Origin of the sequence: Caulobacter sp. CCNWLW153 (assembly GCF_036889365.1) — a bacterium.
Classification (GTDB): Bacteria; Pseudomonadota; Alphaproteobacteria; order Caulobacterales; family Caulobacteraceae; genus Caulobacter; species Caulobacter radicis.
Genome location: NZ_JBAKFV010000012.1, coordinates 165,276 through 215,337, shown reverse-complemented (window position 1 = coordinate 215,337; position 50,062 = coordinate 165,276). Strand labels below are relative to the sequence as shown.

The 50,062-nt window shown below is 70.3% G+C and carries 53 protein-coding genes and 1 pseudogene (1 of these 54 running past the window's edge); 20 read left to right on the top strand and 34 right to left on the bottom strand.

What is annotated here, in order from left to right; all coding sequences use genetic code 11:
• Positions 1 to 176: 176 nt before the first annotated feature.
• Positions 177 to 1,184: a helix-turn-helix domain-containing protein gene (locus tag V6S85_RS18905; RefSeq protein WP_334349901.1), complete on the bottom strand. Its 1,008-nt coding sequence runs from the start codon at positions 1,182 to 1,184 to the stop codon at positions 177 to 179.
• Position 1,185: 1 nt separating this feature from the next.
• A complete protein-coding gene (locus tag V6S85_RS18900; RefSeq protein WP_334349900.1) occupies positions 1,186 to 2,481 on the bottom strand; it encodes an MFS transporter in 1,296 nt (431 codons plus the stop codon).
• A 739-nt stretch (positions 2,482 to 3,220) separates the two neighbouring features.
• Here V6S85_RS18900 and V6S85_RS18895 point away from each other — a divergent pair.
• Positions 3,221 to 4,450 carry an OmpA family protein gene (locus V6S85_RS18895; protein ID WP_334349899.1) on the top strand — a complete coding sequence of 410 codons (1,230 nt, stop codon included), beginning with the start codon at positions 3,221 to 3,223 and terminating at the stop codon, positions 4,448 to 4,450.
• A 202-nt stretch (positions 4,451 to 4,652) separates the two neighbouring features.
• On the opposite strand, the gene mnmD is transcribed toward V6S85_RS18895, so the two are convergent.
• The 3 genes from mnmD to motA form a co-directional block, all read right to left on the bottom strand.
• Positions 4,653 to 6,434: a tRNA (5-methylaminomethyl-2-thiouridine)(34)-methyltransferase MnmD gene (mnmD, locus tag V6S85_RS18890; RefSeq protein ID WP_334349898.1), complete on the bottom strand. Its 1,782-nt coding sequence runs from the start codon at positions 6,432 to 6,434 to the stop codon at positions 4,653 to 4,655.
• 69 nt (positions 6,435 to 6,503) lie between these two features.
• Entirely contained in the window at positions 6,504 to 6,809 is a 306-nt protein-coding gene (locus V6S85_RS18885; protein ID WP_334349897.1) for a hypothetical protein, read from the bottom strand.
• Positions 6,810 to 6,964: 155 nt separating this feature from the next.
• A complete protein-coding gene (motA, locus tag V6S85_RS18880) occupies positions 6,965 to 7,834 on the bottom strand; it encodes a flagellar motor stator protein MotA (RefSeq protein ID WP_101717163.1) in 870 nt (289 codons plus the stop codon).
• A 160-nt stretch (positions 7,835 to 7,994) separates the two neighbouring features.
• On the opposite strand from motA, the gene V6S85_RS18875 reads away from it, so the two are divergent.
• From V6S85_RS18875 to vapC, 4 genes are read left to right on the top strand one after another with little or no spacing between them, the layout of a single operon-like run.
• Complete coding sequence (locus V6S85_RS18875; RefSeq protein ID WP_334349896.1) at positions 7,995 to 9,311, top strand: MFS transporter; 1,317 nt, start codon at positions 7,995 to 7,997, stop codon at positions 9,309 to 9,311.
• Positions 9,312 to 9,319: 8 nt separating this feature from the next.
• Positions 9,320 to 10,189, top strand: a complete 870-nt coding sequence (locus tag V6S85_RS18870; RefSeq protein ID WP_334349895.1) for an alpha/beta fold hydrolase — start codon at positions 9,320 to 9,322, stop codon at positions 10,187 to 10,189.
• 49 nt (positions 10,190 to 10,238) lie between these two features.
• Positions 10,239 to 10,460, top strand: coding sequence for a type II toxin-antitoxin system VapB family antitoxin (vapB, locus tag V6S85_RS18865; RefSeq protein ID WP_116487466.1), 222 nt, complete (start codon positions 10,239 to 10,241; stop codon positions 10,458 to 10,460).
• Positions 10,460 to 10,870 (top strand): type II toxin-antitoxin system tRNA(fMet)-specific endonuclease VapC, encoded by a 411-nt coding sequence (vapC, locus tag V6S85_RS18860; protein ID WP_334349894.1) that lies wholly within the window; start codon positions 10,460 to 10,462, stop codon positions 10,868 to 10,870. Before vapB ends, vapC begins: the two co-directional genes overlap by 1 nt.
• Positions 10,871 to 10,886: 16 nt before the next feature.
• Here vapC and V6S85_RS18855 read toward each other — a convergent pair whose 3' ends face one another.
• The 3 genes from V6S85_RS18855 to V6S85_RS18845 form a co-directional block, all read right to left on the bottom strand.
• A complete protein-coding gene (locus V6S85_RS18855) occupies positions 10,887 to 11,369 on the bottom strand; it encodes an ASCH/PUA domain-containing protein (protein ID WP_116566666.1) in 483 nt (160 codons plus the stop codon).
• Positions 11,370 to 11,540: 171 nt separating this feature from the next.
• Complete coding sequence (gene rpoH, locus V6S85_RS18850; protein ID WP_058349909.1) at positions 11,541 to 12,428, bottom strand: RNA polymerase sigma factor RpoH; 888 nt, start codon at positions 12,426 to 12,428, stop codon at positions 11,541 to 11,543.
• A gap of 383 nt (positions 12,429 to 12,811) precedes the next feature.
• Positions 12,812 to 14,944, bottom strand: a complete 2,133-nt coding sequence (locus V6S85_RS18845; RefSeq protein ID WP_116566662.1) for a histidine kinase dimerization/phosphoacceptor domain -containing protein — start codon at positions 14,942 to 14,944, stop codon at positions 12,812 to 12,814.
• A 209-nt stretch (positions 14,945 to 15,153) separates the two neighbouring features.
• On the opposite strand from V6S85_RS18845, the gene V6S85_RS18840 reads away from it, so the two are divergent.
• On the top strand, positions 15,154 to 15,510 hold the full coding sequence (locus V6S85_RS18840; RefSeq protein ID WP_334349893.1) for a phage holin family protein: 357 nt from the start codon (positions 15,154 to 15,156) through the stop codon (positions 15,508 to 15,510).
• On the opposite strand, the gene V6S85_RS18835 is transcribed toward V6S85_RS18840, so the two are convergent.
• Entirely contained in the window at positions 15,507 to 16,283 is a 777-nt protein-coding gene (locus V6S85_RS18835) for a M23 family metallopeptidase (RefSeq protein ID WP_334349892.1), read from the bottom strand. The two genes, V6S85_RS18840 and V6S85_RS18835, sit on opposite strands and share 4 nt — an antisense overlap.
• Before the next feature lie 380 nt (positions 16,284 to 16,663).
• Here V6S85_RS18835 and V6S85_RS18830 point away from each other — a divergent pair, with 380 nt between their 5' ends.
• Positions 16,664 to 17,014, top strand: coding sequence for a UrcA family protein (locus V6S85_RS18830; RefSeq protein ID WP_116569020.1), 351 nt, complete (start codon positions 16,664 to 16,666; stop codon positions 17,012 to 17,014).
• Positions 17,015 to 17,269: 255 nt separating this feature from the next.
• On the opposite strand, the gene V6S85_RS18825 is transcribed toward V6S85_RS18830, so the two are convergent.
• The 12 genes from V6S85_RS18825 to V6S85_RS18770 all read right to left on the bottom strand — a co-directional run bounded on the left by V6S85_RS18825 (position 17,270) and on the right by V6S85_RS18770 (position 28,472).
• The gene (locus V6S85_RS18825; RefSeq protein WP_116569021.1) at positions 17,270 to 18,688 is read right to left on the bottom strand and encodes an NAD(P)(+) transhydrogenase (Re/Si-specific) subunit beta; all 1,419 of its coding nucleotides are present in this window, start codon (positions 18,686 to 18,688) and stop codon (positions 17,270 to 17,272) included.
• A gap of 60 nt (positions 18,689 to 18,748) precedes the next feature.
• A complete protein-coding gene (locus tag V6S85_RS18820; protein ID WP_116569022.1) occupies positions 18,749 to 19,060 on the bottom strand; it encodes a hypothetical protein in 312 nt (103 codons plus the stop codon).
• Positions 19,057 to 19,383 carry a proton-translocating transhydrogenase family protein gene (locus V6S85_RS18815; protein ID WP_116569023.1) on the bottom strand — a complete coding sequence of 109 codons (327 nt, stop codon included), beginning with the start codon at positions 19,381 to 19,383 and terminating at the stop codon, positions 19,057 to 19,059. Before V6S85_RS18815 ends, V6S85_RS18820 begins: the two co-directional genes overlap by 4 nt.
• Positions 19,384 to 19,406: 23 nt before the next feature.
• A complete protein-coding gene (locus V6S85_RS18810) occupies positions 19,407 to 20,549 on the bottom strand; it encodes a Re/Si-specific NAD(P)(+) transhydrogenase subunit alpha (RefSeq protein WP_334349891.1) in 1,143 nt (380 codons plus the stop codon).
• Between the two features lie 207 nt (positions 20,550 to 20,756).
• The gene (locus V6S85_RS18805; RefSeq protein WP_334349890.1) at positions 20,757 to 20,996 is read right to left on the bottom strand and encodes an aa3-type cytochrome c oxidase subunit IV; all 240 of its coding nucleotides are present in this window, start codon (positions 20,994 to 20,996) and stop codon (positions 20,757 to 20,759) included.
• A 101-nt stretch (positions 20,997 to 21,097) separates the two neighbouring features.
• Positions 21,098 to 22,096: a glycosyltransferase family 9 protein gene (locus tag V6S85_RS18800; protein ID WP_334349889.1), complete on the bottom strand. Its 999-nt coding sequence runs from the start codon at positions 22,094 to 22,096 to the stop codon at positions 21,098 to 21,100.
• Positions 22,093 to 23,016 carry an alpha/beta fold hydrolase gene (locus V6S85_RS18795; RefSeq protein WP_334349888.1) on the bottom strand — a complete coding sequence of 308 codons (924 nt, stop codon included), beginning with the start codon at positions 23,014 to 23,016 and terminating at the stop codon, positions 22,093 to 22,095. The genes V6S85_RS18800 and V6S85_RS18795 overlap by 4 nt, the downstream gene beginning before the upstream one ends.
• A gap of 2 nt (positions 23,017 to 23,018) precedes the next feature.
• Positions 23,019 to 23,492 carry a PaaI family thioesterase gene (locus tag V6S85_RS18790; RefSeq protein ID WP_116569028.1) on the bottom strand — a complete coding sequence of 158 codons (474 nt, stop codon included), beginning with the start codon at positions 23,490 to 23,492 and terminating at the stop codon, positions 23,019 to 23,021.
• 82 nt (positions 23,493 to 23,574) lie between these two features.
• Positions 23,575 to 24,423, bottom strand: a complete 849-nt coding sequence (locus tag V6S85_RS18785) for a pirin family protein (protein ID WP_116569029.1) — start codon at positions 24,421 to 24,423, stop codon at positions 23,575 to 23,577.
• Positions 24,424 to 24,682: 259 nt separating this feature from the next.
• Positions 24,683 to 26,038 carry an ABC1 kinase family protein gene (locus V6S85_RS18780; protein ID WP_334349887.1) on the bottom strand — a complete coding sequence of 452 codons (1,356 nt, stop codon included), beginning with the start codon at positions 26,036 to 26,038 and terminating at the stop codon, positions 24,683 to 24,685.
• A gap of 165 nt (positions 26,039 to 26,203) precedes the next feature.
• On the bottom strand, positions 26,204 to 27,994 hold the full coding sequence (locus V6S85_RS18775; RefSeq protein ID WP_334349886.1) for a M3 family oligoendopeptidase: 1,791 nt from the start codon (positions 27,992 to 27,994) through the stop codon (positions 26,204 to 26,206).
• 61 nt (positions 27,995 to 28,055) lie between these two features.
• A complete protein-coding gene (locus V6S85_RS18770; RefSeq protein WP_116487433.1) occupies positions 28,056 to 28,472 on the bottom strand; it encodes a MerR family transcriptional regulator in 417 nt (138 codons plus the stop codon).
• 68 nt (positions 28,473 to 28,540) lie between these two features.
• Here V6S85_RS18770 and V6S85_RS18765 point away from each other — a divergent pair, with 68 nt between their 5' ends.
• Both V6S85_RS18765 and V6S85_RS18760 read left to right on the top strand, forming a co-directional pair.
• The gene (locus V6S85_RS18765) at positions 28,541 to 29,296 is read left to right on the top strand and encodes a glutaredoxin (RefSeq protein ID WP_243410617.1); all 756 of its coding nucleotides are present in this window, start codon (positions 28,541 to 28,543) and stop codon (positions 29,294 to 29,296) included.
• Positions 29,275 to 29,428, top strand: a pseudogene (locus tag V6S85_RS18760) (hypothetical protein). Before V6S85_RS18765 ends, V6S85_RS18760 begins: the two are co-directional and overlap by 22 nt.
• Before the next feature lie 126 nt (positions 29,429 to 29,554).
• On the opposite strand, the gene V6S85_RS18755 reads toward V6S85_RS18760, so the two are convergent.
• A complete protein-coding gene (locus V6S85_RS18755) occupies positions 29,555 to 31,303 on the bottom strand; it encodes an acyl-CoA dehydrogenase (protein WP_334349885.1) in 1,749 nt (582 codons plus the stop codon).
• Between the two features lie 196 nt (positions 31,304 to 31,499).
• Here V6S85_RS18755 and V6S85_RS18750 point away from each other — a divergent pair, with 196 nt between their 5' ends.
• From V6S85_RS18750 to V6S85_RS18730, 5 genes are all read left to right on the top strand, one after another.
• On the top strand, positions 31,500 to 32,123 hold the full coding sequence (locus V6S85_RS18750; protein WP_116569034.1) for a YceI family protein: 624 nt from the start codon (positions 31,500 to 31,502) through the stop codon (positions 32,121 to 32,123).
• A 23-nt stretch (positions 32,124 to 32,146) separates the two neighbouring features.
• Positions 32,147 to 33,490, top strand: coding sequence for a YceI family protein (locus V6S85_RS18745; protein ID WP_334349884.1), 1,344 nt, complete (start codon positions 32,147 to 32,149; stop codon positions 33,488 to 33,490).
• Entirely contained in the window at positions 33,421 to 34,398 is a 978-nt protein-coding gene (locus tag V6S85_RS18740; RefSeq protein WP_116569036.1) for an L-threonylcarbamoyladenylate synthase, read from the top strand. Before V6S85_RS18745 ends, V6S85_RS18740 begins: the two co-directional genes overlap by 70 nt.
• A 63-nt stretch (positions 34,399 to 34,461) precedes the next feature.
• Positions 34,462 to 34,974 carry a hypothetical protein gene (locus tag V6S85_RS18735; RefSeq protein ID WP_334349883.1) on the top strand — a complete coding sequence of 171 codons (513 nt, stop codon included), beginning with the start codon at positions 34,462 to 34,464 and terminating at the stop codon, positions 34,972 to 34,974.
• Between the two features lie 114 nt (positions 34,975 to 35,088).
• Positions 35,089 to 35,667 (top strand): TetR/AcrR family transcriptional regulator, encoded by a 579-nt coding sequence (locus tag V6S85_RS18730; protein WP_334349882.1) that lies wholly within the window; start codon positions 35,089 to 35,091, stop codon positions 35,665 to 35,667.
• On the opposite strand, the gene V6S85_RS18725 is transcribed toward V6S85_RS18730, so the two are convergent.
• From V6S85_RS18725 to V6S85_RS18695, 7 genes are all read right to left on the bottom strand, one after another.
• Complete coding sequence (locus tag V6S85_RS18725; protein ID WP_101717188.1) at positions 35,664 to 36,425, bottom strand: ABC transporter permease; 762 nt, start codon at positions 36,423 to 36,425, stop codon at positions 35,664 to 35,666. The two genes, V6S85_RS18730 and V6S85_RS18725, sit on opposite strands and share 4 nt — an antisense overlap.
• Entirely contained in the window at positions 36,422 to 37,348 is a 927-nt protein-coding gene (locus tag V6S85_RS18720; RefSeq protein ID WP_334349881.1) for an ABC transporter ATP-binding protein, read from the bottom strand. The genes V6S85_RS18725 and V6S85_RS18720 overlap by 4 nt, the downstream gene beginning before the upstream one ends.
• A gap of 79 nt (positions 37,349 to 37,427) precedes the next feature.
• Complete coding sequence (locus V6S85_RS18715) at positions 37,428 to 37,787, bottom strand: hypothetical protein (protein ID WP_334349880.1); 360 nt, start codon at positions 37,785 to 37,787, stop codon at positions 37,428 to 37,430.
• 73 nt (positions 37,788 to 37,860) lie between these two features.
• Complete coding sequence (locus V6S85_RS18710) at positions 37,861 to 39,717, bottom strand: ATP-binding protein (RefSeq protein WP_334349879.1); 1,857 nt, start codon at positions 39,715 to 39,717, stop codon at positions 37,861 to 37,863.
• Between the two features lie 153 nt (positions 39,718 to 39,870).
• A complete protein-coding gene (locus V6S85_RS18705) occupies positions 39,871 to 40,335 on the bottom strand; it encodes an NfeD family protein (protein ID WP_116569041.1) in 465 nt (154 codons plus the stop codon).
• Positions 40,336 to 40,339: 4 nt separating this feature from the next.
• Positions 40,340 to 41,299: an SPFH domain-containing protein gene (locus V6S85_RS18700; protein WP_165828982.1), complete on the bottom strand. Its 960-nt coding sequence runs from the start codon at positions 41,297 to 41,299 to the stop codon at positions 40,340 to 40,342.
• Between the two features lie 80 nt (positions 41,300 to 41,379).
• Positions 41,380 to 41,826, bottom strand: coding sequence for a TIGR02301 family protein (locus tag V6S85_RS18695; protein ID WP_334349878.1), 447 nt, complete (start codon positions 41,824 to 41,826; stop codon positions 41,380 to 41,382).
• A gap of 222 nt (positions 41,827 to 42,048) precedes the next feature.
• Between V6S85_RS18695 and V6S85_RS18690 the strand changes: the two genes are divergently transcribed.
• The 6 genes from V6S85_RS18690 (at position 42,049) to V6S85_RS18665 (ending at position 46,467) form a co-directional block, all read left to right on the top strand.
• Complete coding sequence (locus tag V6S85_RS18690) at positions 42,049 to 42,258, top strand: hypothetical protein (RefSeq protein ID WP_116487421.1); 210 nt, start codon at positions 42,049 to 42,051, stop codon at positions 42,256 to 42,258.
• A gap of 70 nt (positions 42,259 to 42,328) precedes the next feature.
• Complete coding sequence (locus V6S85_RS18685; RefSeq protein ID WP_116569068.1) at positions 42,329 to 43,090, top strand: Crp/Fnr family transcriptional regulator; 762 nt, start codon at positions 42,329 to 42,331, stop codon at positions 43,088 to 43,090.
• Positions 43,091 to 43,168: 78 nt separating this feature from the next.
• Entirely contained in the window at positions 43,169 to 44,305 is a 1,137-nt protein-coding gene (locus V6S85_RS18680; RefSeq protein WP_334349877.1) for a helix-turn-helix domain-containing protein, read from the top strand.
• Between the two features lie 130 nt (positions 44,306 to 44,435).
• Complete coding sequence (locus V6S85_RS18675) at positions 44,436 to 45,236, top strand: MipA/OmpV family protein (RefSeq protein ID WP_334349876.1); 801 nt, start codon at positions 44,436 to 44,438, stop codon at positions 45,234 to 45,236.
• Positions 45,237 to 45,238: 2 nt separating this feature from the next.
• Positions 45,239 to 46,042, top strand: coding sequence for a CPBP family intramembrane glutamic endopeptidase (locus tag V6S85_RS18670; RefSeq protein WP_165828980.1), 804 nt, complete (start codon positions 45,239 to 45,241; stop codon positions 46,040 to 46,042).
• Between the two features lie 164 nt (positions 46,043 to 46,206).
• Positions 46,207 to 46,467: a YjhX family toxin gene (locus V6S85_RS18665; RefSeq protein ID WP_334349875.1), complete on the top strand. Its 261-nt coding sequence runs from the start codon at positions 46,207 to 46,209 to the stop codon at positions 46,465 to 46,467.
• 34 nt (positions 46,468 to 46,501) lie between these two features.
• On the opposite strand, the gene V6S85_RS18660 is transcribed toward V6S85_RS18665, so the two are convergent.
• The 5 genes from V6S85_RS18660 to V6S85_RS18640 form a co-directional block, all read right to left on the bottom strand.
• Positions 46,502 to 47,029 (bottom strand): hypothetical protein, encoded by a 528-nt coding sequence (locus tag V6S85_RS18660; RefSeq protein ID WP_334349874.1) that lies wholly within the window; start codon positions 47,027 to 47,029, stop codon positions 46,502 to 46,504.
• Positions 47,030 to 47,047: 18 nt separating this feature from the next.
• Positions 47,048 to 47,578 carry a hypothetical protein gene (locus tag V6S85_RS18655; RefSeq protein ID WP_116569047.1) on the bottom strand — a complete coding sequence of 177 codons (531 nt, stop codon included), beginning with the start codon at positions 47,576 to 47,578 and terminating at the stop codon, positions 47,048 to 47,050.
• Positions 47,579 to 47,601: 23 nt separating this feature from the next.
• Complete coding sequence (locus V6S85_RS18650; RefSeq protein WP_334349873.1) at positions 47,602 to 48,264, bottom strand: RcnB family protein; 663 nt, start codon at positions 48,262 to 48,264, stop codon at positions 47,602 to 47,604.
• A 152-nt stretch (positions 48,265 to 48,416) separates the two neighbouring features.
• On the bottom strand, positions 48,417 to 49,226 hold the full coding sequence (locus V6S85_RS18645) for a bestrophin-like domain (protein WP_334349872.1): 810 nt from the start codon (positions 49,224 to 49,226) through the stop codon (positions 48,417 to 48,419).
• A gap of 6 nt (positions 49,227 to 49,232) precedes the next feature.
• On the bottom strand, positions 49,233 to 50,062 hold the 3' portion of the coding sequence (locus V6S85_RS18640) for a 2-hydroxyacid dehydrogenase (protein WP_334349871.1). The gene runs 187 nt beyond the window's last position; only the last 830 of its 1,017 coding nucleotides appear in the window; its start codon lies off the right edge, out of view; its stop codon occupies positions 49,233 to 49,235.

Sequence of the window (50,062 nt, the reverse complement as noted above, 5' to 3'; positions counted from 1 at the left end):
CGAACTGCGCTCCAGCCCAAGGCCCGCGCCAGCCACCACAGCAACCATCATCCGCCCCTAGATGCGACGATGCGGGCAAGCAGCCCCGCTTATGATTCTAGGTCGGAGGGAGCGCGCATTGGTTTAGCTTTAACTTGCGATGACCGGATAAGGGTACCGGCGGCCCCAACTCGCCCTCACCCCAGTTCCCCCAGCCATCCGTCCCAGCGCTGCTTGCTGACGCCGGGGTCGTCGCGGGGCTTGTCTTCCAGGGCGGCTCGGTAGGCCGCCAGCGTGGCGCCGTAGGTGTCGGCGAACAGGCGGGCCATCTGGGCGGGGCTGGAAAAGCCCAGGCGCTGGACCAGGGCCGCGTCGTCGGAGGCGGCGGGGTCCTGGGTGTCGAGGGCGCGGCGCAGGGCGTCCAGGCGGATCAACTGGATGAAGCGGGCAACGCCCCCCTGCTTTTCGAACAGGCGATAGAGCGAGGAGCGCGAGACGCCGGCGCCCGCGGCGATGGCCTCCACCGACAGCGCCTTGTCGGCCAGGCGCGGAATGACGAAGCGGCGCACGGCCTCGCGGCGCGAGAGATCGCGACGCTGGTCCTCGCGGCCGGCGCGCGCGGCGTCGCCGCCCGCCGACGACAGGATGTCGACGAAGGCCCGGCCCAGGGCCGGCAGCGCCGCCGAGGCCAGGGTGTCGCCGTGGCGGGCCAGCGAGGCGAGAAAGTCGGCCAGCACCAGGTTGTGGGGCGGGGCCAGCACCTGTCCGTGAAGCCGACCCGCCGGCCCCAGGGCCGCCTCGATGACGTCGCGGGCGATGCTGGCGGTCAGGATCAGGGCGTCGTCGTGCTCGGTGCGCATCGGCCGGCGGGTGTCGAGCAGCACGCTCATGCCCGCTTTCAGCAGGCGCGGCGGGCCGGGGGCCTGCAGCCGCACCTGGCCTTTCAGCACGTGGGTCAGCACGAAGTGGTCGAAGCCGTCGCCGGCGATCCGCTCGCGGCGGGCATGGACCACGCCCGACAGGCGGCGTTCGAACAGCAGCACCTTGTCCAGCCGCCAGCCCCGCACCCGCGCGAAGAACGGACCATCGCCGCGGCTGACGTCGGAACCGCGTGAATAGAGCGTGGCGTAGAGCGCGAAGGCCTCGTCGACCGGATGATCGTCGCTGGAGAAGCGGAAGCTGTCGGCGGCGGCGCTGGTGGGCATGTCAGGCGCTCGCGGTCTCGAGGGTCTCGCGCGCCAGTCGTCGCCAGGGGCGCGCGCCAAGGGCGGCGGCGAGGGCGGCGAGGGCGGCGGCCAGGGTCGTGACCAGCGCCAGGGCCATGGCCAGGCCGTGCGGGCCGGCGAACAGGCGGTCGCTGACCACGCCGGTCAGCAGCGGCCCGAAGCCGAGGCCGGCGACGGTGACGAAGGCCAGGTACAGGCCGTTCATCGGCGGGCGCAGGGGCGAGGGGCTCAGCGGCTGCAGGCCGGCCAGGGCCGCCAGGGCCGCGCCGCCGCCCCCGGCGGTGATCAGGAACAGGGCGGCCGCGGCGACGGCCGGCGTGCTCGCGCCCGCCAGCAGGACCGCGCCCAGGACGGCCAGGGCGAGGCCTCCGGCCAGGACCGGGGCCGGGGCGCCGCCCGCCCGCAGGCGGCGATCCATCAGCCAGCCGGCCGCCAGGTGTCCGCTCGGGGCGGCGACCAGCACCACGGCGCCGGCCAGCAGCGCGCTGGCGGCGGCGGGCAGGCCGCAGGCGCGATTGACGATCGAGGGGGCCCAGGCCGCGGCCGCCTGCACGGCCAGGATCACGCAGCCGGACGCCAGGAAGTGCAGTCCAAGGCCGGCGGGGCGCGCGGCGAGGCGGGCGATCGCGTTTCCCAGGCCCTGGTCGTCGGACGGGCTGGGCCTCAGCCCGCGCAGCCGCCAGGCCAGCAGCGCCACGAGCAGCAGGTTGGGCAGGGTCAGCAGGACGATGGCGGCCCGCCAGGGCGCGTGGCCGAAGGCGCTCAGCAGGCCGCCGGAAAAGGCGCCGAGCGCCAGTCCGCCGGCCAGGAGCGCGCCGCTGCGGCCCATCGAGGATCCCGAGGTGAACATCGACACCCAGCGCGACAGCCGCTCGGGCGGCGCGGCGGCGACGATCAGGGCCAATGCCGCGGGTGCGAAGGCGGCCTGGGCGAAGCCGAGCACCAGCCGCGCGGCGAGCAGGCCTTCATAGGTCTGCGCGAAGGCCAGGGCGGCCGTGGCGGCGGTCCACAGCGCCGCGGCGCCGGCCAGTAGCGGGGCGGCCGGCAGGCGGTGGCCGCGATGGCCGGCCAGCAGGGTGGCCGCGACGTAGAGCGCCACGAAGGCGGGGCCCTGCAGAGCGCCAAGCTGGGTGTCGGTCAGGTGGAACTGCGCCTTGAGCGCGGGCGCATAGACGCTGGGGACGGCCCGATCGACGAAGGCCATGAAATGGCCCGCTGCCAGCAACGCCACCCCGGAGACGTCGAGCACGGGATACTGGTCCGGACGCGACGTCACGCTCTTCGGGCACCAAGCTCAGGTAATCCACACCCCCGCGCGGATCTTTATCAGTCGTAGTTAACCGAACGTCGGGGGCTGTCCAGCCCCCGGCTCGCCCGGGAATGACAAAACGTTCCAGGTTTGGGACGCGACAGTATCCGCGGCCCGGTGTTAGCGCTCGCGCAAACGTCCCGTCCTCGCGGCGGAGACGGGTTCTCAGCGCCGCGACGGGTCGTCGATCCCTCGTCCCCGGCGGCGCGATTGGGGGCGGCTCGGCGTCGTCGCGCACTCCACAGGCGGTGGCGGCGTCGAGGCGAACCGTTCCAAGGGCTTCGCCGCATCCTCCAACGCGGCGGGGACGTGAGGGTGGTCCAGGCGGCCGGTCGTGGGGGCGATCGCCGCGGGACCCGTGACCGGCGGTGCGCACGACGCGCCGCTGGTCGCCTCCGCCCTGGGCGAAACCGCCCTCAAACAGGCAGAACAACGATCGCTGGTCGTTGATATCTGAAATAATCGCCTGGGTTGATCTGGATTTCGCGGGCGAACTACGCGACCATTGCTGCGGCGCCGAAGGCCTGCGCCTCGTGGCGGCCGACGTCCGTGTTCCGATCGTCGGAGGACCATTTTGTCGAGAATTCGACGAAACTCCCCCACTGTGGCGCTGGCGCCACATCCGATTTGCGAAGTCGTGCGTTTGTCGTCATGGAAGCCGCCCCGCGGGGGGCGTCCAGGCTAACTTTATTAGAGGGTTCTCATCATGAAATTCGGGTTGCTGGCTGGCGTCGCAACCGTCGCGCTCTGCGCGGCGTCCGGCGCCTCCGCCCAAAGCGCGTTGAGCGGATGGTATGTGGCCGGCGACGTCGGTTACCACTCGACCGAGGGCGTTGAGACGAGTTCGTCGGTGAACGCCACCGACGGCCGTCCTTACGACTGGACCTTCTCGACGGACGAAGACTGGGCGGCCTTCGCCCGTCTCGGTTATCGCATCTCGCCGAACTGGCGCGTGGAAGGCGAATACGGCTACCGCGGCGGCGACATCAGCGGCGTGCGTGGTGAAAACGCCTCGCGTCCGCAGCCGATCGGCCTCTGCACCGCCGGCCCGATCCGCTCGGCCACCAGCCCGACCTGCGGCGCGCCGAACGGCGAGCTGAAGGCCACGACGCTGATGGCCAACGTCATCTATGACTTCCTGCCCGACTCGTCGTGGCGTCCGTTCCTGGGCGCCGGCGTCGGTACGGCCTGGGTCCACAACAAGGTGTACGGCCAGCTGAGCGGCGTTCCCGCTGGCGGCGCCCGCATCCAGAACACCAGCATCGACGACGTCGATCAGGCGTTCGCCTACCAGGGCCTGCTGGGCCTGGCCTGGGACGTGACCCCGAACTGGTCGATCGACCTGACGGGCCGCTACCTGGTGGCCAAGAACCTCACCTGGGGTTCGGTGACGAGCAATGTCGGCCCGGCCGGCGGCGCCGTGACGGACGTCGGCAAGTTCGAAGGCGACTACAAGGACACGTCGATCACGCTCGGCGTGCGCTACACCTTCGGCTCGCCGCCGCCCCCGCCGCCCCCGCCCCCGCCGCCGCCTCCCCCGCCGCCGCCCCCGCCGCCTCCGCCCCCGCCGCCGCCTCCCCCGCCGCCTCCGCCGGCGTATGAGGCCCGCGAGTTCGTGGTGTACTTCCCGTTCGATCAGTACGTGCTGACGCCGGAAGCCCAGGCCGTGGTGCAGCAGGCCGCCGACTACGCCAAGGGCGGCAACGCGACCAAGATCACGGTCGTGGGCCACACCGACACCTCGGGCTCGCCGAAGTACAACGTCCGCCTGTCGGAACGTCGTGCGAAGGCCGTGGCCGATGGCCTGGTCTCGGCCGGCGTGCCCGCCACGACCCTGGCGGTCGACTGGAAGGGTGAAACCGCCCCGGCCGTCGCCACCGGCGACGGCGTGAAGGAACCGCTGAACCGTCGTTCGACCATCTCGATCAACTTCTAAGATCGAGGTCGGACGGAGGTCTCAAGCTTCCTGACGAATGCGAAGGCCCCGGAGGAAACTCCGGGGCCTTTTGCTTTGCGCGGCGGGCCTCCCTTCCCCTCGATGGGGGAAGGGCCGGGGATGGGGGTGATCTGCGGAGTTGGCCGCGGCCAAGCGTCAACCGTCGGATCACCCCCACCCAACCCTCCCTCAAGGGGGAGGGCTATCTGTTCGGCGCCACCAGCGCGACCAGATCGCGGGGCAGGGGCGAGGGCGCCTCCAGCATCAGGGCGACCACGTGCTCGGCCAGCAGCGGCGCGGTCACGAAGCCCCGGCCGCCCAGGCCGCCCAGCACGTAGAGGCCCGCCGGAGCCTGTGGAACCGCGCCGGCCAGGGGCAGGTGGTCGGCGGTCGTGGCGCGTACGGCCGCGCGGCCGTGCAGCGGCATGTCGGCCAACCGCGCGGCGAGCTCCGGCCGGCCCTTGGCCAGGGCGGCTTGGTTGCGGGCGTGGTCGGCGTCGCGCAGTTCGCTGGCCGTCTCGCCCCGGTCGTGGGTGGCGCCGAACAGCACGCCGCCGTCCGGCGTGGGAACCGCATAGCCGCCGAAGGCGGCGGGCGTCACCGACAGGTCGGTCGGGCCGGTCCAGCTGGTCTGGCCGCGCACCGGGCGGATCGGCGCCTCGGGCCACAGGCGGGCCAGATCGGCGCCGGCCGCCAGGACGACCGCGTCGGCGGTCGCCAGCAGCGCCCCGTCCGCGCCGAACAGGCGCCAGCCGTCTTCAACCTTCTCCAGGCGGGCCGCCTCGGTCGCGACGACGTCGCCGCGCCAGGCGGCCAGGACGGCGGCGGGATCGACCACGCGGGCCAGATCCATGCGCAAGGCGCCGGCCGCCGGCTCGCCCAGCGCCATGCTCGCGTCCTCCGCCGCGAGGACGGTCATCTCCCCGGCGGCGAACAGGTCTTGCTCAGCCACGGCGGCGAAGCGGTCGGGGTCGCGCGGACCGGTCGCCAGGCGCAGCACGCCGCGCGCCAGCACCGCGCCGGGCAGGGCGTCGTAGAGGGCGGCCGCGCGGGCCAGGGCCTGGGCGGGCAAGGCCGCGCGCGGCCCGCCGCCGGCGTCGAGCGCGGGGGTGACCAGGGCGGCGGGGTTGCCCGAGGCCTTGGCCTGGTCGGCGTCGAACACCGTGACCGCCAGGCCCTCGGCCCGGGCGGCGCGGGCCAGCGCGGCCGCGGCGATCCCGCCGCCGACGATCGCCAGGCTCTTCGGGCGCGCGGGCGTGGCGACGTCGCCTGGGAAAGTGGCCTCCAGCCGCTCGCGCTTGCGGCCGAAGCCGGGACGCTTCTCCCAGGCGAAGCCGGCGGCGGCCAGGCCCCGGCGTACGGCCCCGGCGACCGTGAAGGTGGCGGCGCGACCGCCGGGCGCGGTGCGAGCGGCGACGGCGGCGAGGATCTCCTCGCTCCACATGGCCGGATTGAGCGCCGGCGAAAAGCCGTCCAGGAACCAGGCGTCGGCCTGGCCGCTCCAGGCCGCCAGGGCCTCGGAGACGTCCATGACGGCCAGGTCCAGGGTGGCGTCGAAACCGGGCAGGTCGACGCGGTGAAAGCCCCGCGCCGGGCTCGGCCAATGGTCGAGCAGCACCTGGGCGGCCTCGCCCAGCTGCGGCCAGACGGCCAGGGCGCGGGCGGCCTCGTCGCGGGTGATCGGGTGGGCCTCGATCGAGAAGATATTCAACCGCGCGCCGCCTTTGGCGTCTCTGGCCGGCTTCTCGCGCCGCCAGAGGTCCAGCAGGGCGGCGATGTTGAGGCCGGTGCCGAAGCCCAGTTCCCCGACCACGAAACGGTCGCGCGCGGCCCAGGCGCCGGGCAGGCCGCAGCCGTCCAGGAACACCGCGCGGGTCTCGGCCAGGCCATCGGCGCTGGAGAAATAGACGTCACCGTACAGCCGCGACTGCGGCAGGCCGTCCTCGCGCCAGACCAGCGGGGATTGGGAAGAGTCGGAAGTCATGGCGCCATCATAGAAGAAGGGCCGCCCTCGCGGACGGCCCTTCGGGATCTTTCGGAGGATCGAAAGGCCTTAGTGGCCTTCGGTCTTCTTCTCGTCGGCCGGAGCGGCGGCGGGGGCGGTCCCCGGGGCTTCGGCGGCCGAGACCGCGTCCGGCTCGGCGGCGGCGTCGCTGGCGGCCTTGTTGGCGTCGGCCATGGCCTGGCCCTCGGCGCCGGCGGCGTCGGCGGCGGTCACTTCGCTGGCGCCGGCGGCGGCGGCCGCGGCGGCCTTGTCGTCGGCGGCGGGAGCCTCGTCCTTCTTGCCGCAGGCGGCCAGCGACAGGGCGGTCATGGCCGCGCCGGCGATGAGGATCTTGCGGAGGACTTGGGTGGTCATCGGGGGCATCCTTGCGACTGGCCTTGCGGCCTGAAATGACGACGGCCCGGCGTCGAAGCCGGGCCGCACCAAGGCAAGGAACCGCTTTTCACGCGCCGTTGCAAGCCAAAGATCACGGCGGCGTGATCATGACGTGTACGGATCGGGTGAGAGGATCAGGCCTCGTTCGGGATCTGGGTCAGCGCCTCTTCCAGCTCGATGAAGCTGGGCTGGTGGACGCTGGGGACGTTGCCGCGGCCGATCTCGACGCTGATCTGGGCGGCGTTGCCGTGCAGGTGGGCCACGAGGACCGCCTGGATGATCTTGTAGAAGGCGCCGTCCTCGTTGACGACGGCCTGCAGGCGGGCGGCCATCGGGCCGACCAGGCCATAGGCCATGAACACGCCCAGGAAGGTGCCGACCAGGGCGCCGCCGATCATGCCGCCGAGCACGGCCGGCGGCTCGGTGATCGAACCCATGGTCTTGATGACGCCCAGCACGGCGGCGACGATGCCCAGGGCGGGCAGGGCGTCGGCCATCGACTGCAGGGCGTGGGCCGGCTCGAGCGCCTCGTGGTGGTGCTTCTCGAGCTGCTTTTCCATCGCGTCCTCGACCTGGTGGGGATCCTCCAGGTTCATGGTCATCATCCGCAGGGTGTCGCAGATGAAGTCGACGGCGAAGTGATCCTTCGAGATCTTGGGGTAGCGCGAGAAGATCGAGCTCTCGTGCGGCTTTTCGATGTGGCTTTCCAGGGCGATGACGCCCTTGGACTTCATCGTCTTGGTCAGCAGGAACAGCAGGGACAGCAGGTCCCGATAGTCGCTGGCCTTCCACTTGGGGCCGGCGAAGATCTTGCCGAAACCGCCGGCCGTGGCCTTGATGACCGTCATCGAGTTGGAGATCAGGAAGGCGGCGATGCCCGCGCCCAGGATGGCCATCAGTTCGTGCGGCGCGGCGTGAAGGATCACGTCCATCTTGCCGCCGCCCATCAGGTAGCTGCCGAACACGAGTGCGAAGAGCAGCACGATGCCGATGATCTGGAACATGACGTCAGGGAGCCCCGGGGATTTCAGCCCGCATCATCGCTGTTAATGCTTAATCCAAGGTATCGGGCCGGGCCTGCGAATCCGCGACCGGATGGCGCGGCGCCGCGCGGGTGAAAGCGGGGCCTTCCCCTGCGGGCAAACCCCCTCTAACGTTTGTTCGATGTCTGCCGCCGCTCAAGATCAACAGGTCAACCGGCGGGCCTTCGCCATCCTGTTCGGGGTGTCGGCGGCCACGGCGCTGGGCAATACGGGCATGCTGTCGGTGCTGCCCGCCATCGGCCGGCAGATCGGCATCCCCGACGCCATGGTGGCGGCGATCTTCTCGCTGTCGGCCCTGCTGTGGGCGATCTCCTCGCCGTTCTGGGCCAAGCGGTCGGACGTGCGGGGGCGAAAGCCCCTGATCCTTCTGGGCCTGGGCGGGTTCTGCGTGTCGATGACCCTGTGCGCCTTCGTGGTCAGCGCGGGCCTGCACCAGCTCATGCCGCCGATGGTGGTGTTCGTGCTGTTCCTGCTGGCGCGGGCGCTGTTCGGCCTGTTCGGCTCGGCCGCCAATCCGGCCACCCAGGCCTATCTGGCCGACCGGACGAAACGGGAAGAGCGCACGCAGGCCATGGCCACCCTGGCCGGGGCCTTTGGCCTGGGCACCGTGGTCGGGCCGCTGCTGGCGCCGCTGTTCGTGCTGCCGGTGGTGGGGCTGGCCGGGCCGATGTTCGCCTTCGCCGGCCTGGCGGCGGTGATGATGTGGATCGTCAAGCGCGGCCTCGACGAGACCACGCCGCCGGCTGCGGCCGGCGAACCGCAGCCCCGCGCGCGCCTGGCCTTTCCGTCGCTGCGGCGGGGCGACAGCCTCTGGCGCGACCCGCGCCTGGCCCCCTTCCTGCTGTTCGGCTTCCTGGTGGCCACCTGCCAGACGGCCCAGACCCAGACCCTGGGCTTTCTGATCATCGACAAGCTGGGCGTCGAGCCGGTCAAGGCCCAGGGCTTCATCACCCTGGCCATGGCGGCCGGCGCGGTGGCCGGCCTGCTGGCCCAGTGGGGCCTGATCCGGATGTTCTCGATGGGCCCGCGCGAGCTGATGCGCTGGGGCGTGGCGGTGGCGGCGCTGGGCAATGTCGTCGTCGCCTTCGCGCCGGACTATGCGGCGGTGGCGATCGGCTACGCGGTCTCGTCCCTGGGCTACGGCTTCGCGCGGCCGGGCTTCACGGCCGGCGCCTCGCTGTCGGTCGACGCCAAGGACCAGGCTGGCGCGGCGGGGGCCATAGCCGCCATCAACGGCCTCAACGTGGTGGTCGCCCCGCTGTTCGTGCTGCTCTACGAGGCCGTGCGCTGGGCGCCGTTCGTGCTCAACGCCCTGATCCTGGCGGCCATGCTGGCCTATGCCCTGCGCCAGGCGGTGCTGCGCAAGGTCAGCGACGCGGACGCCTCGGACGAGGCGACCATCGCTGGGCTCGAGCGCGGCGACGAGGGCGGGGTTTAGCGATGGGCATGCGCCGAGGTCTCGCATTGGCCGTGGCGCTTCTGGCGGCGAGCGGAGGATCCGCCTTCGCCCAGGACGGCCGCTTCGACGTCGGCGACGGGCGGATGATCCGGCTGTCCTGCCGGGGCCAGGGCGCGCCCACCGTGGTCGTCGACGCCGGCATGGGAAGCGCGCCGGTCGAGGACGAGGCCTGGGGCCGCATCGCCGCCCGCGTCTCGGAGACGACCAGGATCTGCCTGTCCGACCGCGCCGGCCTGGGCGCCAGCGATCCGGCGCCCAAGGGCGCGCCACGCACCAGCGCCGACGCGGCCGCCGACCTCGATGCGGCGCTGCGCGCGGCCGGGGTCGCGCCACCGTACCTGCTGGCCGGGCACTCCATCGGCGGCCTGCACGCCCAGGTCTTCGCCGCCCGCTATCCGGAGCGGACGGCCGGGCTGGTGCTGATCTCCTCGACCCATCCCGACCAGATGCAGGCCTGGCTGGCGAAGCTGCCGGCAGCGATGCCCGGCGAGCCCAGGTCGATCACCGACGCTCGCGATTTCCTGACCCGGATGCCGCGCGATCCCGGTCTCAATCCCGAGAACCTCGACTTCGCCGCCAGCGGCGTCCAGGCGCGGGCGTTGCGTTCGCTCGGCGACAAGCCGGTGATCGTGGCCACCCACAGTCCGAAATGGCGGATGGTCCCCGACCTGCCCGAGCCCCTGGCCGTCGAACTGGAAGCGGTGACGCAGGATTTGCAGAAGCGGTTCCTGTCGCTGTCGTCCCGCTCGACCCAGGCCATCGCGCCCACGGCGGGCCATGGCCTGCCGCACGAGGATCCCGGCTTCGTGGTCGAGGCGATCCTGGCGGGCGTCCGGGCAGTGCGGGAAGGGCGGTAGGCGTCTACAGGAAGTCGGGATATACTGAATGTATATCCCGGAGTCCGTCATGGTCCGAACGACCCTTTTTCAGTCCAACCGATCCCAGGCGGTCCGCCTGCCGAAGGATGTGGCCTTTCCCGAAGGAGTGCGCTCGGTGACGGTGCTGCGCGAGGGAAAGCGGCGCGTGATCGTGCCCGCGGACGCAGCTTGGGATGATTTCTTTGTCGGGCCGAGCATTGATCTAGGAGAACGCGACCAGCCCGCACCGCAGAAGCGTGAAAGCTTCTGATGCTGCGCTACATGCTCGACACGAACCTGTGCATCCGCGTGCTCAGGGATCGGCCGTCGGGCCTGCGTGATCGCTTCAACCTGAATGCCGACGCCCTGTGCATCTCGACGATCGTCTTGACCGAGCTGTTGCATGGCGCGGCCGAGTCCGCGCGGCCGGAGCATCATCGGAATGCCGTGGAGCAGTTCGCGGCGCGCCTGGAGGTTTTGTCCTTCGACGCATCCGCGGCGGATCACGCCGCCGACATCCGGGCCGTGCTGGAACGATCAGGGCGATCGATCGGCGGCTACGATCTGCTGATCGCAGGGCATGCGCGCTCCCGGGGGCTGGTGGTGGTCACCGGCGACCTCGGAGAGTTCGAGCGGGTCGAGGGCCTGCGCTGCGAAGATTGGCTGGCGGGCGGGGTCTAGCCCCGCCCGTCCATCCTCAGCCCTTGCGCACGATCCGCGCGGCGGCGGCGTGGAAGGCGGCGTCGGTCTCGGCGAGATCGGCCACCGCGCCGTGGCGGTCGGCGGCGACGCTCATGTTGGTGGCCACGTAGGACTTCGACACCCGGCGGGCCTCTTCGCCGCGCAGGGCGGCGTTGGCGGCGGCGGTCTCGTGCCACTCGGCCAGTTCGGCGGCGGTCAGCGGGTGGTCTTCCGGCGCCTCGGGGTGATGCACCACGTCGCCGAAGCCGATAGCCACGAAACCGTGGATGACGCCGTAGTCCTCTTCCGACAGCAGGAAGGTGATCTGACGCTCTTCGACCTGGCCGGTGTAGACGTCCTGTTCGGGATCGAACTCGCGCAGCACCAGCACGTCGCCGACCTTGAACTCGCGGTCGTTGCGGCGGATCTCGAAGCGCTTCTTGCCCGAGCGCACGGCGGCGAAATACTGCGGCCAGGTCTTCAGTTCGTGACGGGTCATGGGAAGTCTTTGAATTGGGGCGGCAAGACGCCGGAAAAATCGGAGGCGAGGCTCTTAGAGCGCGTCGGCGGCGAGGAAAAGGCCGTTTGTGACGGTCTGGCGACGCGCTCGATACGAAAAGGCCGCCGCGACAGGGTCGCGGCGGCCGTTCTCTTAGCAGGTTGGAAGCTGTTACGCCTCGACCATGTTCTTGGCGATGGCCGCCTCGCGCATGGACTTCTGCAGCTTCTCGAAGGCGCGGACCTCGATCTGGCGCACGCGCTCGCGGCTGACGCCGTACTGGGCGGCCAGGTCTTCGAGCGTGGTCGGGTCGTCCTTCAGGCGACGTTCCGTAAGAATGTGCCGCTCGCGGTCGGTCAGCTCGACCATGGCCTCCTCCAGGAGGGTCATGCGCAGCGACTTTTCCTCGTTCTCGGCGACGATGGTCTCTTGCGAAACCTGGTCGTCGTCGGCCAGCCAGTCCTGCCACTCGCTTTCGCCGTCGGCGCGCAGCGGCGCGTTCAGCGAGGCGTCGGGGCCCGACAGGCGGCGGTTCATCGAGATGACCTCGCTGTCCAGCACGCCCAGCTTGGTGGCGATGGCGCTGACCTGTTCGGGGCGCAGGTCGCCGTCCTCGAAGGCGCTGATCTGGCTCTTGGCCTTGCGCAGGTTGAAGAACAGCTTCTTCTGCGCGGCGGTCGTGCCCATCTTCACCAGCGACCACGAGCGCAGGATGTATTCCTGGATCGAGGCGCGGATCCACCACATGGCGTAGGTGGCCAGGCGGAAGCCCTTCTCGGGCTCGAACTTCTTGACCGCCTGCATCAGGCCGACATTGCCTTCGGAGATCACTTCACCGATCGGCAGGCCGTAGCCGCGATAGCCCATGGCGATCTTGGCCACGAGGCGCAGGTGGCTGGTGACCATCTTGTGCGCGGCGTCGCTGTCCTGATGCTCTTTCCAGCGCTGGGCGAGCATGAACTCCTCGTCCTTCGCCAGCATCGGGAACTTGCGGATTTCGGTCAGGTAGCGCGACAGGCCGCCGTCCGGCGACATCACCGACAAGGAATTCACAGCCATGAGTTCAACATCCCCTGGACTGGGCGCCAACCTGGCGTCCGGAGCCCACTTTCGAATGGGTGAGATAGGTACGGGTTGCGGCGAAGGTAAGAGCGATAACGCATTTGTAATGTCCGACACCCTGGCTCAGGTATTGGACATTTCGATGGCGGAATGAACGTTCATTCTCAAAAAAATGAACGATCATTCTCAAAATTGCAAGAGGGTCTGGATGGACCCCTCTCCCCTTGTGGGAGAGGGGGGCCTGCGAAGCAGGTCCGGTGAGGGGGCTCTCAAAGGCAAAACGCCGCGAAAGCCGATAAGCTGCCGCGGCGTTCTCGTGGGTGCGCCCCTAATCCGTCGGCTTCGCCGCCACCTTCTCCCGCAAGGGGAGAAGGGAGACCTCACCCCGCCGGCGCGTCCAGCTCGGCCCGCACGCCGGGGCTGTTGTCGTGATAGGCCAGGGTTCCGGCCAGCTGCCGGACCATGGCGTCCATCATCTTGCTGCCGAAGCCGACGCGGGGCCCCTGCTTGCCGCCGCCTTGGTCGGCGACCGAGATGCGCACCCGGCCGCCCTGTTCGGTGAGGCCGATGTCGACCCGGCCGGGCCGGCCGCCATAGGCGTACTTCACCGCATTGATCACCAGTTCGGTGACGACCAGGCCGATGGTCACGGCCTTGTCGGTCGAGACGGTGGCGGGGGCGGCGTCGACGCGGATCATCCGCGCCCATTCCTGGCCCAGGGACTCCACCAGTTCCTCGGCCAGTTCCACCAGGTAGCGGTCGAGCGACACGGTCTCCAGCTGGTCGCCGCGATACAGTCGGCGGTGCACCAGGCCCACGGCGGTGAGGCGGCGGCTGGCTTCCTCCAGCGGCGCGCGGGCGGCCGGATCCTCGATGGCCTTCATCTGGATGGTCAGGAAGCCGGCGGCCAGGGCGAGGCTGTTCTGCACCCGGTGGTTCACCTCTCGGAGCAGGAAGTCCTTCTGCCGCAGCAGGTCGTCCTTGTCGTCGAGGGTGGCGCGCAGCTGGCTGTTCAGTTCGGCCGTGCGGCGGGCGCGGCGCAGGTCCAGGAGGTCCTGGCGCAGGCGCAGGGCGGCCTCGGTCTGGGAGCTGCTCCACGGACGCGAGCGGCCGCGCACGGTCTCGGTCCAGGCGTCGAACGAGGCGCGCGGGGTCAGGGCCCCGTCGCCGCCGGCCGCCTTGGCGGTGCGGTAGGGATCGCCGGCCCAGCGCACGACCTCGACTTCCTCGGCGCGGGTCCACAGTACGGCCAGCAGCGGCGAGCGCTCGATCACCACGCCCATCAGGCCCGAGGCCCAGCTCTTGAAGGCGCTGGCGCCGGGGAAGGCGCTCTCGCTGCGATCGGTGGCGATCACCCCGCCGGCGTCGACGTCCAGCAGCCAGTCGCGCAGCATGGCCAGGGCCGTGTGCGGCGGGGTCTTGCCAGCGGTCTCGATGCGGTCGTCGCGGAACACCGCCACGCCGTCGGCCTCGCCCAGGGCGACCAGGTCGGCGGCGTGTTCCTCCAGCGCCTGGTCGCCGACGTCGGACTGGGCCAGGACGGCGGCCAGGTCGTCGCCCAGGGCGCGCAGCCGCAGCTTCTCGCGCCAGGTCTCGGCCTCCTCCTTGGCCTTGATCTGGCGGGCCAGGCCCCCGGCCAGGGCGCGGCAGGCGGCGCGGATCTCGTAGGGCAGCAGGCGCGGAGTGTCATGGTGGCAGGCCACCAGGCCCCACAGGCGGCCGTCCTTGACGATCGACACCGAGGCCGACGCGGCCACGCCCATGTTGCGCATGTACTGCATGTGCACCGGCGAGACGCTGCGCAGGGCAAGATCGCTCATATCGAGCGGGCCTTCCGGCGCGGGCTCCAGCGGGGCGGGCGCATAGGCGCAGTCGGGGATCACCCGCACCAGGTTGCGCACATAGAGGGCGCGGGCCTGCCGGGGGATGTCCGAGCCGGGGAAGCGGTGGTTGAGGAAGCTCTTGAGGTGATGGGCGCGGTCCTCGCCGACGACCTCGCCGGCGTCGTCGTCGCCGAAGCGGTAGATCATCACCCGGTCGAAGCCGGTCAGGCGGCGGAACTCCAGCGCGGCGCGGTCATACAGCGTCTTCAGGCCCGGGCAGCGCTCGAAGGCGGCGGCCGCCGCCTCCAGGTGGGCCAGGATCTGCGAGCCGGCCATGGGTCTTTCGAGGCCCGGCTCGATCTCCAGCAGGACGAGGTCGCCCTGCACCGTGGCGCTGAGGTCGAGGTTGCGGCCGCCACGATGCAGCACGCCGATGAAGCCGCCGGCCGGGCGGGAATTGGAGATGGCGGCCGCCTGGGCGGCCAGTTCGTCGCCGACCAGGGCGCCCATCGACCGGCCGAGCCAGGCGTCGACCCCAAGCAGCCCGGCGACGTCGCCGGCGGCCATGCGCACGGTCAGGCTGTCACGGTCGAGAGCCAGCAGCACGCCATGCGGCTGGATCGCGCCGGGAATGTGGATGGGTTCGCGGTCGCAGGCCTGTATCTGTTCGGGTGTCGGCGCCGCGGTCATGCCGTGGGAAGGTCCGATACAGTGACGTGCGAAAGGGGAACTGTGGTCACGGCGGCGGCTCCATGCGGCCTAGGCCGGTGCTGAACAGTACGCGTCATTGAACAGGCTCACCGTCGTCTTGTCGACATTTCGCATGCCGGGACGCGAACGGGGCTTGTCTGCATCTTTCGCGGGCGTCAGGGTCGGCGCCGACTTCGGGGAGCTTCCAGATGACTGGCTTTCTCTTGCGCGCGCTGTTCGCGGGTCTTGGCCTGTGGCTGGCCTCGCGCATCGTGCCCGGCATCCATGCCGCGGGCTGGCAGTCGATCGCCATCGCCGCCCTGCTGCTGGGTCTGGTGAACGCGGTGGTGCGCCCGGTCGTGGTGCTGCTGACCTTGCCGATCACCCTGCTGACGCTGGGCCTGTTCCTGCTGGTGGTGAACGCGGCCATGCTGGGCCTGGTCGCCTACATCCTGCCGGGGCTGGCGGTCAGCGGCTTCTGGGCCGGGATCTTCGGGACGATCGTGATCGGCGTCGTCAGCTGGTTCGGCCACCTGCTGCTGGGCGAAGGTTCCGAGCGCGACTAGCTGGCGGCGACCTCGATGCGCACGCGGACGCGGCCGTCTTCGCCCCGCACAGCCTGACCCTTGCCGGCGCGGCGGGCGGCGACCTTTTCCTTCATGCCCTCGGGCCAGCGCGACACCTGGGCCAGGCGCACCTTGCGCGGCACCCGGGCGGCGGCCTTCAACGGCAGTTCGTCGGCGCTGGCGAAGGTCTTGTCCAGGAAGTGGGCGGGATTGAGCGGCCGGCCCTTGCGGCTGATCTCGAAATGCAGGTGCGAACCGGTCGAGCGGCCGCTGTCGCCAACGACGGCGATCGGCGTGCCGCGCTTCACATAGATGCCCTTCTTCATGCCGAGGTTGCGGCCCAGGTGGGCATAGAGCGTGGAGAAGCCGTCCTTGTGCCGGACCTCGACGAAGCGGCCATAGCCGGCATCGGTCCCGGTGCGCGCGACGATCCCGTCGGCGGCGACCTTCACCGCCGTGCCGGAGGGGGCGGCGATATCGACGCCCTCGTGCAGGCGGCCGCCTTCCTCCCAGGGCAACTGGCGCAGGCCGAAGGGCGAGGCGATCTCGCGGCCGGGCAGGGGCGCGTCGAAGGCGTAGGCGGGCGTAGGCGGCGGGGCCGGCTGCGGCGTCGCGGGCGCTGCGGCCGCCGGCTCGGCGATCGGCGCCGGCGCGATCAGGTCGGCCAGGGCGCGGGCGGCCGGCACGGACGCGGCGGCGAGCGCCACGGCGAAGCCGAGCGTCAGCGCCATGGCGTAGTTGCGAGCGGACGGGGCCGGGGTGTCTGGCGCCAAGGAGCGGAACCTCGTGGGTCGGTCGGAGGCCAGGGGCGCTCCACGGCGCGGCCCGGGCGTTTGAAGTTGAAGCCTGCCGGTCGGCAGGCTGCGCGACCGGCGTCGTCCTTACAGACTTGGCCTTTCGCGATCGTGAACGCGGCTCTTTGCCAGACCGATCGGGCGGAAAGGCGGCAGCTGCGCTGTGGCGTCGCCGAGGGCTCGGTTTTGCGATGTCGTGAATTTGTCAAACATTACGTGAATTTTAGAATATTAAATGCAAGCAATACTATGAATATGGAGTCATGAACGACACTTAACGGGACTCTTCAAGTATCGTTCAGTACACCTTTGTTCATGGAGGCGCGGCGGACGCGCCCGGGAACAGAGGGAAGACCCAGATGCGCAAGTTCATGATCAGCCTCACCACGATCGCGACCCTGACCCTGGCGGCGGTGCCGCTGATCGGCATCACCCAGGCCGCCCACGCCGGCGAGCGCCAGGTGACCGTGCGGGTCGGCGACCTGAACCTGGCCGACCCGGCCGACGCCGCCGAGTTCAACGCCCGCGCCACCGACGCGACCAAGCGCTTCTGCCGCGCCCGCGCCATGAAGGAACGCCTGGACCTGCTGTCGCGCCGCGCCTGCTCGCTCGAGGTCCGCGCCGAGATCAACGACAAGCTCTCGGTCAAGCAACGCAAGGCCCTGGCTTCGGCCGGCCGCGTGACGCCGGTGGCGGTGGCGGCTTTCTGAAGCGCCATCCATGCCGATCGATCCGCCGCGGAGGCCCCGGTGAAAACCGGGGCCTTTGCTTTTGGATCCTCTCCCTGTGGGAGAGGTGTCGGCAAAGCCGACGGAGAGGGGAGCGGCTGAAGAGGTTCAGCGTCCTGGAAGCTGAAAACGGCCCCCTCCGGGCCTTTGGCCCACCTCCCCCAGAGGGAGAGGATCGAAACGAAAAAAGCCCCGGCCTTGCGACCGGGGCTTTCGTTCGTCGGGAACGTGGCGGGCTCAGAGGCCCTTGACGATGCCTTCGACCATCTTCTTGGCGTCGGCGAACAGCATCATGGTGTTGTCCTTGAAGAACAGCTCGTTCTCCACGCCGGCATAGCCCGAGGACATGCCGCGCTTGACGAAGAGCACGGTGCGGGCCTTCTCGACGTCCAGGATCGGCATGCCGAAGATGGCGCTGGTCGGGTCGGTCTTGGCCGCCGGGTTGGTGACGTCGTTGGCGCCGATCACGAAGGCGACGTCCGCCGTCGAGAACTCGCTGTTGATGTCCTCCAGCTCGAACACCTCGTCGTAGGGGACGTTCGCCTCGGCCAGCAGCACGTTCATGTGGCCCGGCATGCGGCCGGCGACGGGGTGGATGGCGTATTTCACCTCGACGCCTTCCTCCTTCAGCTTGTCGGCCATTTCGCGCAGGGCGTGCTGGGCCTGGGAGACGGCCATGCCGTAGCCCGGGACGATGATCACCTTGCTGGCGTTCTTCATGATGAAGGCCGCATCGTCGGCGCTGCCCTGCTTGACGGGGCGCGTCTCGACCTTGCCGCCCGCGCCGGCCGCCGCGGCGTCGGCGCCGAAGCCGCCCAGGATCACCGAGACGAACGAGCGGTTCATGCCCTTGCACATGATGTAGGACAGGATCGCGCCCGACGAGCCGACCAGGGCGCCGGTGATGATCAGGGTGGTGTTCTCCAGCGTGAAGCCCAGCGCCGCCGCCGCCCAGCCCGAATAGCTGTTGAGCATCGACACCACGACCGGCATGTCGGCGCCGCCGATCGGGATGATCAGGGTGACGCCGATCAGCAGGGAGAGGGCGAAGATGCCCCAGAAGGCCCACTTGGCCTGGCCGCCCGTGACCACCAGCACCACGATCAGGGCGATGATGGCGGCCGCGATCACGATGTTCAGCAGGTGGCGGGCCGGCAGCAGGATCGGCGCGCCGCCCATGTTGCCGTTCAGCTTGGCGAAGGCGATGACCGAGCCGGTGAAGGTGATGGCGCCGATGGCCAGGCCCAGCGACAGCTCGATCAGGCTGTTGAGGTGGATATGTCCGTCCTCGCCGACGATGCCGTAGGCGGCGGGCGTGTAGATGGCGGCCACGGCCACGAGGCATGCGGCCATGCCGACCAGCGAGTGGAAGGCGGCCACGAGCTGCGGCATCGAGGTCATAGGCACCTTGCGGGCGATGACCGCGCCCACGCCGCCGCCGACGGCGACACCGCCGACGATCAGGCCCAGGGTCACGGCGTCCAGCGCGCCCTGGCTCCACAGCGTGGCCAGGGTGGTGACCACGGCGATGGCCATGCCGACCATGCCGTAGGTGTTGCCCTTGCGGCTGGTCTCGGGGCTGGACAGCCCCCGCAGGGCCAGGATGAACAGCACCCCCGAGACGAGATAGAGGATGGCGGCGAGATTGGCGTTCATGTCAGGCCTTGCCCCCTGAGAGCGTTATTATGGTTTGCGGCCGCGCCGCGTTGTTGTCGGTCATCGGGCGAGTCCGGCGTCGGCGTCGTCGCCGCGCCGGAGCGCCTTGAAGAAGCGGAAGGTCGTCGCGGCCGAGGTGAGCAGCACGGCCACCGTAGCCAGGCGCCAGAGGTCGGACTGTTCGCCTTCGCGGGCGTTCCAGGCCTGGGCGGCGATCCCGGCGAGATAGAGCAGAGAAACCACCATCTCGCCGCAACGCTGGATGAAGGGGCTCTTGCCGCTGGCCCAGAGGGCGAACAGCAGGAAGAAGAACCCCAGTCCGAAGGCGGCGCCCATGAGCGCCGCCGTCAGCAGCGGCGAGGCCTCGCTCACTTGGCTTTGTCCTTCTTCTTGTACATGGCCAGCATCCGCTGGGTGACGAGGAAGCCGCCGAAGATGTTGACCGCCGCGAAGGCCGCGGCGATCGCGCCGGCCCCCTTGGAGATCCACACCGAGCCGGCGGCGGCTTCACCCGACGCGCCATGCGCGGCGGCGGCCAGCAGCGCGCCGACGATGATCACCGACGAGATGGCGTTGGTCACGGCCATCAGCGGGGTGTGCAGCGCGGGCGTCACGCTCCAGACCACGTAGTAGCCGACGAAGATGGCGAGCACGAAGATCGCCAGGCGGAACACGGTGGGGTCGACGGCTTCCATGGGAGCCTCCCTTTCTATGCCGGTTAGGCGGTCTTCAGGTTCGGATGGACGATCTCGCCGCCCTTGGTGACGACGGCCGCCTGCAGGATCTCGTCCTCGAAGTTGGGCGCGAAGGCGCCTTCCTTGTTCAGGAACAGGGACGACAGCGCGAACAGGTTGCGGGCGTAGAGCGCGCTGGCGTCGGCGGCGATGCGGCCGGGCAGGTTGGCGTGGCCGAGGATCTTGGCGCCGTTGGCGGTGACCACGGTCTCGTTGAGCTTGGCGCCCTCGACGTTGCCGCCCTGCTCGATCGCCAGGTCCACCAGGATCGAGCCGGCCTTCATCGACGCCACCTGGGCGGCGCTGACCAGCCTGGGCGCGGGGCGGCCCGGGATCAGGGCGGTGGTGATGACGATGTCCTGCTTGGCGATGTGGCTCGAGACCAGTTCGGCCTGCTTGGCCTGGTACTCGGCCGACATCTCCTTGGCGTAGCCGCCGGCGGTCTGGGCGTTCTTGAACTCCTCGTCCTCGACGGCCAGGAACTTGGCGCCCAGGCTCTCGACCTGCTCCTTGGTGGCGGGACGCACGTCGGTGGCGGTCACCACGGCGCCCAGGCGGCGGGCCGTGGCGATGGCCTGCAGGCCGGCCACGCCCACGCCCATGATGAACACCTTGGCCGCGGCGACGGTGCCGGCGGCGGTCATCATCATCGGCAGGGCCTTGCCGTAGGCCTCGGCGCCTTCGATCACGGCGCGATAGCCGGCGAGGTTGGCCTGGCTGGACAGCATGTCCATCACCTGGGCCCGCGTGATGCGCGGGATGAACTCCATGGCGATGGCGCTGGCGCCGGCCTTGGCCAAGGCGTTCAGCGTGTCCTTGTCCTGGTAGGGATTGAGGGCGGCGGCGACGATCGCGCCGCTCTTCAGGGCCGCGATCTCGGCGGTTTCGGGCGCGCGGACCTTGAACAGGACGTCGGCGTCCTTGATCGCGTCCTTGGCGGTCTTGGCGAGCTTCGCCCCGGCCGCCTCGTAGTCGGCGTCGAGGTAGGAGGCGGCGGTTCCGGCGCCGGCCTCGACCACCACCGAGAAGCCGGCGGCGGTCAGTTTCTTGACGGTCTCGGGCGTCGCGGCGACCCGCGTTTCGTTGGCGCGGGTCTCTTTCGTGACGGCGATGACGGCCATCGGCATACCTCCCCCGTGAGCGTTGTTCGCTCCCCGAGCCTGCGCGTTTGGCGCGGGCTCAAGATCCTAAAGTTGGAGCGGCGTTCGACGAAAAGCTAACACTTTCGCCGAACGCCGCTCCAGCAGCTTGAGCCGCTCTTTAGGGGAGGTTCTTGCCCTTTGTCGAGGATTGTCCACGCATCGGGCGCAAAAAATTGCCGATGTCTACCGGTGTCAGTGTGCCGGCGCGGCTTTTTCTCGAAGGAACACAATGCCCAGCGCGCTCATCACGACGGCCACGCCGGCCGCGGCGATGAAGCCGGCCGGGGTGCAGAACAGCAGGGTGAAGAAGGTGATCAGCACGGCGATGACGAGCGAGCCCCACTTGGTCATCTTGCCGAAGGCGTCATAGGTGGCGGCCTGTTCGTGGATGTCCATTTCACCGCGGTGGTAGTCGGACGCTTGGTTGCCCATCGGCGGGGGTCTCCTGGATTTTTCCCTGATCAACGGTATAGCAACCCCGGCGCGGGGCTCAAGTCGGGGCGTCGCCATGCCGCAACGCGGGGCGATCGCCTTCAGGCCAGCAGCCCCCGCGCGCGGGCGGCCACGCTCGCCGCGTCCAGCCGCGACAGGTCATCGGTCGCCAGGGTGTGCAGATGGCGTGAATAGTCCAGCAGCGGATCGGGCCCGAACAGGCCCAGGGTCGTCGTCCCCACCGCGGCCGAGAGGTTCATTGGTCCGGAATTGTTGCCGATGAAGAGGTCCGCTCGGGCCATCAGCGCCGAACCGACGTCGAACTTGAGGTCGCAGACATTGAGTTCGGCGACGCCGTTGGGCGAGCCCGCCGCCAGCAGGGCGTCGACCCGGGCCTTGTCCTCGAAGCCGCCCAGCCAGAAGCGCGTGCCGCCCTTGTCGGCGAGCATGGCGCTGAGGGCGGCGAAACCATCCAGCGGCCACATGCGGCGCGTCTCGCTGGCGCCGACGCCATAGACGATCCACGGCCGGGGCAGGGCGCCGAAGCGGGCGTCCACCGTTTCCAGCGCCGTTCGGGTGGGGTTCAGGGCCGGTTCGCGGCTGGTCACGACCAGGCCGTGGGCCGCCTCGAAGGCGGCCAGCTTGTCGATCCGATGGGCCGGGCGCATGGACTTGGGCAGGTAGGGTCCGTGGGTCAGCCAGCGCTGCTGGACGTGGCCCATGCCAAAGCCCCGGCGCTCTGGCACGCCGGCCAGGGCCGCGCCGATGGCGGGGCGGTCGATCTTCTCGAGGATCCACACCGCCCGCGGCCGGCGGGCGCGGCAGAGGGCATGGAAATCGCGGATCTCCTGCGGGTTCTTCCAGGTCCCCGAGCGGTATTCCAGATAGTCGATGGCCGTCACGCAGGTCTCGGCGCCCAGAAGGTCGCGGGCGCGGCTCGACGGGCGGGCGGCCAGCAGCACGGTCTTTTCCGGCGTTTGGGCGGCGATGGCGCGCAGGGTGGGCAGGTGCCAGGTCAGGTCGCCCACGCCCCGGTCGGGCATGTAGACCATGACGAGGCCGCGGCCCGCCTCGGCGGGAACGGCGGGATCCAGGGTCATGCCCAGGCGGCCAGCAGTCCGCGGAGCCCGGCGACGAAGGCCAGGGGCTGGTCGAGCATCACATGGTGGTCGGCGTCGGGAATGGGCAAGCGCAGCACGTCCTTGGGCATTTGGGCGATCATATAGTCCAAGGTTTCGGCGTGCATAAGCCCGGACCGCTCGCCCCACATCAGCGCGGCGGGGCAGGCGATCTCGCTCAGAAGCTGGCCGAGGTCGGGCATCGAGAACCGCTGCCAGATGGCCGGGTCGAACTTCCAGGTCCAGCCGCCCTCGACCTGTTTCAGCGAGCGGCGGGCGATGTGATCGGCGATGTAGAGGTTCTCGCAGGGCTGCGGCGGCGCCAGGCGAAAGCGCGTCAGGGCCTCTTCCAGGTTCGGATAGACCTTGGTCCCGAAGCCCGAGCGCGGCGGCGGGCCCCGCCAGCGCTTCTCCGGCGGCTGGATCGAGGTGTCGACCAGGATCGCCCCGCGCAGGCGCTCGGGATGGCGGGCGGCGCAGAACAGGGTGGGAAAGCCGCCGAACGAGTGGCCGACGAAGATCGGCTTATGCCCGCCGGCCTCCAGCCCCGCGGCCTCGACGGCGGCGAAGGCCTCGGCCGCGAAGGTGTCGGCGCTGTAGGCCTCGCGCCAGCCGCTGCCGCCCATGCCCGCCCACGATATGGCGGCCACCCGCCAGTCCTTGGCGAAGGACGGGGCGATGAAGCTCCACCAGTCGGCATGGGCCCCGTTCCCGTGCAGGAACAGCAGGCCGGGCTTGCCGACCTGGCCCCAGGTCAGGAGCTCGATGGGCGTCCCCTCGACCTCGATGGTCGAGCGCTCGGGCTCGATCGCGATCGCGGCCTCGAACCAGGCGGGCGCGGGCGGGGGCTCGCCGTTGAACGGGCCGAGCAGGGAGGCTGTCAGGGTCTGGTCGTCGGCCATGCTCAGGCCTCCTCGCGGAAGGCGATCTCGCCGGGGCGCGGCTTGCGGGGGCTGAGCGCCTTGAAGATGCCCGTGCCGGTCATCAGGGTTCGTTCGCCGGTCCAGATGCGGCCGCGCACGGTGAAGACAAGGTCCTCCTCGGCCAGGAGCTCGCCCTGGCCCTCGACGAACTCGCCCAGCTGCGCGCTGGAGAGAAAGTCGGTCATCAGCCGCACCGTGACCCACGAATAGGACTTCTGCAGCGAGATGATCCGGCCCCAGGCCATGTCGGCGAAGCTCATCAGCATGCCGCCGTGGCAGGCGCCCAGGCCGTTGGTGTGATGCTCCTCGACCCGGAAGCCGAGCGTGGCCTCGCCGGGGCCGTCATGGCGCTCGTACAGCGGCCCGATCTGTCGACCAAAGCCCCGCGTCCAGTTCAGCTGGGCGTAGCCGGGCGGGATGGCGGCGCTCTGGGCCTCGGTCAGGTCGTCGGACATGGGTGAAGTCTAACGGCCGTTTGAATGAGTGGGCAAGACCCCCTCCCCGTGGGGGAGCTGTCGCGGAGCGACTGAGGGGGCTCTACGCCCTCACCTCGCCGAACTTCCCGGCCTGGTAGTCCTGGATCGCCTGGATGATCTCTTCCCGCGTCGTCATCACGAACGGCCCGTGCGAGACGACCGGCTCGCGGATCGGGTCGGCGTGGCCCAGCAGCAGCACCGCGCCGTCGGCCGACGCCAGGTCCAGTCCTTCGCCGTCGGTCAGTTCCACCAGGTTGAAGGCGCTGGCCGTCTTGTCGCCGATCGCGATCGAGCCGCGCACCACATAGAGGAACACCGCTCGTCCGGCCGGGATCGGCAGCGACAGCCTTGCGCCGACCGCCAGTCGAACGACGCTCATCGCCACGCCGGTCAGTGACGCGATCGGGCCTGTCACGCCGTCCACCTCGCCCGAGATCAGCTCGATGGTCGCGCCGTCCTTCTCGACCTTGGGAATGTCGGGCGCCTGCAGGCCGACATAGCGCGGCGCGGTCATCTTCAGGCGGCTGGGCAGGTTGACCCACAGCTGCAGGATTTCCAGCGGCCCGCCGCTCTTCTTGAAGGCCTCGGGCGACAGTTCGGCGTGGACGAGGCCGCTGCCGGCCGTCATCCACTGCACGCCGCCCGCGTCGATGACGCTCTCGTGGCCGCCGCTGTCGAGGTGCGACAGCTGGCCCTCGAGGATGAAGGTCACGGTCTCGAAGCCGCGGTGCGGGTGCGGACCGAACGGCAGGCCATGGTTGCCGGGGCGGTAGGTCTGCGGGCCGTGGTGGTTGAGGAACAGGAACGGATCCAGCTGGCCGATCGCCGGGCCGGGCAGGGGGCGGCGGGTGGTCAGGTCGCCGATGTCGTCGCGATAGGCGCCGTGCAGGCGGGCGATGGTGCGGGTCATGGAAAGTTCCTTACTCCTCCCCCGAGAAACGGGGGAGGGGGACCACGAAGTGGTGGAGGGGGCGAGACTGGGCGTGGCGGCGGCGGGGGGGGGGGGCCCCCCCCCCCCCCGCGCCCCCCCCCCCCCCCCCCCCCCGCCCCCCCCCCCCCCGGGCCCGCCCCCCCCCCCCCCCCCCCCCCCCCCCCCCCGAGACTGGGCGTGGCGGCGGCGGTGGCCCCCTCCGTCACGTCGCCGGTGGCGCCGCGCCACCTCCCCCGTTTTACGGGGGAGGAGAAAGGCCAGCCGCCCCGAGCACCGCTGCCTGCCGCTGCGCAAGCGCCTCCTCCGAGAAGCCCTCCAGCGAGGCCTCGAACAGGGCGCGCCAGTTGTGGCGGGCGCCCAGGTGCAGGAAGGCCGCGCCCAGGCCGATGGCGGCGCGGTCCATGAACACGAACTCGCGCGGGATGACGATGCCGCCCACCGACTTCAGGGCCTGGCGCACCTTGAAGGCCTCGCGGCGGCCGTACTCGCCGGGCGGCACGTCGTCGGCCACGGTGCGCACGCGGTCGTCGAGCAGCGGGCCGTAGATGAACCGGGCCCAGACGTTCAGCACGTCGACCAGTTCGTCGGTCAGGTTGGAGAAGCCCCAGCTGCGATAAGCCTCGACCTGGCCCGGGCGGTCGTCCTCGGACAGCGCTCGATAGAGCCGCACGACCCCGCCCACGAAGCGCGGCGGGAACACCCGGATGCAGCCGAAGTCGAGCAGGTTGAGATGCGCCGCGCCTTCACCGCCGAAGGTGTAGTTGCCCAGGTGCGGGTCGCCGTGGATGACGCCGATGTGGGTCATGGGACCCCACCAGGCCTCGAAAAGCAGGGCGGCGATGCGGTCGCGGGTCTCCTGCGGGGCGGTCTTGAAGGCCATGAGCCCCTGGCCGTCGAGCCAGGTCATGGAAAGCAGGCGTTTCGTGGAAAGCTCGCGGACCGGCTGCGGCGTGCGGATGTCGTCGCGGCCGACGAAGAAGCCGCCATAGACCGCCATCATCCGGGCCTCGCGGTCGTAGTCCAGCTCCTCGCGCAGGCGGTCGCCGACCTCTTCGATCATCTGCGTGGGGTCGATCGAGCCGTCCATCCTCTTGAACAGGCCGACCAGGGCGCGCAGCTGGCCAAGGTCGCTTTCGACGGCGCTCTGCATGTCGGGATACTGGAGCTTCACCGCCAGCTCGCGGCCGTCAGGCGCGATGGCGCGGTGCACCTGGCCCAGCGAGGCGGCCGCGGCGGCTTCGTGCTCGAAGCTCTGGAACTTGCTGGCCCAGTCGGCGCCCAGCTCGGCCGCCATCCGCCGCCGCACGAACGGCCAGCCCATGGCTGGCGCGTTGGTCTGAAGCTCGGCCAGCTCCTTGGCGAACTCCGGCGGCAGCAGGTCGGGCACCGTGGCGAACATCTGGGCCGCCTTCATCAGCGGCCCCTTGAGATTGCCCAGCGCCGCCTTCAGCGCCCTGGCGTTGCGGGCGTCCGCGTCGTCGCCGGCGAAGACGCGGTTGGCGCCGTAGCTGACGGCGGCGCCCGACAGGCCCGCGCCGACCTTGGCGAAGCGGGCCAGGCGGCCCGAGAGGCGGTCGCGTTCGGGGTCAGACATGATGTCTCCTTCTCCCCTTGCGGGAGAAGGTGTCGCGAAGCGACGGATGAGGGGTCGATGGGCCTGTCGGTTCGCGCGCAGCGGCGCCGGCGGCGCGACCCCTCATCCGACCGCCTACGGCGGCCACCTTCTCCCGCAAGGGGAGAAGGAAGCAGCTTTGCTTGCTCACACCAACGCCTCGAACTCGTCCACCAGCCGCTCCAGCTGCCGGCAGCCGGCCGCCCAGAAGGCCTTGTCGCGCGGATTGAGGCCGAAGGGCTTCAGCGCCTCGACATAGGTGCGGGTGCCGCCGGCGGCGAGCAGCTCCTCGTAGAGCGGCGCGAAGCTTTCCGGATCCTCGCGGCGCTTCTCCATCAGGCCGCGCACCAGGAGGTCGCCGAACGCGTAGGCGTAGACGTAGAACGGCGCGTGCACGAAGTGGCTGACATAGGCCCAGTAGTGCTCGTAGCCCTCGTTGAGCACGACGGCGGGGCCCAGGCTCTCGGCCATGGTCTCCATCCACAGCGCGCCGATCTGGTCGGGCGACAGCTCGCCGTCCTGGCGAGCGGCGTGGAACCTGCGCTCGAAGCGGTGGAAGGCGATCTGGCGGACCACGGTGTTGAGGCCGTCCTCGATCTTGCCGGCCAGGAGCCCCTTGCGGTCCGCCGGAGTGGCTTCGGCCAGCAGGCGGTCGAACACCAAGCCCTCGCCGAAGATCGAGGCGGTCTCGGCCAGGGTCAGGGGCGTGTCGGCCAGCAGAGTGCCCAGCGGCGCGCACAGGGTCTGGTGCACCGCGTGGCCCAGCTCGTGGGCCAGGGTCAGCACGTCGCGCCGCTCGCCCATGTAGTTCATGAAGACGTAGGGGTGGCGGTCGGCCGTCACCGGGTGCGAATAGGCGCCCGACTGCTTGCCGGCGCGCGGGCGGGCGTCGATCCAGGGCTGGGCGAAGAAGGTTTCCGCCGTATCGGCGAACTTCGGGGCCAGGGCCTGGAAGCTTTCCAGCACCACCTCCTTGGCCTCGCCCCAGCCGTAGGTGCGCGGTTGGGCCGCGTCGAGCGGGGCGTTGCGGTCCCAGTAGTCCAGGGTCTTGCGGCCCATGGCCTTGGCTTTGAGCGCGTAATAGCGGTGCGACAGGCGCGGATAGGCCTCGACCACGGCCGCTTCCAGGGCGTCGACGGCGTCGGCGTCGACCTCGTTGGCCAGGTGGCGCGAGTGGGCCGGATCGTCGTAGCGCCGCCAGCGGTCCTCGACCTGCTTCTCGAAGGCCAGGGTGTTCATCACCAGGCCTTGCGTCGCGGCGCGCTCCGAAAGGGCCTGGGCCAGGCCGTCGGCGGCGGCCTTGCGGCGGCGCACGTCGGGATCCGACAGACGGTTCAGCGCCTCGGGCAGGGTCAGGGCTTCCTTGCCGACCTTCGCGCTCAGTTTGGCCAGGGTCTCGTCATAGAGCCGCACCCAGTTGGCCACGGCCGGGCCGCGATCGACGATGTAGCGCTCCAGCTCGGCCGACAGCTCGTGCGGGCGCGACAGGCGCAGGCGGCGCAGCCACGGCGTCCAGCGGCGGGTCGGCTCGTGCGCCTCCAGCGCCGCGTTCAGCTCGGCGTCCTCCAGCTGGTTCAGCTCCAGCGAGAAGAACAGGCTCTCGGCGGCGATCTGCGAGGAGCGGGCGCGCAGGTCGGCCTCGAACTTGGCCCAGGCCGGGTCGTCGCGGGCGGTCGAGGCGGCCAGGCCGGCATACGCGCCCACGCCCCACAGGCCGTTGACGGCCTCCTCGTAGAGCCGAATGCCGCGATCGAGCAGCTTGCCCAGGCGCGCCGGCTCGCCGCGCGCTTCCAGGAACATGCCCTCCAGCGAGGCCAGTTCGTCGTTGGCGGCCTTGGCGGCGGCCAGGTCGGTTTCGATCTTGGGGTCCTCGCGGCCGGCGTAGAGGTCGGCGAGGTTCCACTCGGGGAGGGCGTCGGGCTTGAAGGGCGCGTTCATGACGGGAATGGATATGGCGTCTGGAGGGCGGGAGGCAATCGGGGGCGGCGGGTTTCTCCGCTCAAGTCTCGAACGCGGCGATGATCGGACAGGGTCCATGATCGTCGGCGCCGCAAGCGTGGAGCAGGCGCGACAGGCCCGCGCGGGCGGCCTGCAACTCCTCGATCTTGCGGTCGAGGTCGGTGATGCGCTCGCGGGCCAGCTGCCGCGCCCGCACCCGGTCCTCGCCGGCGTCGAGCGCCAGCAGCTCGCCGATCTGCTCGAGGGTGAAGCCGGCGGCCTGGGCTGAGCGGATGAAGCGCAGGCGCCGCACCGCCTCGTCGCCATAGCGCCGCACGCCGCCGGACAGGCCGGAACCCTCGCCGCGCTCGGGCGTCTCCAGAAGACCCCGGCGCTGGTAGTAGCGCACCGTTTCCACGCCCACGCCGCCGGCCCGGGCCAGGCCCGCGATCGTCGTCGCGCCGTTTGTCGTCGCCATCGCTTGACTCCGTACCATGGTACGGAATCCATATGAGCCCGGTCCCGCTCGCGTACAAGGAGACCGCCGTGACGTCCGTTGCTTCCGCCGCCCCCAAGAAGGCCGTCCTCTACCGCATGGTGATGGACAAGCACGTCTGTCCGTACGGGCTGAAGGCCAGGCATCTGCTGCGGTCCAGGGGCTACGAGGTGGAGGACCATCACCTGACCACGCGCGAGGCGACCGACGCCTTCAAGGCGCAGCATGGCGTCAAGACGACGCCGCAGGTCTTCGTCGGCGGCGAGCGGATCGGCGGGTTCGACGACCTGCGCCGCTGGTTCGGCGCCAAGCCCCGCGACCCCAAGGCCAAGACCTACACGCCGGTGATCGCCCTCTTCGCCATGACCGCCCTGATGGCCCTGGCGGCGACCTACGCCGTGGACGGGACGCCCTTCACGGGCCGGGCGGTCGAGTGGTTCATCAGCTTTTCCATGGTGGTGCTGGCCATCCAGAAGCTGCGCGACGTCGAGAGCTTCTCGTCGATGTTTTTGGGCTACGACCTGCTGGCCAAGCGCTGGGTTCCGTACGGCTACGTCTATCCGTTCGCGGAAGGCTTGGCGGGCGTGCTGATGACGGCCGGGGCGCTGACCTGGTTCTCCGCGCCGCTGGCCCTGGTGATCGGCGGCATCGGCGCGGTGTCGGTGTTCAAGGCCGTCTATATCGACAAGCGCGACCTGAAATGCGCCTGCGTCGGCGGCGACAGCAACGTGCCGCTGGGCTTCATCTCGCTGACCGAGAACGTGATGATGGTGGCGATGGCGGTTTGGATGCTGGTTGGGCACTAAGCCAAGCTCCTCCCCCGCTTGCGGGGGAGGGGGACCGCGAAGCGGTGGAGGGGGCGAGACTGGGCTCGGCGCTCTGTCCCTCGCCCCCCTCCGTCACGCTGCGTGTCCGCAGCGCGCCACCTCCCCCGCTAAAGCGAGGGAGGAGCAGGGAGCAGTCGGCGAAGCCGACGGAGAGCGAAGGGGCGGCCGGCCTCGGCGGAAGCTGAAAACGTCCCCCCTCCGGCCCTCCGGGCCACCTTCCCCAGAGGGGGAGGATCTTTAGTGAACCCCCAGCGCCTCCGGCGTCACCGTCACGATATCGGCGTCGCCCAGGGTCACCGCCGCCAGCTGGCCCGGGACCTGGGCCAAGACGCTTTCGGCATAGACCCGCAGCAGCTGGCCGCGCAGCGCTTCGGCTTCCGGGGCCAGGGCGCCCTTGGCCAGCATCCAGCCGCCGACCGTGTCGCCCAGCAGCTTCAGATAGGCCGTGGCGCCCGACAGGGCGTCGGGCATGGCGCGGGCGCGGCGCTCGACCAGCCAGGCGGTGGCCGAGGCGGCGGCGTTCAGGGCGGCTTCCAGGCGACCGGCGACCGGGGTCAGCGAAGCGTCGGCGGCCTTCAGGGCCTCGATGGTGTCGCGGATGTCGTCCATCAGGTCGGCCACGGCCTGGCCGTCGGCCAAGCCCAGCTTGCGGCCGATCAGGTCGATGGCCTGGATGCCGTTGGTGCCCTCGTAGATCGGGGTGATGCGAGCGTCGCGATAGTGTTGGGCCGCGCCCGTTTCCTCGATGAAGCCCATGCCGCCGTGGATCTGCACGCCCAGCGAGGCGACCTCGACGCCCACGTCGGTCGACCAGGCCTTGGCGATCGGGGTCAAGAGCTCCTCGCGCAGCTTGGCGGCCGCGCGGGTCTCCTCGTCGGCGGCCGCGTGGGCCAGGTCGGCGGCGACGGCGGTCGACAGGCAGATGCCGCGCGCGGCCTCGATCTTGGCCTTCATCAGAAGGAGCGTGCGGCGCACGTCCGGATGGTCGAACAGGCGCGAGGGATAGGCGCCCGTCCAGGCCGAGCGGCCTTGCACGCGTTCCAGGCTGAAGTTCAGGGCCTGCTGGTAGGCGCGCTCGGCGATGGCGACGCCCTGGGCACCGACCTGCAGGCGGGCGGCGTTCATCATCGTGAACATGTGCGCCACACCCTGGTGCAGCTTGCCGACCAGCTCGGCCTTGGCGCCTTCGAACAGCATCACGCAGGTGGGCGAGCCGTGGATGCCCAGCTTGTGCTCCAGCCCGCCGACGCGCACGTCGTTGGCCGCGCCCGGCTTGCCGTCGTCGTCGACCAGCACCTTGGAGGCCAGGAACAGCGAGATCCCCTTCACGCCGGGAGGGGCGTCGGGGGTGCGGGCCAGCACCAGGTGGACGATGTTGTCCGTCGCGTCGTGGTCGCCCCAGGTGATGAAGATCTTCTGGCCCGACAGGGTGTAGCCGCCCTGGCCGTCGGGGGTGGCCATGGTTGTCAGGGCCGCCAGGTCAGAGCCGGCCTGCGGCTCGGTCAGGTTCATGGTGCCGGTCCATTCGCCCGAGACCAGCTTGGGCAGGAACACGCTCTTGTGGCGCTCGGTCCCGTGCAGGGCCAGGGCCTCGATGGCGCCCAGGCTCAGCATCGGGCACAGGCCGAAGGCCATGTTGGCCGCCTGCACCATCTCCAGCGTGGCGATCTCCAGCGCTTTCGGAAGACCTTGGCCGCCGTGATCGGGCGAAGCGGCCAGGCTGGTCCAGCCGGCCTCGGCGAAGGCCTTGTAGGCGTCGGCGAAGCCCGGGGCGCTGCGCACCACGCCGTTTTCCAGCTTGGCGCCGACGAGGTCGCCCTGGCGGTTGATCGGGGCCAGCACTTCCGAGGCGAACACGCCCGAGGCCTCCAGCACGGCGTCGACCGTGTCGGCGTCGGCCTCGGGATAGGCGTCGGCCAGGCGGCCGAAGTCGGCCACATGGCGCAGGGCGAAGGCGAGGTCGCGGACGGGGGCGCGGAAAGTCATGCGGGGGCCGATCTGTTCAAGCGTCGGGTTGGGGTATGTGATCCCTGTTTAGATCGCGCGGCCAATCGCGCCAAGGACCGCCTGTCGATCACGGCTTCGTGAGGAGACGCCCCTTCAACTGGACGGTGAAGTTCCTAAGTCGGGGTAATCAGCAACCGTCACTATGACAGTTTTGTCAGTTTGGAGATCTGAGACCATGGCTCGCCCCTTCGCCTACGCCATTCTGGCCGGCGCCCTTCTCGCCGCTCCCCTCGCGGCCCCGGTCGCCGCCCTGGCGCAACCGGCGACGGATCCCGCCGCCGCTCCGGCCGGGACCTGGGCCCTGGACAAGCGCCACGCCAGCCTCACCCTGCGCGTGAAGCACTTCGGCACCTCGAACTACACCTTCCGCCTGTCGGGCCTGGACGGCTCGTACGCCTACGACCCGGCCAAGCCGCTGGATTCCAAGGTGTCGATCACGGTCGACCCGAAGTCGGTCGACACCGGCCTGCCGAATTTCAACAAGGAAATCTCGGACGATCCGAAGTTCTTCGACTCGGCCAAGTACCCGACCATCACCTTCGTCTCGACCAAGATCGAGCAGACCTCGGCGGGCAAGGGCAAGCTGACCGGCGACCTGACCTTCCGCGGCGTGACCAAGCCGGTGACCCTGGACGTCACCTATAACGGCTTCGCCAAGACCCCGTTCGGCTCGCAGATCATGGGCTTCTCGGCCACGGGCAAGATCAAGCGTTCGGAGTTCGGCTTCACCCACCTGGTGCCGATGGTTTCGGACGACGTCGACCTGGCGATCGAAGCCGAATTCAATCCGAAGAAGTAAGATCCTGAACTAAGGGACGGCCTATGACCGCCGAGACGCATTCCAAGCCCGCCTCGGCGGCGGGTCCTGTCCGCTACACGACGGTGGCGATCATCCTGCACTGGCTGATCGCCGCCGCTCTGATCTTCCAGGTGATCCTGGGCTGGCGGGCCGATGACGGCCCCAAGGGCGCGCAAACCTTCGCCCTCTTCCAGCTGCACAAGTCGATCGGCATCACCATCCTGGTGCTCAGCGTCGCGCGCCTGCTGTGGAAATTCACCCACAGGTCGCCGCCGGCCCCGGCCGGCCAGCCGACCTGGGAAAAGCTGGCCGCCAGCGCCGTGCACGTCGGCTTCTACGTGATCATGATCGGCCTGCCCCTGACCGGCTGGATCATCGCCTCGACCAGCCGCATCAACATTCCGACCGTCCTCTACGGCGCCATTCCCTGGCCGCACATTCCGGGCCTGCCGGAGCTGGCCGCCGGGGCCAAGGACGCCTGGAACGACTTTGGCCACATCGGCCACAGCGTGCTGGTGAAGTTCACCTACGTGCTCTTGGCCCTGCACCTTGGCGCGGTGGCCAAGCACCAGATCCTCGACCGCGACGAGGTGTTCGGCCACATGGCCGCCGGCGCCAAGCCGGGCCTGAAGGAGCCGCGCCTGTGGCTGGCCGCCGCCGGTTTCGCGGCCGTGATCGCCGCCGGCTATCTCTACACCCCCGCCAAGGCCAAGGCGCCCCAGCCGGCTCCGGCCGAAAGCAGCGCCGACGACCTGGCCTTGCCGGACGAGACGCCCGCGGCCGCCGCGCCGGTCGCGACGACGGCCGGTCCCGCGCCGCAGGCCACGCCCGCTGAATCCACCGAGGCGCCCGTCGACAGCGCCCTGAAGGACCCGGTCGCCTGGGCCGTGCAGAAGGGCTCGCACCTCGACTTCGACCTGGCCTGGGCCGACACCCCGATCCACGGGACGTTCAGCCGCTGGACGGCCGACATCCTGTTCTCGCCGGAAGCGCTGGACCGTTCGAAGCTGACCGTCAGCGTTGATCTGGCCTCGGCCGGCACGGGCGACGGCCAGCGCGACGAGAGCCTGCAGGGCCCCGACTTCTTCAACACCGCGTCCTCGCCCAAGGCGACCTTCACCGCGACCAAGTTCCGCAAGACCGCCGAAGGCCGCTTCGTGGCCGACGGGACGCTGGACCTGCGCGGTGTGAAAAAGCCGCTCAGCCTGCCCTTCAGCCTGAAGATCGACGGCGACACGGCCAAGGCTCGCGGTGTAACCACCCTCGACCGGACCGCGTTCGGGGTTGGACAGGGCGAATGGGCGTCGACGGATCAGATACCGGGCAAGATCAAGGTGAGCTTCGCCCTGACCGCCAAGAAGAAGTAGCCCGCGCGGCGCAGGCCCTCGCCAGCGGGGGCCTCGTCCTGCTGCCCACCGAAACCGTGTACGGCCTCGGGGCGGATGCGTCCGACCCCGCGGCCGTGGCGGCGATCTTCGAGGCCAAGGGGCGTCCGCGCTTCAACCCGCTGATCGCCCACGTCGCCGATCTCGACACCGCCGCTCGCATCGCCGCCTTCGACGAGCGGGCGCGCGCGCTGGCCGAAGCCTTCTGGCCTGGCCCCCTGACCATCGTCGCCCCGATCGCCGCCCCTTCGGCCGTCTGCGATCTCGCCCGCGCGGGGCTGGAGACCGTGGCCATCCGCGTGCCCGGCCACCCGCTGGCCCGCGCCGTGCTGGCCGCGTTCGGCGGACCGGTGGTGGCCCCCTCGGCCAACCGCTCGGGCCGTCCCAGCCCCACCACCTTCGCCGACGCCTTCGCCGAGACGGGCGACAGGTGCGCCGCCGCCCTCGATGGCGGACCCTGCCAGGTCGGCCTGGAGTCCACCGTCGTCGCCGTGCTCGACGGCCCCGTGCGCCTGCTGCGACCCGGCGCCGTCACCCGCGCCCAGCTCGAGGCGGTGGTCGGTCCGCTGGCGCAGGCCGACGACGACGCCAAGCGCTCGCCCGGGCGCCTGGCCCTGCACTACGCCCCCGACGCCCCGGTGCGGATCAACGCCCAGGCGCCGAACGCCGAAGAGGCGTTCCTCGCCTTCGGGCCCTGGCCGGATGGCGAGAGGGTGTTCAACCTCAGCCCCACGGGCGATCTGGCGCAGGCCGCCGCCAATCTCTTTTCCTACCTGCGGGCGGCCGACCGCACCGCGCCGGCGGCCATCGCCGTGGCGCCGATCCCCGACGAGGGGCTGGGCGAGGCCATCAACGACCGCCTGCGCCGCGCGGCGGGGTTCGTGGGGTAGGCAAGACCGCCCAGCCCCGGCTAGGGTCGATCCGAATCTCTAGTCTGGGTTGATGGGGCGCGTATGGGGGCGAAGGAACCGGTCGAGACGACCGCCGCGCGTGAGCCGGCGTTCTGGGACCTGTGGCGCAGGCTCAAGAGCGACTTCTCCTGCTGGACCTTCATTCCGTCGTGGTTCTACACGCCCGGCGCCTGGGGCTATCTGGGCGTCGATTTCGTCAGCGGCTTCCGCAGGAACCCCTCGACCCTGCGCGCCCTCGAACTGTTCAAGGGCGTCGACGAAAGGACCTTCGACGCGGTGGCGGCCCTGGCGGCGCTGAATGCTCGGCGGCAGGAGCAGATGCTGCGGGCGGTGATCATCACCTACCTGACCGTGCCGGTGTCGGTGACCGCCCTGGTGGCCGAGATCGTCGGCGACGACCTGGGCACCTTCGTGCGCGAGAACATGACCAACGTCATCGCCGTGGTCGTGACCCTGGCGATCGGCCCGCTCTCCTTCCTGTTCAGCAACTGGCGGGCTCGCCAGATCGTCGGCGTGCTGGACCTGGTCAGGATCGAGCGCGGCGCCGCCGACTGATCCCCGGCACGCACACGGGGCGCAACGCATTTCACCCGCTGTCGAACGCTTGTAGGATCGGCCCGCGCCCGGCTTCGCCGGCGCGCGTGTGGATCAGCGTAGAGGAGGGGCGAGGTGGAGCGAGAGCGCAAGGCTTCCGCGCAGCGGCGCGACATCCTCATCGCCGCCACCGAGCGCGCCCAGACGTCGGGCTTCCATTCCACCACCATGGACCAGATCGCCCGCGGCGCGGGCTTGAGCGTCGGGCAGGTCTATCGCCACTTCGAGAACAAGGACGCCATCATCGGCGCTGTCGCCGAGGCCCGGGCCCGCAAGGTGCTCGATCCATTCGAGAATCACGCCCAGGGCGAACCGGTGCTGGAGACCCTGCTGCGCGACGCGCCTGCGGCCCTGCGCCAGGCCCGCGACAGCAAGGTGGCCGCCCTGGACCTGGAGATCCTGGCCGAGGCCGAGCGCAACGCGGTGGTCGCTCAGGTGGTCCATCATGTCGAGACGGCCCAGTTGGAGCGCGGGGTGGAGGCCCTGGCGCCGTTCCGCAAGCCGGGCTGGACCGACGATGACCTGGTCGCCCGCATCGCCTTCCTGGGCCTGATCCTAGACGGGCTGCAACTGCGCGGCGCGCGGGGCTCCACCGCCGCGCCGGCGGCGATGGAGCGGGCCTATCGCGACATCATCGCCGCCCTCTTCGGCTAGTTCTTCAGGCGGTAGCCGGTCTTGAAGACCCAGGCGATGATCGCCAGGCACAGCACCAGCACGCCGCAGGTGGCCGCGAGGCTGACGCCGACGCCCACGTCCGAGGTCCCGAAGAAGCTCCAGCGGAAGCCGCTGACCAGGTAGACCACCGGGTTGAACAGCGAGATCGTCCGCCACACGCCCGGCAGCATGTCGATCGAATAGAAGCTGCCGCCCAGGAAGGTGAGGGGCGTGATCACCAGCAGCGGCACGATCTGCAGCTTCTCGAAGCTGTCGGCCCAGATGCCCAGGATGAAGCCGAACAGGCTGAAGGTCACCGCCGTCAGCACCAGGAAGGCGGCCATGAACAGCGGGTGCTGGATCTCGAACGGCACGAACAGGCGCGCCGTGGCCAGGATGATGACGCCCAGCATCAAGGACTTGCTGGCCGCCGCGCCGACATAGCCCAGCACGATCTCGAACGGCGAGACGGGGGCCGACAGCACCTCGTAGATCGTGCCCGACCACTTGGGCATGTAGATGCCGAACGAGGCGTTCGACAGGCTCTCGGTCAGGATCGACAGCATGATCAGGCCCGGCACGATGAACGCGCCGTAGGGCACGCCGTCGACGGCGGTCATGCGCGAGCCGATCGCCGCGCCGAAGACGACGAAATAGAGCGAGGTCGACAGCACCGGCGAGGCGATGCTCTGCAAGAGGGTGCGGAAGGTCCGCGCCATCTCGAAACGGTAGATGGCGGCGACGGCGTGGATGTTCATGGCCGGTCCTTCACCAGGCTGACGAAGATCTCCTCGAGGGAGCTCTGGCGGGTGTTGAGGTCGGTGAAGTCGACGCCTTCGGCCGACAGGCGGCGCAGCAGCGGCGCGATGCCGGTCTCGGCGGCCTGGGCGTCGAAGCTGTAGACCAGCTCGGTCCCGTCGGCGGTCAGTTCCAGGGCGTAGTCCGACAGGCCGGCGGGCACGGCTTCCAGCGGCGACTGCAGGTGCAGGGTCAGCTGCTTCTTGCCCAGCTTCTGCATCAGGGCGGCCTTGTCCTCGACCAGGATGATCTCGCCCTTGCGGATCACCCCCACCCGGTCGGCCATCTCCTCGGCCTCCTCGATGTAGTGGGTGGTCAGGATGATGGTGACGCCCGTCTCGCGCAGCTTGCGGACCATCTCCCACATGTCGCGGCGCAGTTCGACGTCGACGCCGGCGGTGGGCTCGTCGAGGAACAGGATCGAGGGCTCGTGCGACAGGGCCTTGGCGATCATCACCCGTCGCTTCATGCCCCCCGACAGAGTCATGATCTTGGCGTCCTTCTTGTCCCACAAGGAGAGGTCGCGAAGGATCTTCTCGATCAGCGCCGGGTTGGCCGGCTTGCCGAACAGGCCGCGGCTGAAGGTGACCGTGGCGATCACCGTCTCGAAGGCGTCGGTGGTCAGCTCTTGCGGCACCAGGCCGATCTTGGTGCGGGCCGGGCGGTACTCGCGGGCGATGTCGTGGCCGTCGGCGACGATTGTGCCGGTGCTGGGCCGCACGATGCCGCAGATGATGCTGATCAGCGTGGTCTTGCCCGCGCCGTTGGGGCCGAGCAGGGCGAAGATCTCGCCGCGATTGATGGTCAGGTCGACCTGCTTGAGGGCCTGGTGGCCCGAGGCGTAGGTCTTGGTCAGACCCGACACCGTGATGATGGGTTCCACCCGTCTGTTCCCTCTAGTCCATGCGGTCCGCGCCCAGATGGGGGCGCGCGGCGAAAAGCGCCAGTGGCGAGCGATGCGCCTATTTCGATCCCAGGGCGTCGGTCAGGTGACACGACTTTCCGGCGGTCAGGTTTTCCAGACCGATCACGTCCAGCGCATTGCCGTCCTCGCCCTCGATCTCGGCGTACTGGCCAATGACCTCGACATAGACGGGCGCCTTCAGGGTCTTGAGCTTCTCGCGCAGCTTGGCGACCGGCTTTTCCTGCTCGTCGTCGCGATCGCGCAGGACGTAGCGGTTGGCGGCAAGGTCGCAGCGGGTGAGGATCATCTGGTCCTTCTGGACGTCCACCGTGCCGATATAGAGGTCCTGGGCTAGCGCCGCGCCGGCGCTCATGGCCAGCAGGGCCGCGCCGGCCAGCACGCAAAGCGATCTCTGCATCGAAACTCCGTCGGACTGGCTCTGGACAGCGACCGGCCTAGCCTGCCGCCGCGCCCGGATCTGTCAGCAGTCGTCAGCGGGCGCGACGGGCCGAGCGGAGCATGCGTCCCAGCTCGCCGATCGCATAGGGTTTTTGCAGCACCGGGAAGCCGTGGTGGGCGTCGTCGGCCAGCACCTGGCTGTAGCCGCTGGTCAGCACCACCGGCAGGCCGGGCCAGCGGCTGCGAATGCGCCGAGCCAGCTCCAGGCCGCTGATGCCGGGCATGACCACGTCCGTGAAGACGTAGTCGAAGGCGTCGCCGCGCTCTTCCAGCACGGCGATGGCGCGCTGGCCGTTGGCGACGAGGCAGGTTTCGTAGCCCAGGTCCTCCAGCAGTTGGCGCGCGAAGTCGCCCACCTCGGCATTGTCCTCGACGATGAGGATCGCGCCGTGCTCGTCGGCGGCCGTTTCCACGGCGTCGGCGGCGGCCGCCTCGGCCGGGGCGTCGACTTGCGGCAGGTACAGCGTGAAGGTCGAGCCTTCGCCCTCGCGGCTTTCGACGTCCACGTCGCCGCCCGACTGCTTGGCGAAGCCGAACACCTGCGACAGGCCAAGGCCGGTGCCCTTGCCGACGTCCTTGGTGGTGAAGAACGGCTCGAAGATCTGGTCCAGCACCCGGGGCGACATGCCAGAGCCGGTGTCGGTGATCGAGACGGCGACGAACGGTCCTTCGTGGCCGCCTTGCCCTCGCAGCGCCGGCAGCGACGCGGCCTCATAGGCGCGGATGACGAGGTCGCCGTCGCCGTCCATGGCGTCGCGCGCGTTCACCGCCATGTTGACCAGCGCGGTCTCGAACTGGCTGGCGTCGGCTTCCACGAAGCAGGGGGCCAGGCTGGGCTCGACGGTCAGGCGGATGCGGCCGCCCACGATGGCGCCCAGCATGTCGGCGACGCTGGCGATCCGCGCGCCGACGTCGAAGGTGGTCGGCTTCAGCGTCTGGCGACGGGCGAAGGCCAGCAGCTGCGCGGTCAGCTTGGCCGCGCGGTCGGCGGTTTCGGCGATCGCGTCGAGGTAGCGCTCGCGCTTGGCCTCTGGCAGCGAGGGACGACGCAGCAGTTCGGCCGACGAGCGGATGACGGTCAGCAGGTTGTTGAAGTCGTGCGCCACCCCGCCGGTCAGCTGGCCGATGGCTTCCAGCTTCTGCATCTGGCGGACCTGGCCCTCGGCGGCCAGCAGCGCATTGGTGCGCTCCTGGACATGGGTTTCCAGCGTCTCGTTGAGCTGGCGCAGCTCGCCCTCGGCGGTGCGCAGGGCGGTGACGGTGCTGGCCAGTTCCCGTTCGCGCGCGCGCAGGGACTCTTCGGCGATGGTCCGTTCCAGCAGGTCGGCGGCCTGCCGCGCCAGGATGTCGAGCAGGCGAAGATCCCGTTCGGAGGGGCTGTGGGCTTGGCTCCAATGGGTCGAGATCATGCCCAGCAGGCTGCCGTCGCGCGACCGCAGCGGCGTGGTCTGGGCCGCGCGGATGCCGGTGCGGCGGAAGGCCTGCAGGTCTTCGGTTCCGGCGATCTCGTCCCAGTCCTCGTAGTCGGGGATGACCGCGCGCTGGCCCGAGCGCAACGCCATCGTGCAGCTGCTGTGGGCCGAAGGGGTCACCCAGCCCCAGAAGGCGACGGCTTCCGGCGGCAGTCCGCGATAGGCCAGCAGCTGTAGCTCCCCGCCATGGCCCGACGGGTCGCCCTGCGGACACAACAGCTGCATGGTCCCGAACTGTGAGCGCGTGATCGATACGGCCGCGTCGACGATCTTGCCGTACAGCTCCAGGCGATCGTGCTCGCCGATCAGCTCGACGCTGATGCCGTGCAGGAATTCGATGTCGGCGAGGTCGTCGTCAGAAGCGGCCGCGCGGCCGGGCGCGAGCTTTGACGGATCGGCGTAGAAGGCGTCGAGCATGGCCGTTCCTTGGGGCGCCCTTGAGATACAGCACAGCCTGGCCGCCTCCGCCGTCCGCTGGACGACATAGCGACCCACGAATGCAAGCCGACGTGAAGCTTCAGCTTACGCCGACCCACAACGCGCGAAACGCAAAAAGGCGCCGCCGGTTCTTCAGCGAACCGTCAGCACGGCTCCGTGCACGCCCACCACCGAGACCCGCGTCCCGGTCTCGGGGGCGGTCTCGCCCTCGGCCTCGCCCTCCGTCTGGGCGGCCCATTCCTTGCCGTCGACGAACACCCGGCCGCGGCCGTTCTCGAACGCGGTGACCACCTCGGCCGGGCGGCCGAGCAGGCGCAGGGTCGGGTCGTTGAGGTCGGGATCGGGCCCGGCCAGGGCCGGCCGCAGGAAGCGGCGGGCGAAATAGGTGCTGGCGATGGTCAGCACGGCGAAGAGGGCGATCTCCACCGGCAGGTTGGTCGGCAGCAGCAGGGCCACGACCCCCACGGCCGCCGCCGAGGCGGCCGGCCACAGCAGCCAGCCGGTGCCGGTGCCCACCTCGATCGCCAGGAACACGGCCGCCGCCGACAGCCACAGCCAGAAGGGATGGTTGACGTAGAAGTCGATCAGGCCGGTCATGGCCTCAGCCTCCCTTGCGCGGCGTGCTGGTCGGCACGGCCGCGGAGCGCACGGGCGGAGTGGCGTCCGGTCCGCCCAGCGAGCGGATCAGTTCGCCGACCCCGGCCACCGTGCCGGTGATGCCGGCGAAGTCGGCCGGCACGATCACGGTCTTGGCGTTGGGCGAGCGGGCGAGGTCGCCGAACGCCTCGACGTATTTCTGGGCCACGAAGTAGTTGATGGCGTTGACGTCGCCGCGGGCGATCGCCTCCGACACGAAGGCGGTGGCCTTGGCCTCGGCCTCAGCTTCGCGCTCGCGGGCCTCGGCGTCGCGGTAGGCGGCCTCGCGGCGGCCCTCGGCCTGCAGGATGGCCGACTGCTTGGCCCCCTCGGCGCGGGCGATCTGGGCCTGCTTCTCGCCCTCGGCCTCGGTGATCACGGCGCGGCGCTCGCGCTCGGCCTTCATCTGGCGGGCCATGGCGTTGGTGATGTCGGCCGGCGGGGTCAGGTCCTTGATCTCGATGCGGGCGACCTTGACGCCCCACGGGCCGGTGGCGTCGTCGATGGTGGCCAGCAGGCGCGAGTTGATGTGGTCGCGCTGGCTCAGCACCTCGTCCAGCTCCATCGAGCCGACCACGGTGCGCAGGTTGGTCTGGGCCAGCTGGGTGATGGCGTAGATCAGGTTGTCGACGCGATAGGCCGCGGCCGAGGCGTCCATCACCTGGATGAAGACGATGGCGTCGACGGTCACCGACACGTTGTCCTTGGTGATGACCTCCTGCTTGGGGACGTCGAGCACCTGCTCCATCATGTTCACCCGCCGGCCGATGGTCTCGACGAAGGGGGTCAGGATGCTGATGCCGGGCTTGAGCGTGCGGGTGTAGCGGCCGAAACGCTCGACGGTGAACTCGCGGCCCTGCGGCACGATCTTGATGACGTTGACGACCAGCAGGATCGCCAGCACGAGCAGGACCAGGGGAACCAGATAAGCGGCCAAGTCTACGCCTCCCGAACGGGCCGGCCCCGCGGCCCTCGCCGCCGGTCGCCTGCGCCCATGAGGCGAGGTTAGCGCGCCCCTCGCCCGTCCGCCACGGAATCCGGCGAAGCTTGCACGGGCTCGTTGACCACCACCGTCTGCGACAGCTTGGAGGCGAGGGCGCGGCCGCGCTGCGCGGCCTGGCGCTCGGCCCGGCGGCTCTCGGGGGAGCACCCTTCCGGATGGCCGGCCTGGCTGGCCGCGAAGCCGCCGTTGAAGCGGTCGCGCAGCCGGTCGGTAAAGGTCGTATCGGCCGCTTCGATATCGATCAGGCGCATCATCCGGGCGCGCCAGAACTGGTCGCCCGCGCCTTCGCAGGCCTGGCGCAGGGCGTGGCTCTGGCCCAGCGCATAGGCCAGGTCGAGCAGGCGCTGGCGGTCGGCCGGCTCGCGCTCCTGGGCGTGCGCCGGCAGGGCCGAAGGAGCGGTCAGCAGCAGGGCCGCCAGGGCCGGGACGAGGGCGCGCGCGCGAAGCATGCGCCATTATCGCCGCAAGGGCGCCGCCTGTCATCGCCGCGCCCGCACGGGGCGAGCGGCGGGCGAGCGGCGCCGTATTCATCCACAGCCGCGCTTGCCCTTTTGGAGTCGAAACTTCGACTCTTCAGGGCCTTGCTATCAACAAGGATCGGCGTCAGGCTGTGGATAAGTCAGGGGCGGCGAGAAACGACCACTCCGACAGCGCAGAAGGGAGGACGTGTCATGGCCGAAGTGCATTACGGCGTCGTCCAGGTAGGCGACCGGTGGACGATCATCGGCGACCAGCTCCGGTTCGGGGCCTACCGCAACCGCCACGAGGCCGAACGCGCGGCCGTCCGGCTGGCCGAGCAGGCGACGGGCCTTGGCCTGCCGGTGCGCATGCACCTGCAGGACGAAACCGGACAGCTGCACAGGCCCACCCTGCTGAGCTGAAGGCTTCACGCAACGAAAGGCGGCCTCCGCGCGCTTTAACGGTGAGCAAGCGCCGCCGTTGGATGCCGCCATGGCCGACTCCGCAGAACTGAACGACCGAGACGCCCGCGCCGAGCGGGTCACCCAGGCCTATGCCGGCAATCGCCTGCTGCTGGCCCTGTCCGACGAGGCGCGCGCCGCGCTGAAGACGGGCCTGTCCCTGACCGCCCTGGCGCGGGGACAGGTGCTGTTCGACGTCGGCGAGGACGTGCGCAACACCTACCTGCCGTGCCGGCCGACCATGGTCGCCCTCCTGGTGGTCACCGCCGAGGGCCGCGAGGTCGAGGCCGCGACCATCGGCTGGGAAGGCGCGCTGGGCGGCATCGTCAGCGGCGGGTTGAAACCCGCCTACGGCCGCGCGGTTGTGCAGGTCCCCGGACCAGCCTTCGTGGTGCCGACCGCCCGGCTGGACGAGATGCGCCAGCGTTTCCCCGCCATGGGCGACCTCTTCACCCGCTATGCCGACGCCATGATCGCCCAGATGATGCAGTCGGTGGCCTGCAACGCCCTGCACACCATCGAGCAGCGCTGCTGCCGCTGGCTGCTGTCGGCGCACGACCGCTCGGGCGAGGACGTGGTGCGCCTGACCCAGGAGGCGCTGGCCGACATGATGGGCGTGCAGCGCACCACCGTCACCGCCGCGGCCAAGGTGCTGCAGGCCGACGGGATCATCCAGACCCGCCGCGGCCGGGTGGAGATTCTCGACCGCCGCAAGCTCGAGCGCCGGGCCTGTGAGTGCTACGGCCAGGTCGAGGCGCACTTCGAGCGGCTGCTGCCCGAGATCAAGGACTAGCCTCCACTCTCCCCGCGATTGCGTCGACCGGCGTTACGCGACACTCTCCGCGCCGTTTTCATCCGGGCGAGGGGGAGCATGGCCGACACTGTGGTGCTGATCCTGGCCTCTGCGGCGGCCGGCGTGGGGTTGTTCGCGGCCGCGCAGCTTGGCCTGCGCCGCGACTGGCGCACGGCGCCGTCCACGGCGCTTGCGGTGTTCCTGCTGCTCAGCGCCCTGTCGGGCCTGGACCTGATGCTCGACCGCGCCGGGGCCTATGCGTCCGCCCCCTGGGCGACGGGGATCCTGTGGACCACGTCGCTGGGCCTGGGGCCGGCGATCCTGGCCTATGTGCTGGCCATGACCGGCGATCCGGAACGGGGCTGGACGCCGGTCCGCGTCGCGCGCATCGGCTGGCCCGCGGGCCTTGCGATGCTGCTGGTCCTGCCGTTCTTCCTGCTGCCGGTTTCGACGCGGCTGGCGGTCTATACCGGCGCGGGCGCGGAAGCCGACCCTCTGGCCGGACCGTTGCAACTGGCCTTCGTGGCGCTGTTCCTGGCCGTGACGCTGGGCTACCTCGCCGCCGCCTTCGCCGTGATGAGCCGGCACGTGCGACGGGTTCGCGACCTCTTTTCGAACCTCGAGGACCGCACGCTGAGCTGGCTGCGGGCGCTGCTGCTGGTGATGCTGGCCGCCTGGATCTGGGGGGCGGTGAAGTCGGCCCTGGCCGCCGGCGCCGCGCACGAGGGCTGGCTGGACGCCGCCGCCGCCGCGGTCGAACTGGCCTGGACCGCCGCAATCGGTCTGTTTGGCCTGTCGCAGAAGCCGATCTACACGCCCCAGACCGAGACGCCGGAGGCGCTGCCGGCCGCCGGCAAGTACGCCCGCTCGGCCCTGCCCGATGCGCGCCAGGTCGAGATCGCCGCCCGCCTGGAGCAGGTCATGCGCACCGGCGCCCTCTATCGCGATCCGCTGCTGTCGCTCAGCGGGCTTGCGGGCCGCATCGGCGTCACGCCCAACCACCTGTCGCAGGTGCTGAACGAGCACCTGGGCCAGAGCTTCTTCGACTACGTCAACCGCTGGCGGGTCGAGGAGGCCGTGGCGCGCATCGGCGCCTCCGACGAGCCGATCCTGGCCATCGCCTACGAGGTCGGCTTCAACTCGCGCTCGACCTTCAACGCCGCCGTCAAGAAGCACGCCGGCCGGCCGCCCAGCGCCTTCCGCCCCGCCGCCTGACCCCGCCATCCATGTCCTGACCGGCAGGATCGGACGCCTCGCGGCTCCGGGCCTGCCCGTTCGGACGACGCCCGCCGCTGCTCCGGCCAGGGTCGTGACCGTCCTCCCCACGTTCCGAAAGAGAACCGTCATGATCGATCGCCTGTGCGGCGCCGCCCTGCTGGCCGGCTGCCTGCTGGTCGCCTTCGCCCCGTCCGCTCGCGCCCAGGCCGCCCGCGCCGAGGAGCAGCCCGAGCGGCTGTTCCTGCTGGGGGCCGGCGCCTACGCCGCCTCCAACCCTTATGAAAGCGCCAAGGACAAGACCGGGACCGGCGTGCTGCCGCTGTTCTTCTACCAGGACAGCCGCTTGACCGCCGACCTGAACGGCCTGGCGGTCAGGGCCTACGGGAACGACCGCTTCACGCTGGAGGGCCGGATCGCGCCGCGCTTCCAGCTGGTCGATCCGAAGGAGACCCGTAACTTCGCCTTCCTCGAGCGCGACGTCGGCGTGGATGTCGGCGGTCGGGCCAGCGCCGCCTTCGGCCCGGCCATGGTCAGCCTGGAATACCTGGCCGACGTGTCCGGCGAGACCAAGGGCCAGGAGGTCAATCTCGACGTGACCCTGGCGGCCGCGCCGACGGAGCGGCTGACGCTGGAGGCCATGGCCGGCCTGTCGTGGAAGGACAAGAAGCTCGCCACCTGGCTCTACGGCCTGAAGGCCGACGAGGTCGGGGCGGCCCGCGCCTACGAGTTTGGCCGCACGCGCGGCGCGCCGTCGGGCGGGGTGGTCGTGCCGTCGCTGGGCGCGCAGGCCCGCTACCGGATCGGCGAGCGGGCCTATGTCATCGCCGCCGCCGAGGTCGAGCTGTTCGACGACGGCATCACCAAGAGCCCCCTGGTGGCCAAGAAGAGCGCCGCCGCCGGCTTCGTCGGTCTGGTCCGCCGGTTCTAGGCATGATCCCCGTGCACGCGACCCTGATCTCGCCCGGCGTGCCGGCGCGGCTGGTCGCCGTCGGTCGGACGGCGGCGATCCTGCTGATCTGGCTGGCGGCCACGGCGCCGATGGCGGTTCTGGCCTGGGTCGTCGCGCCCCGGCTGATGGCGCCCGGCGATCCGCTGCCGGGCCTGGTCTTCTGGCGCATGATGGTGCTGGGCATGGCCTGGCAGCTGGTCTTGTCGCTGGTGGTGCTGAAGCTGGAAGGCGTGAGCCTGCGCTGGCCCGAGCTGCGCCGGCGGCTGTGGCTGACGCCGCCGGTCTGGCGCTCGACGGGGCGGCCGTTCATCGGCGCCTTCCTGCTGGTCCCGCTGTTCGTCGCCCTGGGCTTCCTGGGCGACGAGGCCGCCACCCTGCTGTTCCAGGCCACGCCCCTGGGCGAGCGACTGGCCGCCCTTGCGCCGCCCTTCGCGATGATCGAGCACCTGATCACGCCCGAGGCGCGGGGGCGGTGGGATATCCTGGGACTCGCCCTCATCTCCAGCCTGTTCAACTACGGCCTGGGCGAGGCGCTGCTGTTCCATGGCGTGCTGCTGCCGCGCATGGAGCGGGCCTGGGGGCGGTGGGCATGGCTCGGCAACGGCCTGCTGTTCACGGCCTATCACGTGCACAAGTTCTGGCTGATGCCGGGTCTGGTGATCAGTTGCCTCTGCTACGCCCTGCCGGCCCAGGCCTTCCGCTCCAACTGGCTGGCGGTGGTCATTCATGGGGTGGAGGGGGTGGTGCTGATCGCCGCCGTGCTGGTGGTGATCCTGCAGCCGTGAGGTTGCGGAGATCACGGTTCTGCGGCATCAAACCCGGATGTTCATGCCTGAGCTTGTCTGAACGGCTGCCGCACGCCTCCGGCGCGCGGCTCGCAGCCCGAACCTAACCGCCGCTTGACGCGGCGCGTTCGGGCTTGGCCGAACTCCAGACTGGCTTTTCCCAAATGAATATCTCGAGAGACGAGCAGCGCGTGCTGCACGTCCTGGCCCAGGGCGGCTGCGTGCGCGCCTATCGCGACGAGGGCCGTCGCATCACCCGCGTCGAATGCGTCACCCGTGACGGGCTGGTGCTCGCCGGCTGCAACCTGGCGGTCTTCGGCAAGCTGAAGCGCAAGCGCCTGATCGAGTCCCGCGCATCGGGGCCCTATCGCATCTCCCGCCGCGGCCGCGAGGCCGTGCGTCCGCAACTGGACAACAGGGGGTAGGGGCTGGGGACCGGACGCCAAGGCGTCCGGTCCATCACGGCTTGGCCGGGGTCTCCGGCACCGGCGCGGTCGAGGGATCGCTTGGCGTTCCGGCGGCGAACAGGTGGGTCTCGGGGGCGCCGTCCTTCACCTTGGCCGCGTCCTCGCAGAACTGCGCCTTGTCGTCGGCGTGCGAGCCGATCATCGCCCCGCTGGCCATCCCCAGGAACATGATCACCGCGTCGCGCTGGTGGGCTTTTTCGGCGTCGGTCTGCTCGGGCGGGCCCAGGGTCAGCACGGCGTCGACGGCCCGGCCCATCTTCTGGGGATCGACCTCCAGGTCGGCGCACAGCGACGAGGCGGCCATGAAGTAGCCCATGTTGAGGATGCGGCCCTGCTGCTCGACCGTGAAGGTCGGCGACATCAGGTCGGCCAGCAGGGCGCCGGTCTCCTGGCGGGCGGCGTCCTTGCCGACGGGCGCCGGCGCGGTGGCGGCTTCCTTCTTGGCGTCTGACTTTGGCGTGCAGCCGGCGACCAGGGCGGCGGCGGCCAGGGCGAACGTCAGGGAGCGGAGGGTCTGCATGATATCGTCCTCCGGGTTCTAGTAGCGGTAGCCGAATTCGCGCGACGTCCACGACGGCGAATAGCCGCGTCCGCGCTCGTAGCAGGCCCGTTGCGAGGGATAGCAGTCGACGCCCCGGGCCGGGGAGTAGGGCGGGTCGCGGCGGCGGTCGTCGTCGTCGCGGTAGCGGTCGTCCTCGTGCTTCTTCTTCGACGAGGCGGCGGCCGCGGCCAGGATGCCGATGGCCAGGGCCCCGGCGACGATGGCCCCGGTATTGTCCTTCTTGCCGCCCTTGCCCGCATTGCATTCCGAGGTCGGCCGGCGGTCGATGGTGTCGTAGCGGCCGTCGTCGACGAACAGGTTGATGCATTCGCGGTTGCCCGGATGCCACCAGTACTGCACGCCGCCGTCGGTGTGATCGAGCTGATAGCCGCGCGAACGCAGGCTGTTCTCGCCCTGGCCGGCGCGGGCGCCGATCAGGTCGCGGGGCTGGGCGGCGGCGGCCAGCGAGGTCGCCAGCACGCTGAGGCCCGCGACGGCCGCCACGGCGGCCTTCGTCGTCCTGTTCATTGAGGTCTCCTGGCTGGAGGCGATCAGTAGAAAGCGCCGTAGATCACGTCGACGACGCGGCCGGTGCGCCACTCGACCAGCAGCAGGTCGGGTCCATACCGCACCCAGTGATAACCGTAGGGCGGGCCGCCCAGGCCCAGGCGCCAGTAGTCATCGAAGATGTAGCCCGACGACAGGAACAGGCCCGGCAGGATTCCGCCGATGGCCCAGCGGCGATAGCGTTGGCCCGGCGGATAGCGCCAGCGGCCGCCCTGGATCGGACGGAAGCCGGACGGCCGACCCGCGCCGGGACGATGGGGCCCCATCGGCGGGTTGGGACCGGGGCGACCCGGCGGGCGGTGGCCGGATGGCGGGCGGGTGGTCGGTGGCCGGGTGGCCGGCGGGCGCGACGGCGAGCCGCCGCCCGGACGGCCGGGCTGCGAGCCTCCGCCGCCGGGATGTCCGGGCCCATGGCCGGGACCCTGTCCCTGCCCGGGACCCTGGCCGGAGCCCTGGCCCGGAGGACGGCCGCCGCCCGATCCGGGACCCGAGCCCTGGCCGGGACGTTGTCCGCCAGGTCCCTGGCCTCCGGGACCTTGGCCGCCCGGACCTTGACCTCCAGGGCCATGATTGCCGTGACCCTGGGCGTGCGCCACGCCGGGCAGGACGGCCAGCAGGCCGAAGGTGAGAAGCTTGCGGCGGTCCATTGGCGACTCCTGCGGAAAGGGAGGAAGGACGTCTCGCGCCGGTCGATGCCGGGTACGGTCGCCAGAAAAGACCCAATCTGGCCCAGCTTCAACCCATGGCTTCAGTGTCGCCGCACCTTTTTGCGCGAAACGCTCAAGAGCGGCCGGGCGGTTCAATGCGGCTGGGTCACCACGCGCTGGGCCGGCGGCGGGGCGTGCTCCAGTGATCGCACCAGGCGCTGCATCGGTCCCTGGTCGATGCGGATCGAGCCGCTGCGGGCCCGGTCCAGATCCAGGATCAGCGTCATGGCCAGGGTCAGCAGCAGGAACAGCAGACCCGAGACCAGCCGATGCTGATGGTGCGTGGCCGGCAGGGTGTAGCCGAGCACGGCGGCCACCACGACGGCGTAGATCACCAGCACCATGATCACCGTCGTCGGCAGCGGGGCGTTGTGCGCCGCCTCGCGTTCGACGCCGACGGCCAGGGCGTCGTTGACCCCCTGCACCACCAGCGGCGCGAAGGGCCGGTCGCGCACGTTGCGGGCCGCGCGCAGGGTCTCGGCCTGGATCTCCTTGCGCAGCCGCGCCGACTGCTCGGCGAAGGGGGACTTATGGGCGGCGTCGGCCTCGCCATAGGCCAGGCGCGCCTCGGCATAGGCCCTGACCAGTTCGACCAGGCGCCCGGACGCCGGCTGGTCCAGCAGCCGCACGCGCATGTCGGCGGTGTTCAGGGCGGCGGCCTCGGCCACCAGCAGGTTGTAGCGGGTCTCGTAGCGGTCCAGCGCCAGGCCGAAGGTGAAGGCGATCAGGAGGGCCAGCAGACCCAGCACCCCCGACAGCACGTAGCCGGGCTCGCTGACCACGTGCCGCTCGCCCGCCAGCCGCCGCGCCAGCCACGAGGCGCCCTCGCGCGCGGCGACCAGCAGCGCGAACAGGGCCACGGCGATGACGATCAGGGATTCCTGGTTGAAGAACCGGTCCATCGCCGATCAGCCCGCCGGCCGGACCAGGTCGGCGGTCACCCGGTTGGCCGGATCCTGGCCCGCCTCGATCTCGGAAAGGCTGGCCAGGGTGGTGTCGGCGATGGCCGACAGCGCCTCTTCGGTCAGGAAGGCCTGGTGGCCGGTGATCAGCACGTTGGGAAAGGTCAGCAGGCGCTGGAAGACGTCGTCCTGGACGATCTCGTTCGACAGGTCCTCGAAGAACAGGTCGGCCTCCTGCTCGTAGACGTCCAGCGCCACCCCGCCGATCTTGCGGCTCTTGAGGCCGTCGATCAGGGCGGCGGTGTCGATCAGCGCGCCGCGGCTGGTGTTGACGATGGTCAGGCCGTCGCGGGCGGCGGCGATGGCGGCCGCGTCGATCAGGTAGCGCGTCTGCGGCGTCAGCGGGCAGTGCAGGGTGACGATGTCGGCCTGCCGCAGCAGGGCTTCGCGGTCCACGTACTCCACCCCGATGGCGACCAGTTCGGAATCTTCGGCGACGTCGCTGGCCAGCACCCGGCAGTTGAAGCCCAGGCGAAGGGTCCTGGCCACCAGGGCGCCGATGCGGCCCGTGCCGACCACCCCGACGGTGCGGCTCGACAGGTTGCGGCCCATCAGGCCGTCGAGGGCGAAGTTGTTCTCGCGCACCCGGCCCCAGGCGCGGGCGATGTTGCGGTCCAGCGCCAGCAGCAGGCCGACCGTGAACTCGGCCACCGCTTCGGGCGAATAGGCCGGCACCCGCACCACCGTGATCGACAGCCGCTCGGCCTCGGCCAGGTCGACATTGTTGTAGCCGGCGCAGCGCAGGGCCACCGCCCGCGTGCCGCCGGCGGCCAGGA

Coding starts and splice junctions, on each gene's coding strand:
- V6S85_RS18805 (WP_334349890.1), bottom strand. CDS start 20,996: ATGGGCAACCAAGCGTCCGACTACCACCGCGGTGAAATGGACATCCAC.
- V6S85_RS18660 (WP_334349874.1), bottom strand. CDS start 47,029: ATGCAGACCCTCCGCTCCCTGACGTTCGCCCTGGCCGCCGCCGCCCTG.
- vapC (WP_334349894.1), top strand. CDS start 10,460: ATGCTGCGCTACATGCTCGACACGAACCTGTGCATCCGCGTGCTCAGG.
- V6S85_RS18800 (WP_334349889.1), bottom strand. CDS start 22,096: ATGACCCTGGATCCCGCCGTTCCCGCCGAGGCGGGCCGCGGCCTCGTC.
- V6S85_RS18845 (WP_116566662.1), bottom strand. CDS start 14,944: ATGACCGCGGCGCCGACACCCGAACAGATACAGGCCTGCGACCGCGAA.
- V6S85_RS18790 (WP_116569028.1), bottom strand. CDS start 23,492: ATGTCCGACGACCTGACCGAGGCCCAGAGCGCCGCCATCCCGCCCGGC.
- V6S85_RS18840 (WP_334349893.1), top strand. CDS start 15,154: ATGACTGGCTTTCTCTTGCGCGCGCTGTTCGCGGGTCTTGGCCTGTGG.
- V6S85_RS18710 (WP_334349879.1), bottom strand. CDS start 39,717: ATGCTCGACGCCTTCTACGCCGATCCGTCAAAGCTCGCGCCCGGCCGC.
- V6S85_RS18905 (WP_334349901.1), bottom strand. CDS start 1,184: ATGCCCACCAGCGCCGCCGCCGACAGCTTCCGCTTCTCCAGCGACGAT.
- V6S85_RS18735 (WP_334349883.1), top strand. CDS start 34,462: ATGGGGGCGAAGGAACCGGTCGAGACGACCGCCGCGCGTGAGCCGGCG.
- V6S85_RS18885 (WP_334349897.1), bottom strand. CDS start 6,809: ATGACCACCCAAGTCCTCCGCAAGATCCTCATCGCCGGCGCGGCCATG.
- V6S85_RS18650 (WP_334349873.1), bottom strand. CDS start 48,264: ATGGACCGCCGCAAGCTTCTCACCTTCGGCCTGCTGGCCGTCCTGCCC.
- V6S85_RS18725 (WP_101717188.1), bottom strand. CDS start 36,425: ATGAACATCCACGCCGTCGCCGCCATCTACCGTTTCGAGATGGCGCGG.
- V6S85_RS18655 (WP_116569047.1), bottom strand. CDS start 47,578: ATGAACAGGACGACGAAGGCCGCCGTGGCGGCCGTCGCGGGCCTCAGC.
- rpoH (WP_058349909.1), bottom strand. CDS start 12,428: ATGGCTGTGAATTCCTTGTCGGTGATGTCGCCGGACGGCGGCCTGTCG.
- V6S85_RS18745 (WP_334349884.1), top strand. CDS start 32,147: ATGACCGCCGAGACGCATTCCAAGCCCGCCTCGGCGGCGGGTCCTGTC.
- V6S85_RS18695 (WP_334349878.1), bottom strand. CDS start 41,826: ATGCTTCGCGCGCGCGCCCTCGTCCCGGCCCTGGCGGCCCTGCTGCTG.
- V6S85_RS18870 (WP_334349895.1), top strand. CDS start 9,320: ATGCGCCGAGGTCTCGCATTGGCCGTGGCGCTTCTGGCGGCGAGCGGA.
- motA (WP_101717163.1), bottom strand. CDS start 7,834: ATGTTCCAGATCATCGGCATCGTGCTGCTCTTCGCACTCGTGTTCGGC.
- V6S85_RS18690 (WP_116487421.1), top strand. CDS start 42,049: ATGGCCGAAGTGCATTACGGCGTCGTCCAGGTAGGCGACCGGTGGACG.
- V6S85_RS18825 (WP_116569021.1), bottom strand. CDS start 18,688: ATGAACGCCAATCTCGCCGCCATCCTCTATCTCGTCTCGGGGGTGCTG.
- V6S85_RS18715 (WP_334349880.1), bottom strand. CDS start 37,787: ATGCAGAGATCGCTTTGCGTGCTGGCCGGCGCGGCCCTGCTGGCCATG.
- V6S85_RS18755 (WP_334349885.1), bottom strand. CDS start 31,303: ATGACTTTCCGCGCCCCCGTCCGCGACCTCGCCTTCGCCCTGCGCCAT.
- V6S85_RS18705 (WP_116569041.1), bottom strand. CDS start 40,335: ATGACCGGCCTGATCGACTTCTACGTCAACCATCCCTTCTGGCTGTGG.
- V6S85_RS18855 (WP_116566666.1), bottom strand. CDS start 11,369: ATGACCCGTCACGAACTGAAGACCTGGCCGCAGTATTTCGCCGCCGTG.
- V6S85_RS18680 (WP_334349877.1), top strand. CDS start 43,169: ATGGCCGACACTGTGGTGCTGATCCTGGCCTCTGCGGCGGCCGGCGTG.
- V6S85_RS18815 (WP_116569023.1), bottom strand. CDS start 19,383: ATGGAAGCCGTCGACCCCACCGTGTTCCGCCTGGCGATCTTCGTGCTC.
- V6S85_RS18785 (WP_116569029.1), bottom strand. CDS start 24,423: ATGACCCGCACCATCGCCCGCCTGCACGGCGCCTATCGCGACGACATC.
- V6S85_RS18795 (WP_334349888.1), bottom strand. CDS start 23,016: ATGGCCGACGACCAGACCCTGACAGCCTCCCTGCTCGGCCCGTTCAAC.
- mnmD (WP_334349898.1), bottom strand. CDS start 6,434: ATGACTTCCGACTCTTCCCAATCCCCGCTGGTCTGGCGCGAGGACGGC.
- V6S85_RS18830 (WP_116569020.1), top strand. CDS start 16,664: ATGCGCAAGTTCATGATCAGCCTCACCACGATCGCGACCCTGACCCTG.
- vapB (WP_116487466.1), top strand. CDS start 10,239: ATGGTCCGAACGACCCTTTTTCAGTCCAACCGATCCCAGGCGGTCCGC.
- V6S85_RS18780 (WP_334349887.1), bottom strand. CDS start 26,038: ATGTCTGACCCCGAACGCGACCGCCTCTCGGGCCGCCTGGCCCGCTTC.
- V6S85_RS18750 (WP_116569034.1), top strand. CDS start 31,500: ATGGCTCGCCCCTTCGCCTACGCCATTCTGGCCGGCGCCCTTCTCGCC.
- V6S85_RS18665 (WP_334349875.1), top strand. CDS start 46,207: ATGAATATCTCGAGAGACGAGCAGCGCGTGCTGCACGTCCTGGCCCAG.
- V6S85_RS18895 (WP_334349899.1), top strand. CDS start 3,221: ATGAAATTCGGGTTGCTGGCTGGCGTCGCAACCGTCGCGCTCTGCGCG.
- V6S85_RS18875 (WP_334349896.1), top strand. CDS start 7,995: ATGTCTGCCGCCGCTCAAGATCAACAGGTCAACCGGCGGGCCTTCGCC.
- V6S85_RS18675 (WP_334349876.1), top strand. CDS start 44,436: ATGATCGATCGCCTGTGCGGCGCCGCCCTGCTGGCCGGCTGCCTGCTG.
- V6S85_RS18685 (WP_116569068.1), top strand. CDS start 42,329: ATGGCCGACTCCGCAGAACTGAACGACCGAGACGCCCGCGCCGAGCGG.
- V6S85_RS18810 (WP_334349891.1), bottom strand. CDS start 20,549: ATGCCGATGGCCGTCATCGCCGTCACGAAAGAGACCCGCGCCAACGAA.
- V6S85_RS18770 (WP_116487433.1), bottom strand. CDS start 28,472: ATGGCGACGACAAACGGCGCGACGACGATCGCGGGCCTGGCCCGGGCC.
- V6S85_RS18670 (WP_165828980.1), top strand. CDS start 45,239: ATGATCCCCGTGCACGCGACCCTGATCTCGCCCGGCGTGCCGGCGCGG.
- V6S85_RS18775 (WP_334349886.1), bottom strand. CDS start 27,994: ATGAACGCGCCCTTCAAGCCCGACGCCCTCCCCGAGTGGAACCTCGCC.
- V6S85_RS18645 (WP_334349872.1), bottom strand. CDS start 49,226: ATGGACCGGTTCTTCAACCAGGAATCCCTGATCGTCATCGCCGTGGCC.
- V6S85_RS18740 (WP_116569036.1), top strand. CDS start 33,421: ATGGGCGTCGACGGATCAGATACCGGGCAAGATCAAGGTGAGCTTCGC.